Source organism: Streptomyces sp. NPDC054975, from assembly GCF_053609105.1.
Genome location: NZ_JBSGWV010000045.1, coordinates 1 through 50,111, shown reverse-complemented (window position 1 = coordinate 50,111; position 50,111 = coordinate 1). Strand labels below are relative to the sequence as shown.

Genomic DNA, 50,111 nt, shown 5'->3' with positions numbered 1-50,111 from the left:
GGTACACACAAGGTGTACCGGGCCCCGCGGCGTTGCGTCGGCCGTGCCGTCCGTCAGGCGGACTTGCGGCTGTCTCGCGGATGCACGGCGATGTTCATGGCGCCGGAACGAAGGACCGCCAGCCTCTCGGCCAGGACCTCCTCCAGCTCCTCGCGGGTGCGCCGCTCCATCAGCATGTCCCAGTGCGTACGCGCCGGCTTGCCCTTCTTCTCCTCGGGGCCGTCCCCGTCCACCAGGAGTGCCTGGCTGCCGCAGACCTTGCACTCCCACTCCGGCGGAATTTCCGCTTCCACCGAGAAGGGCATCTCAAAACGATGGCCCTTCTCGCATGCGTACTCCACGGCCTGGCGCGGGGCCAGATCGATGCCGCGGTCGGTCTCGTAGCTGGTCACCACGAGGCGCGTGCCGCGAAGAGCTCGCTCACTCATGAATCGTGCCTCCCGGGCTTGTCGCCCACAGGACAGGTGTCGCTGTCGTCGTCATCCGGTCAACGTCCGGTCGGCGGTAAAGATTCCCGTTCCGGGTCATGCGTCGCCCGTCGTGCCGCCCCTTGTTCTACCCACCAGTGCCCGGTTTGTCACATCTGACAGCAGATGTCACCCAGCGTCTTCACCAAAGCAGCACGCAGTAACGGTCCGCCTGGCAGGCCAAAGGCGTACACTACCGGCCTTTCACTTCCAGGTCTAAATCCGCTCCGGAACCGGGTTGCCCGCGGCCGCCACGGCACGCCGTACGGGTACCCGCGCGAGCAGGATGAAACCGGCCAGGAAGAAGATCACCAGGGAGATGATGGCATCCCGATAGCTGCCGGTCAGCTGATACGCGAGACCGAACACCAGTGGGCCCAGCCAACTCAGGCCCCGGTCACTCATCTCGTAGGCCGAGAAGTACTCCGCCTCCTTGCCGCGCGGCACCAGGTGTGAGAACAGCGAACGCGACAGCGCCTGGCTCCCGCCGAGCACCAGACCGATCGCCGCCGCCAGACAGAAGAACGCCACCGGCGCGCCCGCCGGCAGGAAGTACCCGGCCCCCAGGATCAGGGTCCAGATCGCCAGCGACCCCAGGATCGTGCGCTTGGCGCCGTACGAGCGCGCGAGCCGCCCCATGCCGAGCGCGCCCGCCACCGCGAGCACCTGGACCAGGAGCACCGCCGTGATCAGCGTCGTCTGGTCGAGCCCCAGCTCCTTGGAGCCGTAGATCGACGCCTGCGAGATCACCGTCTGCACCCCGTCGTTGTAGACGAGGTACGCGAGCAGGAACGACAGCGTCAGCGGATGGCGCCGCATGTCCCGCAGCGTCGCCATCAGCTGCCGCCAGCCACCGCCGACCGCGCCCTCGCCGTGCGGCCGGACCCGCCGGTCGCGCAGCCGCCGCAGCGGCACGAGCGTGAAGGCGCCCCACCACAGCCCGGCCGAGGCCAGACAGATCCGCACCGCGGTCCCCTGGGAGAGCCCGAAGGACTCGTGCCCCGAGTACAGGACCAGGTTGAGCACCAGGACCAGGGCCCCGGAGGAGTAGCCGAAGGCCCAGCCGCGCGAGGAGACCGCGTCCCGCTCGTCCGGCTCGGCGATCTGCGGCAGATACGCGTTGTAGAGCACCATCGAGACCGCCAGCGAGGCGTTCGCCACGATGAGCAGGAACGCGCCCAGCAGATACCGGTCGCCGCCCAGGAAGAACATGCCCCCGGTCGCCGCCGCGCCCGTGTACGCGGCGACGGCGAGGAGCGGCTTCTTACGGCCCGTACGGTCCGCCGCCGCGCCCACCAGCGGCATCACGAGCACCGCCACGATGATCGAGGCCGAGACCGCGTACGCGAACAGGGACCCGGCCCGCACCGGGATGCCCAGGGGATGGACGAAACCCTCCGCGTCCGCCGCCGCCTCGGCGACCGACGTCAGATAGGGGCCGAGGAACACCGTGAGCACGCTCGTCGAATAGACCGAGCAGGCGAAGTCGTAGAAGTACCAGCCGCGCTGCTCGCGCCGGCGGTCGGCAGGATCGGCGGCGGACCGCTCCGGTTCGGTGGTGTCAGCAGTCAAGACCGCGGCCCCCTCGTTCGTCCCCGTGGGCGGGGACGCGCGCTCAGACCCACACGCCCCGCTCGGTCAGGACTGTGCGCAGCGTCTCCAGATGATCGGTCATGATGCCATCCACCCCGAGGTCCAGGAGAACGTTCATCCGCTCCGGATCGTTGACCGTCCACACGTGGACCTGAAGCCCCCGGGCATGGGCCTCGCGGACGAAACGGCGGTCCACGACCGGGATGCCGCTCTGGCTCTCGGGGACCTGCGCCGCGACGGCGCCCGCGCGGATCGCCGCCGGGATGCCGAGCGAGCGCAGCCGCAGCCCGAGGACGCCCTTGACGCCGTATGAGGTCGCGAGCCGCGCCCCCGCGAGCCGCTGCGCGCGGGCCACCCGGCCCTCGGTGAAGGAGCCGACGCAGACCCGGTCCCACGCCCCGGTCCTGCGGATCAGGTCGACCAGCGGCAGCAGCGAGGACTCGGCCTTGAGGTCCACGTTCCAGCGGGCGTCGGGAAACTCCTCCAGCAGCTCCTCGAAGAGCGCCAGCGGCTCCTTGCCCGCCACCCGCGCCTCGCGGACGGCGGCCCAGGGCAGGTCGCGGATCCGGCCGGTGGCGTCCGTCACCCGGTCGAGCGTGGAGTCGTGGAAGGCGACCAGAGCGCCGTCCGCGGTGGTGTGGACATCGGTCTCGAAGTACCGGTAACCGGCTTGTGCCGCCCGCCGGAAGGCGGTCGCGGTGTTCTCCAGGCCGTCCGCCGCGCCGCCGCGATGGGCGAAGGGGATGGGGGACGGGTGGTCCAGATAGGGGTGGCGTACGCGAGTCACCGCCGCAGTATCGCCTGTCCCGGTGTCCCGGAGGCGACGACGGTGCTGCTCGCGCCCTGCTCGGGGATGGCGAACCGGCGCAGGAAGAACTGCGCGAGGGGGCCGATGGCCAGCGCGTACAGGACCGTGCCGACGCCGACCGAGCCGCCCAGCAGGAAGCCGGTCGCGACGACGGCGACCTCGATCGCCGTCCGCACCAGCCGGATCGAACGGCCGGTGAGCCGGTGCAGCCCGGTCATCAGGCCGTCGCGCGGGCCCGGACCGAAGCGGGCGGCGATGTACAGGCCGGTCGCCGCCCCGTTGAGGACGACGCCGAGGACGAGCAGGGCGACCCGCGCGGGGAGCCCCTGGGCGTCGGGTACCAGCGCGAGGGTGGCGTCGATGGCCAGGCCGATGGCGAAGACGTTGGAGACCGTGCCGAGACCCGGCTTCTGTCGGATCGGGATCCAGAGCAGCAGGACCAGCGCTCCGACGATGACCGAGACCGTGCCCATCGTCAGCCCGGTCTTCTCGGAGAGGCCCTGGCCGAGGACGCCCCAGGGCTCGAGGCCGAGCCCGGCGCGCACCAGCAGCGCCGCACTGCACCCGTACAGCGCCAGTCCGACGTAGAGCTGGGTGAGGCGACGGGGCAGGCGGCGACCGGTGAGCCGGCCGTGGAGACCGGATGCGATGGACACGGTGGTGCTCCCTGGAGGGTCGTGGTGGACTGGCTCGTGACACTCTGTGGCGGGGGATAGGATGCCAACCATGGCCAATTCGAGGAAGGTGGACTGACTTCCATGGCTCAGTGGACCTCAGCTGTCGGGCCGGCTCAGCTCGCCCGGCAGCTTCAGGCACAGCAGCCCCGCCCCGCCGGGCCGGGCACGCGCAAGCCGCCCGCCTACCGCGCGCTGGCCGACGGCATCCGCCTTCTCGTCCTGGAGGGCCGGGTGCCGGTCGCGGCCCGGCTGCCCGCCGAGCGCGAGCTCGCGGGGGCGCTGACGGTGAGCCGCACGACGGTGGCGGCCGCCTACGAGGCGCTGCGCGCCGAAGGGTTCCTGGAGTCGCGGCGCGGGGCCGGCAGCTGGACCGCCGTACCGGCGGGGAACCCGCTGCCCGCGCGCGGCCTCGAACCGCTCCCTCCGGAGTCGCTCGGCTCGATGATCGACCTCGGCTGCGCGGCGCTGCCCGCGCCCGAGCCGTGGCTGACGCGGAGCGTCCAGGGCGCCCTGGAGGAGCTGCCGCCGTACGCCCACACCCACGGGGACTACCCGGCGGGGCTGCCCGCGCTGCGGCAGATGCTCGCCGACCGGTACACCGTGCGGGGCATCCCCACCATGCCCGAGCAGATCATGGTCACCACCGGCGCCATGGGCGCGATGGACGCCATCTGCCATCTCTTCGCGGGGCGCGGCGAACGGATCGCCGTCGAGTCGCCCTCGTACGCCAACATCCTCCAGCTCATGCGGGCGGCGGGCGCCCGTCTGGTCTCGGTGGCGATGGCCGAGGGGCTGGCCGGCTGGGACCTGAACCGCTGGCGCCAGGTCCTGCGGGACGCGGCGCCCCGTCTCGCGTACGTCGTCGCCGACTTCCACAACCCGACCGGCGCCCTGGCCGACGAGGACCAGCGGCGGCAGCTGGTGGACGCGGCCCGCTCGGCCGGCACGGTGCTCGTCGTCGACGAGACCATGTCCGAGCTGTACCTGGACGACGACCTGACGATGCCTCCGCCGGTCTGCTCCTTCGACCCGTCGGGAGCCACCGTCCTCACTGTCGGTTCGGCGAGCAAGGCGTTCTGGGCGGGCATGCGGATCGGCTGGGTCAGGGCCGCGCCCGACGTGATCCGCTCGCTGGTGGCCGCGCGGGCCTACGCGGACCTCGGAACCCCGGTCCTGGAGCAGCTCGGCGTCAACTGGCTGCTGCGGACCGGCGGATGGGAGCAGGCGGTCACCATCCGCCGTACCCAGGCGCGCGAGAACCGCGACGCGCTGGTGGCGGCGGTGCGGGCGCAGCTGCCGGAGTGGGAGTTCGACGTCCCGGCGGGCGGACTGACGCTCTGGGTCCGCACGGGCGGGCTCTCCGGCTCGCGGATCGCGGAGGTCGGCGAGCGGGTGGGCGTCCGGGTGCCCTCGGGGCCGCGCTTCGGCGTCGACGGCGCGTTCGAGGGGTACGTGCGGCTGCCGTTCACCGTCGGCGGCGCGCTCGCCGAGGAAGCGGCCGCGCGTCTGGCGGCGGCGGCCCGCCTCGTGGAGTCGGGCGCGGGTACGGGCAACGAACAGGCCCGGGCGTTCGTGGCGTAGCGGACGACCGGGGCCCCTTGGGGGCCCCGGCGGCGGAGGTCAGCCCTCTGCGGGGACCGGGGCATGGCCGAGGTCCAGGGTCGGACCGGCGGCCGGGGCCGGGTCCACGGCGGGCCTGGGGGGCGGCGTCGGGTCCATGGCGGGCCTCGGGGGAGGCGTCGGATCCACGGTTGGGCCGGGGGGCGGGGTCGGGTCCGCGGCGGGCTTGGGGGGCGGGGTCGGGTCCGGGGCGGAGCCCGGGGCCGGGGGCACCGCCGTCGAGGTGGCGTTCTGCCGCTCGGGCAGCAGCGCCAGGACGGCCTGCCGATGCGCCTCGCTCGTCGCGTCGTCGTACGGATCCGGCGTCGCCGGCACCTGCAGGCGCAGCACCGGCCCCGCACCGAGGCACGCGTACCCGCGCCCTGGCGGGACGACCGGGGTCGGCGTCGTGTGCGGCGCCACGCCCAGGACCGACGTGATCTGCCCGGGCGACGCGGGACCGAGCACGACCCGGGCGCGGGTGTGCGTCCGTACCGTCTCGCTCAGCGCGTCCACGCTGTCGAACTGCTCCGCCACCACCACCGTGACCTGCGCGGCCCGGCCGTGCCGCAACGGCACCTGGAGGAGGTCCTGCGGGTCGGGACGCCCGTCGGCCGCCGCCAGATGACCGAGAACGCTCGGCCGGTCGAGGAGGATCCACAGCGGGCGCCGGGTGTCGTCGGGCGCGGGACGGCCCGCCTGCCGCGCGCGGTTGGCGGCGATCAGCCGCCGCTCCGTCTCGTGCGCCGCCCACTCCAGGCTTGCCAGCGCGCCCGCGAGGCCGCACTCGACGGCCAGGACTCCGGCCCGTCCGGTCAGGCAGGCGTACTCGCCCGTGCCACTGCCCTCGATGATCAGCACGTCACCGTGCGGCAGGGCCTGCAGGGCGATGGAGCGCAGCAGGGAGGTCGTGCCGCTGCCGGGCTGGCCGACGGCGAGCAGGTGCGGTTCGGTCGAGCGCGGGCCCGTCCGCCAGACGACCGGCGGCGCGTCCTGTTCGCCGTCGGCGGTGAGGACCGGCACCGTGCGCTGGACCGCGTCCGCGTCCGTGAAGCCGAGGACCGTCTCGCCCGGGACGGTCACGAAGCGCTGGGCGGCGATCGTGGTGGGCAGGGCGGGCAGCACGTCCATGACGAGCTGGTTGCCCTCCTCGTCCCAGTCGAAGAGGTACTCCCGGCCGCGCCCGGACTTGGCGTGCAGGAGCTGCTCGATCCGGGCGCGTGCGTCCGCCTCGCCGTCCGTGAAGTAGGCGGGGTAGCGGATGCGCAGCCGGGTGAGGCGGCCGCTGTCGTCGAAGGCGAAGTCCCCGAAGGCGGCGCTCCAGTCGCCGCCGTGGGCGAAGAGGGGAGCCGGGTCCTCGGGGACGGAGAAGTACGGCACCAGCGCCTCGTAGAGGCCCTTGAGCCGCTCGGTCTCTGCGTCGTCGGGCCCGGTCTTCACGACCGGGCGCTCACGCCCCTTCCACGCGGCCGCGCCCATCACCGAGACGAGCGCGAGGAGCGGCCCGTACGGCACGAGGGCGACGACCAGGACGCAGGCCGCGACCAGGAGCAGCGTGGGACCGCGCCGTTCCTTGGGAGTCGCGGCCCACCTGACACGCGCGGTCGCGGCCAGCTTCCGCAGACCACGCGAGATGGTGATCAGCGGATGGAGCACGTCGGTGGCGCTGTCGGCGGCCGTGCGAGCGATCTCTCGACTGCGAGCGATCCGGTCGCTGCCGCTGGTCAGAATGCGGGGGAGTGGTCGCCGGGCCACGTCGTACTCCTGAAGTTGTGGAAGGGGCAGTGAAGCGTCAGAACTTGATCCCGCCCAGGAGGCTGGCCAGGCTCTGGCCGCCCGCGGTGATGCTCGGTGCGATGGCGGTGCCCGCGAGGTAGAAGCCGAACAGGGCGCTGACTAGGGCGTGGGAGGCCTTCATCCCGTCCTTCTTGAAGAACAGGAAGCAGATGATGCCGAGCAGGACCACGCCTGAGATGGACAGGATCATGAGGTGTTCTCCTGGTTGAGGGGACAGTCACCATGAGTCCTTCCAGGTTCACAGCAAGTATCTATGCGATTAAAGGTGCATCTGGGTGAAAGTCGGGCGATTTCACTTGACTGGCGGATGTGGCGGGCTTGCCCGAGTGGCGAAATGCGCGGAGCGCGCTAGCGCGGGCGGTGGTCGCGCCCCGGGTGAGCTGCGGTGATCCTTGCCGTGGACGCCTTCCGTCATGTCGCCGGACGGGCAGTACCCTGTCGATTCACTCGTACGGCTGCGGTTGCCGTGCGCAGGTCACGGTGCAAGGTTCTGGGTTCCGAGGAACGAAAGGCGGGTACGTCCGATGAGCGAGACTCCGGACCCCGAGGTCATCGAGCTGGCGAGCAAGGTCTTCGACCTGGCGCGCACCGGGGACGCCGAGGCGCTCGCCGCCTATGTCGACGCGGGCGTCCCGGCGAACCTCACCAACGATCGGGGCGACTCCCTCGTCATGCTCGCCGCCTACCACGGGCACGCCGACGCGGTCACCGCCCTGCTGGCCCGGGGTGCCGACGCGGACCGCGCCAACGACCGCGGTCAGACCCCGCTCGCGGGGGCGGTCTTCAAGGGCGAGGACACCGTCGTGCGCGCGCTGCTCGCCGGCGGCGCAAATCCGGAAGCGGGGACTCCGTCTGCCGTGGATACTGCTCGGATGTTTGGGAAGGCAGAACTCCTGGAGCTGTTCGGCGCCCAGTGACACCCCGGTGAAGATCCAGGGGAAGATCCGGGTGAACAGGCACTGAACCCCAGGTGAGAGCGGTGTCGTAAATGTGGTCGCGGTGGCGAAATGGCTGGGTCATCATGACGTCGGGCCCGCAAGGGGCCACCGACGAGAGGCAGAGGAAGATGGTCAACACCAAGCGAAGGACGACGGGCGGCCCTCCATGTTGCTGCGCGGCCTAGGCGATCAACAGCCCCCGGTACCCACCCGGTACTACCCGGTCGTATCGACAGCTTGATGTGAGGCGTCTTCCATGTTCGATCCAGTCATAGCGCCGAGCGGCACCCTGCTCGGCCTGCTGCAGAGGGGCCGCGGCGACGGCACCCTGCACGCGCTCGCCGCGCCTCGTGCCGAGGCCCTCGCGGCCCTGAACCACTGCGTTCTCAGCGACCCCCGCCACGACTGGCAGGTCGAGAACCGCTCTCTCTACTACGCACGGCTCTACCTCGACCTCGCCGGCGGGCTCGACGAGGTCGAGGCCCACCTCTTCGGCGCCGAGGACCACCTCGACACCGAGGAGAACCGGACCGGGCTCGCGCTCGCAGTCCTCGGGCACCTCGCCTCCTACGGCCGCCAGGACGCCCTGGCGCTGCTCCGGCGGTACGCCGCGACCGGCACCAATTGGGCGTGGGCCCTCGACGAGCTCGCGCTGCGCGACGACGACACCGGGCTGCGCTCGCTCGCCCTCCCCGTCCTCGCCCGCTTCCCGGCCGGCCCGGAGGGCGACGCCGAGCTCGCGACCGCCGTACGGGACGCCTTCGAGCCCCGGCCGTGGCGGCTGTGGGCCGAGGACCAGCGGGACGCCGTCGGCGCCCGGGTCAGAGCCGCCCAGGAACAGGGCTCCTTCGACCGCTGGCAGCGCCAGATGCGGCCGAGTGGCCCCCGCCCCGGCTGGAGCGTCCAGGCGGTCTTCGACTGGGCCCAGGAGGGTCTGGAGCGCGGCGCCGAGCTGCACGGACCCGCCGCGCGCTGCCTGACCGCCGTCGCAGGACCCGAGGACCGGCCGCGGATCGTCGAGGCCGCCCGCAGCGGACCCGACGGGGCGCGCTGCGCCGCCCTGCACTACCTTGCCGAGTCCCGGGACCCCGCCGTCCTCGACCTGATCGAGGCCGCAGCCGGCGGTGCCTCGCGTACGGTCGCCGAGGTCGCCGTCGCCGCGTTCGAGCGGATGTGCGGCGAGGCCGCCGTCGACCGCGCCCGGGGCTGGGTCCACCGGCCCGACGCCCTCGGCGCCGCCGCCGGCGCCGTCCTCGCCTGCCGAGGCGGGGCCCAGGACTCCCTGCTCGTCCTCGGCGCGCTCCGCGAGACCGTCCGGGCCGAAGGCCCCGACGCCCCGGCCCTCTACGCCCTGGTCGACGGCGCCGGACGCCTCGGCATCGGCTGCGCCGCGCCCGTGCTGCGCCACGTCTACCGCGAGACCGCGTCCTCCCAGCTGCGCGGCAGGACCGCCCGCGCCCTCGCCGCCACCGACCCGACCTTCCCGACGGGCTTCGCCGTCGAGTGCCTCTGGGACTGCGAGGAGACCACGCGCGAGGTCGCGGCGCTGCACGCCGAGACGGGCGACGTCCGCGTGGCGGACCGCCTGCGCCGCCTCGCCGCCGACCCGGCCGAGGAGGCCGAGGTACAGACGGCGGTCCGCAACCGGATAGGCCCGGACCTCCAGGTCTGAACCCCGCGCGCCTGACGCGGGTCTTCGGCGCCCGCCCGGGGATGGGCGGGCGCCGAAGGGGCCAGTAAGGGCGGCGCGCTGCCGGGCAGGGGCGCTGCGGCGAGTGGTGGGCGCCGCGCGGGGCAAACGCTCATGGGACGTTCCCCGGGCGTCCAGATCCTCGTCGGCGGGAACACGCCAGGCGCGACGACAACACCGGTATGCGTGTCGTCATCGTCACCGAATCCTTCCCACCCGATGTCAACGGTGTGGCGCACTGCGCCCAGCAGACCGCGCGCCACCTCGTGCGCCGCGGACATGACCCGCTCGTCATCGCCCCGGCCGTCGCCGGAGCCACCGACACCCCGGACGCCGACGCCCCCTGCCCCGTCGTGCGCGTCCCCTCCCTGCCCCTCCCCGGCTACCCCCAGGTGCGCGTCGCCCTCCCCAGCCGCCGCCTCACCACCGCCATCGCCGCGCACCGGGCCGACGTCGTCCACCTCGCCAGTCCGTTCGTGCTCGGGGTGCGCGGAATGGCGGCCGCGACCCGCCTCGGACTGCCCGCCGTGGCCGTCTACCAGACCGACCTCGCCGGCTACGCCCGTACCTACATGGGCGCGGGCGAAGGTGCCGCCTGGCGCCGGCTGCGGGCCGTGCACGGCGCGGCCGACCGCACCCTCGCGCCGTCCACCGCCGCAACCCGTGACCTGGAGACGCACGGCATCGGCCGTATCCGGCTCTGGCGGCGCGGCGTCGACACCCTCCGCTTCCGCCCCGACCTGCGTGACGGCACCCTGCGCCGCGAACTCGCCCCGAACGGCGAACTCCTCGTCGGCTACATCGGCCGCCTCGCCCCCGAGAAGCGCGTCGAACTGCTCTCCGGCGTCTGCGCGCTGCCCGGCATACGGGTCGTGATCGTCGGCGACGGCCCCAGCGAACCGGCCCTGCGCCTTGCGCTTCCCGGCGCCCGGTTCCTCGGGCGCCGCACGGGCGACGACCTGGCGAGGATCTTCGCCTCGCTGGACGTGTTCGCCCACACCGGTCCGTACGAGACGTTCTGCCAGACCGTCCAGGAGGCGATGGCCAGCGGTGTCCCGGTCGTCGCGCCTGCGGCCGGCGGTCCGCTGGACCTGGTCGACCATCGCAGGACCGGGCTCCTCGTCCCCCCGGACGACATGGTCGCTCTCCGGAACGCGGTGGCCTCCCTCGCGGAGGCACCGGCCCTGCGGGGCGCCTACGGCCGTGCCGGCCGGGCGGCCGTCGAGGGCCGGACCTGGGAGGCCGTCGGCGACGAACTGATCGGCCACTACCTGGAGGTCCTGCGCGAGCGGACGGCGGTGGCGGCATGAGAGGCCCCGCGATGGACCGGCCCCTGCGCATCGTCCGGCTCGCCAACTTCGTCACCCCCACCTCGGGGGGTCTGCGCACCGCCCTCGAGCAACTCGGCCGCGGCTACCTCGCCGCCGGGCACGAGCCCGTCCTCGTCGTCCCCGGCGACGTGGAGAGTGACCGCGTCACCGACCAGGGACGGATCATCACCCTGCCCGGGCCCGTGCTGCCCGGCACCGGCGGCTACCGCGTACTCGCCGACCGGCGCCGCGTCCGCCGGATCCTGGAGGAACTCGCCCCGGACCGCATCGAGGTCTCCGACCGCACGACCCTGCGCTGGACGGGGGAGTGGGCGCGGCGCGCCCGGGTGCCCTCGGTGATGGTCTCCCACGAGACCGCCGACGGCGTCCTGCGGACGTGGGGCGTCCCTGGGGCCGCCGCGTCCCGCGCCGCCGACCGGCTCAACCGCCGTACGGCGTGGGCCTATTCGCGGATCGTCTGTACGACGGAGTGGGCGGAGCGGGAGTTCGTACGGATCGGGGCGAGGAACGTCCTGCGCGCGCCGCTCGGTGTGGACCTGGAGCGTTGCCGGCCGGGCCGGCACAGCGCCGCGCTGCGCGCCGAGCACGCCGGCGGCGAGGGGGTTCTGCTGCTGATGTGCTCGCGGCTCTCCGTGGAGAAGCGCCCGGGCACGGCCCTCGACGCCCTCGCCCACCTGCGGGGCCAAGGAGTCAGGGCCACGCTCGCCGTGGCCGGCGAAGGGCCGCTGCGGGGTGCGCTGGAGCGGCGGGCGCGGGAGGAACGGCTCCCGGTCCGCTTCCTGGGGCACGTGGCCGACCGCGAGGCCCTCGCCGACCTCCAGGCCTCCGCCGACCTGTGCCTGGCCCCCGGCCCTGCCGAGACCTTCGGTCTCTCGGCCCTGGAGGCCCTCGCCTGTGGCACGCCGGTCGTGGTGAGTGCGTCGTCGGCGCTCCCGGAGGTCATCGGCGACGCCGGCGCCTGCGCCACGGACGCTCCGGCCGACTTCGCGGCAGCCGTCCGCGCCCTGCTCGACCGCCCGGAGCCGGCCCGCCGCGCGGCGGCACGCGCGCGTGCCGAACTCTTCGGCTGGGACCGCTCGATCGCCGCCTTCCTCCACGCCCACGACGCGGCCCCGGCCACGATCCTCGTCCCGCCGCAGGAGGTGCGGACATGACCACGACGGTCCCGCCGACGGCGGACAGCCCGGAGTCCCTGGGGAAGCCGATGGAGCCGTCGGCCCCGGCGCCGGGCGCCACCGGGATATCGGATCCAACAGCCGGGATGTCGGATCCCACCGCCGGGACGTCGGATCCGTCTGTCGGGATGTCGGATCCGTCCGCCTGGATATCGGATCCAACCGCTCGGACATCGGATCCATCCGTCTGGATATCGGATCCAATCGCCAATCCGGGCGCCGCCCTCGCCCCCGACATCGACCAGACGCCCCTGCGCACCATCCCCGCCCCCCGGCGGGAACCCGGCCCCGCTCCACTGGCGCCCGCCCCGATACGGTTCGCCGTCCTCGGGGACTCCCTCAGCGAGGGCGTCGGCGACCGGGTCGACGGTGCCTGGCGCGGCTGGGCGGCCCTGCTCGCCGAAGGCCTGGCCGGGCCCGGCCGGCGGCTGGAGTTCCGGAACCTCGCCGTCAGCGGCGCCCAGAGCCGGGAGGTCGCAGAGCGCCAGGCCCCCGAGGCGGTGGCGTTCCGGCCGGACCTCGCCTCCGTCGTCGTCGGGGTCAACGACACCCTGCGGCACACCTTCGACATCGAACAGCTCGCCCGCCGCCTCGACCGCGTCTGCGCGGACCTCACCGCGGGCGGAGCCGTCCTCCTCACCGCCTGCCTGCCCGATCCCGGCCGAATGCTTGCTCTCCCCACGCCGCTCGCCCCCCTCGCCCGGCGCCAGAAGGCCGTCAACACCCTCGTCCACGCGCTCTCCGCCCGCTACGACGCCGTCCACCTCCATCTCGCCGACAGCACGTGGACCGACGACCGGACCCTGTGGAGCGCCGACCGCCTCCACCCCGGCGAGCGCGGCCACCGGGCGATCGCCGCACGTTTCCACGCCCTCCTGGCCGCCCGCGACCTCGCCCACGGCACACCGCCCTCTCCCGACCCCCAGCAGCCGCCGCCCACCCGTACGGAAGCGGTGCTCTGGCTCGCCACCGCCGGCACCGGCTGGGTGCTCCGGCGCTGCCACGACCTGCTGCCCCAGCTGCTGCACCTGGCGGGCGCCGAGCTGCGGCACCGGGCGCGCGGCACCGACGCCCGGCTCGACCTGAAGGCCGAACAAGCCCTGACGGCCGCCCTCGCGGCCGTGTCGCTGGACGCCCCGGTGGCCACAATGGGGGAATGACCGGGCGCTGGGAGTTCTGGATCGACCGAGGCGGCACGTTCACCGACATCGTGGGCCGGCGGCCCGACGGGCGGCTCGTCACCCGCAAGCTGCTCTCCCACGACCCCGCACGCCCCCATGACGCGGCCGTCGCCGGCATCCGGCTCCTCCTCGGACTCGGCCCCGACGAACCCGTTCCCGCCGAGCGGGTCGCCGTCGTCAAGATGGGCACGACCGTCGCCACCAACGCCCTCCTGGAGCGGCGCGGTGAACCGACCGTCCTCCTCGTCACCGAGGGCTTCCGGGACGCGCTGCGCATCGCGTACCAGAACCGGCCCCGGCTCTTCGACCGCCACATCGTGCTCCCCGAGGCCGTCCACGAGCGCGTCGTCGAGGTCCCCGAACGGGTCGACGCCCAGGGCCGGACCGTACGCCCCCTCGACGAGGACGCCGTCGCCCAGGCGCTGCGGGCCGCCCACCGCGACGGCTACCGCTCCGCCGCCGTCGTCCTCCTGCACGGCTACCGCAGCCCCGCCCACGAGAGCCGGGTCGCCGCCCTCGCCCGCGCAGTCGGCTTCACCCAGGTCAGCTGCTCCCACGAGGTCAGTCCGCTGATCAAACTCGTCCCGCGCGGCGACACCACCGTCGTGGACGCCTACCTCTCCCCGATCCTGCGCCGGTACGTCGACGAGGTCGCCCGCGAACTCGCCGGGATCCGGCTCATGTTCATGCAGTCCAACGGCGGCCTGCGGGAGGCCGCCCACTTCCGGGGCAAGGACGCCGTCCTGTCCGGACCCGCCGGAGGCGTCGTCGGCATGGCCCGGACCTCCGGACAGGCCGGGTTCGACCGTGTCATCGGCTTCGACATGGGCGGCACGTCCACCGATGTGTCGCATTACGCGGGCGAGTTCGAGCGTGAACTCGGTACACAGGTCGCGGGCGTCCGGATGCGCGCCCCCATGATGAACATCCACACCGTCGCGGCGGGCGGCGGCTCCGTCCTCCACTACGACGGCAGCCGCTACCGTGTCGGCCCCGACTCCGCGGGCGCCGTCCCCGGGCCCGCCTGCTACGGCCGGGGCGGGCCCCTGACGGTCACGGACGCCAACGTGATGCTCGGCCGCGTCCAGCCGGCCCACTTCCCCGCCGTGTTCGGCCCCGAGGGCGACCGGCCGCTCGACGACACTGTCGTACGGGAGGGGTTCGCCGACCTCGCCCGGGAGATCGGCGACGGCCGCACCCCCGAGGAGGTCGCCGCCGGCTTCCTGGAGATCGCCGTCCTCAACATGGCCAACGCCGTCAAGAAGATCTCCGTCCAGCGCGGCCACGACATCACGCGGTACGCCCTCACCAGCTTCGGCGGCGCCGGCGGTCAGCACGCCTGCGCCGTCGCCGACGCCCTGGGCGTCGACACCGTCCTCGTACCGCCGCTGGCCGGTGTTCTCTCGGCGTACGGCATCGGGCTCGCCGACGCCACCGCCATGCGCGAGCAGTCCGTCGAGGCGGAGCTCGACGCGGACGGGACGCACGCGCGCGTGACGGAGCTCTGCGCCGAACTCGCCGAACGGACCCGGCAGGAGCTGCGCGCCGACGGACTGCCCGACTCCGCGATCACGACCCACGCGCGCGTGCTGCTGCGCTACGCCGGTACCGACGCGAGCCTCCAGGTCGACCTCGCCACGGCCGAGCGGATGCGCGAGGCCTTCGAGGAGGTCCACCGGGCACGGTACGCCTTCACCATGGACCGGCCGCTCGTCGTGGAGGCCGTCTCCGTGGAGGCCGTGGGACCCGCCGGACCCCACGGTCCCGTGCTCGTCGACGCGACGGCCCGGGAAGGGGAAGAGGACCGGGAACGGACCCCCGAGCCCCGGGCGACCGTACGGATGCACAGCGGCCGCACGGCCGCCGACACCCCGCTGTACCGCCGGGAGGACCTCCGCCCCGGCGACACCGTCATCGGGCCCGCGATCCTCGCCGAGGCCGACGCCACCACGGTCGTCGACGCGGGCTGGCGGGCCGCGGTCGCCGACGGCGGACACCTCCTCCTCACGCGCGCGACGCCCCGCCCCGCGCGCGTGGCGGTCGGCACGGACGTCGACCCCGTCCTCCTGGAGGTCTTCAACAACCTCTTCATGGCGATCGCGGAGCAGATGGGCGTACGCCTGGAGAACACCGCCCACTCCGTCAACATCAAGGAGCGGCTGGACTTCTCCTGCGCCCTGTTCGACCCCGAAGGCAACCTCATCGCCAACGCGCCCCACATCCCCGTCCATCTCGGCTCCATGGGGGAGTCCATCAAGGAGGTGCTGCGGCGGGGCGGCGACACCCTGCGTCCCGGTGACGTCTACGCGATCAACGACCCGTACCACGGCGGCACCCACCTGCCGGACGTCACGGTCGTGACCCCGGTCTTCGACGAGGCGGGCCGTGAGCTGCTCTTCCTCGTCGCCTCGCGCGGTCACCACGCCGAGATCGGCGGGGTCACCCCCGGGTCCATGCCCGCCTTCAGCCGGACCGTCCACGAGGAGGGCGTCCTCTTCGACAACTGGCTGCTCGTACGGGGCGGCCGACTGCGCGAGGACGAGACGCGGGACCTGCTCACCGGTGCCCGGTACCCGTCCCGCGACCCGGACACCAACCTCGCCGACCTCCGCGCCCAGATCGCCGCCAACGAGAAGGGGATCGAGGAACTACGCGCCATGGTCGACCAGTTCGGTCTGGACGTCGTCCACGCCTACATGCGGCACGTGCGCGCGAACGCCGAGGAGTCCGTACGGCGGATCGTGGCCGGCCTCCGGGACGGCTCGTACCGTTACGAGACGGACGGCGGCGCGGTCATCCAGGTGGCGGTCCGCGTCGACCGCGAACGGCGCTCCGCCGTCCTCGACTTCAGCGGTACGTCCCCCCAGCTGCCGGGGAACGCCAACGCGCCCACGTCCGTCGTCATGGCCGCCGTCCTGTACGTCTTCCGGACCCTCGTCGACGACGACATCCCCCTCAACAGCGGCTGCCTGGAGCCCCTGGACGTCCGGGTGCCGCCCGGCTCGATGCTCGCGCCCACCTACCCGGCGGCGACGGTCGCCGGGAACGTGGAGACCTCCCAGGCGGTGACCGGCGCCCTCTACGCGGCCCTCGGCGTCCAGGCGGAGGGCTCGGGCACGATGAACAACCTGACGTTCGGCAACGCGCGCGTGCAGTACTACGAGACCGTCGCGAGCGGCTCGGGCGCGGGCGAGGGCTTCGACGGGGCCGACGCCGTCCAGACCCACATGACCAACTCCCGGCTCACGGACCCCGAGATCCTGGAGTGGCGCCACCCGGTCCGGGTGGACTCCTTCGCCGTGCGGACGGGCAGCGGCGGGACCGGCCGGTGGCACGGCGGCGACGGCGTCGAACGCCGGATCCGCTTCCTGGAGCCGATGACCGTGACCCTGCTGACCGGCCACCGCCGGGTCCCCCCGTACGGGATGGCCGGCGGGGAGGCGGGGAAGCTTGGCGAGAACCTGGTCGAACGCGCCGGCGGCACGACCGAGCACCTCGACGGCGTCGACACCACCGAGGTCGCCCCGAACGACGTCCTCGTCCTGCGGACCCCGGGCGGCGGGGGCTACGGCACGCCCTGACCGGGGCCGAGTCCGGGCGCGCCTGGTTCCGTGGGTGTCCCGGACTGTCCCGGACGGACGCCCCGCTGGACGGCCGCACCGGGCGGCGGAAGTGTGCTGCCCAGGCAATCCGACAGAGCGAGCCGACACACCGACCGACACGGTCCCACCCGAGGAGCAGCCATGCGCCTACGTCGTACCGCCACCACCGCGGGTACCCTCTTCGCCGCCCTGGCCCTGGGCATGACCACGGCCGGCAGCGCCCACGCCGCCGAGATCACCAAGACGTCCGGCACGTCGGCCAAGGGAGGGTGGGGCGCCGGCACGGTCTACGTGGACACCGTGTTCCACGACGTGACGTACCTCAAGGTCTGCGACTACGGCAACCCGGACAGCCGGCGCGCCACCGCCGAGATCTGGCGCACCTCGGACCGCGCGTACTACTCCTACGTGGACGCCGAGCACGGCTCGGGCAGCTGCAACGACGACGACACCTGGCTCCCGGGGGTGATCCCCGCCGGCACGTACACGCTCCGTGTCTGCGTGCGCAACGGCGCCCAGGGTGCCTTCGAGGCCTGCGGCAGCCGTCAGTTCACCGTCTGACCGACGGACTCGGCGGCGCCTCGGCCCAGCGGTACGAACCGGACCACCGTCCCCGGCACGGCCTGCGCCGCGGCCGCCAGGTCCTCCTCCCGGACCACCGCCACCACCGGATAGCCGCCGGTCGTCGGGTGATCGGCGAGGAAGACCACCGGGCGCCCGTCCGGGGGGACCTGGACCGCGCCCAGGACCATCCCCTCGCTGGGGAGTTCGGCCGTCACCGCCCGTTCGAGAGACGGCCCCTCGGTGCGCAGACCGATCCGGTTGGTGGCCGGGGAGACCCGGTACGCGCGCGTGGCCAGGGTGCGCAGCGCCGCCGGGGTGAACCAGTCGTGGCGCGGCCCGAGCCGGACCCGCAGGACGAGTTCGTCCGCCGGGCCCGGCCACGGGGGAGCGTCGGCCCACCCCGGCGGGGTGGACTCCGCTCCCAGCGGCAGCACGGCACCGTCCGCGAGCGGCGCCGGGCCGAGCCCCGACAGCAGGTCGGTGGAGCGGCTGCCGAGGACGGGCTCGACGGCGAGCCCGCCGCCGAACCCCACGTACGCGCGCAGGCCACGGGTGGCAGGCCCGATGTCGAGCAGCGCACCCGCCGGGACCCGTACCGCCGTGCCCCAGGCGACCGGCCGGCCGTCCACGGTGACCGCGCACGGCGCGCCGCCCACGGCCACGGTGACCGGGCAACGGGGCCGCACCGCGCACCCGTTGACGGTGGTCTCCAGGACCGCCGCGTCCTCCGCGTTGCCCACCAGACGGTTCACCCGTCGCGCCGCCCCCGGATCCAGCGCCCCGGAGCGGGGCACGCCCAGGTGCGCGTAGCCGGTCCGCCCCAGGTCCTGCACGGTGGTGAGCGCTCCGGCCCGTACCACCGCGAGAGCACGATCGGTCACCGGCTCTCCACCACGAAACGCACCCGGGCACCGGGCGTGAGCAGCGCGGCGGGCTCGCGGTCCGCGTTCCACAGCACCGCGTCCGTGGACCCGATCAACTGCCAGCCGCCGGGGGAGGAGCGCGGATACACCCCCGTGTACGGCCCCGCGAGCGCGACCGACCCGGCCGGGACGGACGTGCGCGGCGTCGCCCTGCGCGGCACCTGGTACTGCTCGGCGAGACCGGTCAGATACCCGAAGCCGGGCGCGAAGCCGCAGAACGCGACCCGGAACTCGGTGGCCGAGTGGATCCGCACCGCCGTCTCCACGGACACCCCCCAGAGCGCGGCGACCTCCGCCAGGTCGGGACCGTCGTAACGGACCGGGACCTCGACCGCCCGCTCCACGCGCGCGTGGAGCGGCGGAATCGTCCACTCCCGTAGCTGCCCCGCCAGCAGGTCCGGGGCGTCGACCCCGTCGAGCAGCACCGTCCGCGCCGCCGGCACGATCTCCCGTACGGACGGCAGGACCCCGCCCGCGCGCCGCCGCAGCAGCTCGGCGTGGAACGCCTCCGTCTCCGTGCCGCTCCCCAGCTCCACCAGCAGCGCCCGCTCGCCCACCCGGTACACCCGTCGCGCCTTCATGCGAACGCCTCCACCCGCACGCCGGTGGCCTCCAGCTCCGCGCGCACCCGCCGGGCGAGGCCCACCGCGCCCGGGGTGTCGCCGTGCAGGCAGAGCGAGCGCGCCCGCACGGCGACGGACGTGCCGCAGTGCGCGGTGACGACGCCGAACCGGGCCATGGACACCGACCGTTCGACGACCTCCGCCGGGTCGGTGACGACGGCCCCCTCCTGCCCCCGTGGCAGCAGGGAACCGTCGGCCGTGTACGCCCGGTCGCCGAACGCCTCGGTCACCACCGGCAGCCCCGCCTTCCGGGCCGCCTCGTGGAGCCGCGAGCCGGGCAGCCCGAGCACCGGAAGACCGGCCCCCTCGGGCCGTCCGCCCGGCAGTCCGCCTCCCGCGAGCAGCACCCCCTCGACGACCGCCGCCGCCTGGACCTCGTCACGGACCACCCGGTTGTACAGCGCGCCGTGCGGCTTGACGTACGAGACCCGCGCACCGGCCGCCCGCGCGAAGACGTCGAGCGCCCCGATCTGGTACGCGATCTCGGCCGCCAGCTCGTCCGCCGGCACGTCCATCGACCGCCGGCCGAAGCCGGCCAGGTCCCGGTAGGAGACCTGGGCCCCGATCCGTACGCCCCTCGCCGCCGCCAGCTCGCAGACGCGGCGCATGGTGACCGCGTCCCCGGCATGGAAGCCGCAGGCCACGTTGGCGCTGGTGACGACGGAGAGCAGCTCCTCGTCGTCCGTGAGCGTCCAGCGGCCGAAGCCCTCGCCGAGGTCGGCGTTGAGATCGATCGAGGCCCAGGTCATGGTCGTTCCTTCCGTCACGTGCGGCAGTGCGGGCGGCTCAGGCCGCCACGCGGTACTCGGAGTCGCGCACGTCGGTGACGAGCATCCGCCCCGGCGCGTGGGTGATCGCGAACGGCGGCCGCGAGGCCGTCACGGCGGCCTGCGGGGTGACCCCGCAGGCCCAGAAGACGGGCACGTCCCCCGGCTCCGCGACGACCGCATCACCGAAGTCCGGGCGGTCCAGGTCGTCGATGCCCAGCGCCGCCGGATCGCCCGCGTGCACGGGCGCCCCGTGGACGGCGGGCAGCAGCCCGCTGATCCGCCGCGCCGTGTCCACCAGCCCCGCCGGTACGTGACGCATCGACACGACCATCGGGCCGCGCAGCCGCCCGGCGGGCCGGCACGCGCGGTCGGTGACGTACATCGACACGTTCCGGCCCTGGTCGACATGGCGCAGCGGCACTCCGGCCGTCGCGAGGGAGGCCTCGAAGGTGAAGCTGCAGCCGATCAGGAACGACACGAGATCGCCGCGCCAGTAGGCGGTCACCTCGGTCGGTTCGTCGACGAGTCGACCGTGCTCCCAGACGCGGTAGCGCGGGATGTCCGTCCGCAGATCGGCTCCGGGAGCGAGCTCCGTGGTCCACGCCCCCACGTCGGTGACGTCCAGGACGGGGCACGGCTTGGGGTTGCGGGTGCAGAAGAGCAGCACGTCGTACGCCCAGTCCGCGGGCACCGAGATGAGATTGGCCTGCGCGTGGCCGGGAGCCCAGCCTGCCGTGGGAGCGGTGGATCCGGCACGGGCACGCGCGCGTGCCGTCCGCGGGTCGGGAACGGCCGTGGACGTCATACCAGTTCCTTTCCGCGGGTCTCCGGCAGACCGAGCAGCGCGAGGACCGCGAGGCCGTAGCCGATCGCCCCGAAGACCAGCGCGCCGCCGACGCCCCAGCTCTCGGAGAGGAAGCCCACCAGCGTCGGGAAGACCGCGCCCACCGCGCGCCCGGTGTTGTACGTGAAGCCCTGTCCCGTGCCCCGTACCGCCGTCGGGTACAGCTCGGCCAGGAAGGAACCGAACCCGCTGAAGATGGCCGACATGCAGAAGCCGAGCGGGAATCCGAGGACGAGGAGCAGCGTGTTCGCCCCCGGCGGGATGTTCGTGTACGCGAGGACGGACAGCGCCGACAGGGCGGCGAAGAGTGCGATGTTCTTCTTCCGGCCGAGCCGGTCCGTGAGGTATCCGCCGGTCAGGTAGCCGATGAAGGCGCCGGAGATGAGGAAGGTGAGATAGCCGCCGGTGCCGACGACCGTGAGCCCCCGCTCGGTCTTCAGGAAGGTGGGGACCCAGGTGGCGAGGGTGTAGTAGCCGCCCTGCACACCGGTGGAGAGCAGCACCGCGAAGAGCGTGGTGCGCAGCAGCGACGGCTTGAAGATGGCCGTGAACGAGCCGCGCTCGGCCGAGCCGCGTCGGACTTCGGCGGCCTGCGGGGCGTCCTCGACGTTCCGCCGGACATAGACGACCAGCAGCGCGGGCAGGGCGCCCGTCCAGAACATGACCCGCCAGGCGAGGTCGGCGTCGACGAACGCGAAGACCAGGGTGTACACGATCACCGCGAGCGCCCAGCCGGCCGCCCAGGCGCTCTGGATGCCGCCGAGCGTACGGCCCCGGTGCTTGGCGGAGGCGTACTCGGCGACCAGGATCGCCCCGACCGCCCACTCGCCGCCGAAGCCGAGGCCCTGGAGGGCCCGGAAGACCATCAGGGTCTCGTAGTTGGGCGCGAAGCCGCACAGGACCGTGAAGAGGGCGTAGGTGGCGACCGTGATCATCAGCGCCTTCACGCGGCCGATGCGGTCGGCCAGGATGCCGGCCAGTGCGCCGCCGATCGCCGAGACGACCAGGGTGACCGTGGTCAGCAGGCCGGTCTGGCCCTTGTCGAGGCTGAAGTAGGCGGCGATGGCCACCATCGAGAGCGGCAGGGTGAAGAAGTCGTAGGAATCCAGGGCGTATCCCCCGAACGCGCCGCCGAAGGCGCGGCGGCCGCGCGGCCCGAGGGCGCGCAGCCAGGCGAACGCCCCCGTGTCGTCGGGCCGTTCGCCCTGGGTCTGTTGCTGGGTCTGTGTCGTGCTCATCTGCACCTCGCAGAGGGTGAGGAGCGTGCCTGAGAGACGTACTGAGGGACCGTGCGGTGTCGCCAAGGTAGGGGATTGTTGAACGATCCGACAAGAGGCGTGTCGTCACGTTCTTGTTTCCGGGAAGGACCTGCGATTGACTCGGCCGCGTACGTCGAGAGGAACGAGGCACGGTGGGCGGAATCGGCGGAATCGGTGAACCGGCTGGGCTCGGTGGACTCGCTGACGACCGGGCGCTGCTCGGGCGAACCAGCACGGCTGAGCGGGTCGCGGACATCCTGCGCACCCGGATCGCCGAGGGCTTCTTCCCGCCCGGCACCCGTCTCTCCGAGGACGCCATCGGCGGCGCGCTCAAGGTGTCCCGCAACACCCTGCGCGAGGCGTTCCGCCTGCTCACCCACGAGCGGCTGCTCGTCCACGAACTCAACCGGGGCGTCTTCGTCCGGGTCCTGGCCGTCGAGGACGTCGACGACATCTACCGCACCCGCCGGCTCGTCGAGTGCGCCGTGGTCCACGGCCTGGGGGAGCCGCCGTTCGCCGTCGACGGCCTCGTCGCGGCGGTCGAGGAGGGTGAGGTGGCGGCCCGCGCGGAGGACTGGAAGGGCGTCTCCACCGCCAACATCCACTTCCACCGCGAACTGGTGGCCCTGGCGGGCAGCGCCCGCACGGACGAACTGATGCGGGGCGTGCTTGCCGAACTCCGCCTCGCCTTCCACATCGTGGACGACCCGCGCGGGCTGCACGAGCCTTATCTCGTACGAAACCGGGAGATTCTGCAAGCCCTGCGCGCAGGTGACCGCCCGAGCGCCGAACGCCTCCTGGCCCGCTACCTCGACGACTCCCGCACCCGCATCGTCGAGGTGTACGCGAAGGCGGTCGACGAACCGGAGCGGGCGGACGCCTGAGGGGGTGAGCCGGGCGGGCAGGTCTGGGGGACGGAGCCCTGGGGGCGCGCCTCACAGGCCGCGCCCGTGTCGGCACGCCGTCCTGCCCGACGGGGTCGTATCTGCGCCGTTTCGACCGTTGTCAGTTCGAGGACCTAATCTGTGCACCGTGACTTCGCCTGCCTCGACGGACTTCGTTCCGCCCCAGCTCAGCGCGGGGCCGCGGCCCGCGCCGGGCCCGGCCGCCGACGAAGGGCTCGCGCGGCGCCTCCGCGCGCTCGCGTGCACCGCCCCGCTGCACGACCTGGACACGCGCAAGGCGAACCTGGCCGGTGAGTACTCGGTCTACGCGATGGCCGAGGTCGCCCTCTCGGCCATCGACCTCGTCACACTCAACATGGACTTCGACACGGGCGCGGACCACGAGCAGATCGTCGCCCGCCTGCTGCCCCGCGTCGCCGCCCAGGCCCCCGCCCGCCCCGCCGCCGAGCACGACCGGGTCGCGCGCTGGGTCCTGGAGAACCTGATCAACGTCGGCAGCGTGGACCGCGGCTTCCGCGCCGTCTACGGCACCTTCGGCGCGGACGGCGTCTACACCCGCCGCGACTACGACTTCAAGCTGATCGAAGAGGTCCCCGGCTACGGCGGCGGGGTCTACCTCCGTACGACCGACGAAGCGGTCAACGTGCTCGTCGGCGCCCTCGACACCGACGTCACCAGCGCCCAGATCGCCGCCGAGGTCAAGCTGGAGGTCCTGATCAGCCGGGGCCGCCTCGCCGACGCCCAGCTCGCCGCCGAGCAGGCGCGCTACCGCACGGTGCAGTACGCCGAGACCCTCCGCAAGACCCTGGAGGCGACCCGCCGGAACGTGCGCGCGGTGGACTGGCTCCAGGCCGTCCCGGACATGATCGCCGAGGCCCTCGACCACGTGGCCGACCGCTACCGCCACGAGAACGCGATCCTCACCAACATCCGCAAGGCCCGTGACGAGGCCGAAGACCCTGAGCACAAGCGCCGCGCCGCCGAGCTGGTCGACATCGTCAAGGACTGCATCCGCCGCCACACCCAGCTCCAGTCCCGTCTCCTGGAGGCGGGCCCGCTCTTCCGCGCGGAGCAGGACCGGCAGGCCTTCGCCGCCCCGACGTCGTACACCGGAATAGACCTGTACGGTCAGCTCGTCGCGCCGATCCTGCCGCTCCCCGTCGAGCAGGCGACCAGGGTCACGGACGCGTTCTTCGCCCGCGGCACCGGACTGCGCACCCCCGCGTCCGTGCGCGTCGGCGACCTCGTCGACATGCTCCTCACCCCGCCCGTCGAGCGCGAGCACCTCGGCGCCGAGATGCCCGAGCCGGACCTGATCGCCACGCCCGACGACAGCCGCTTCAGCGAGGAGCAGCTGGCGAGCGCGAGGGAGCTGCTGGACCTGGAGCACGACGCCCCGCGCCGCCTCTCCGGCCTGCTCGCCGAGGCCCGCCTCCGCGACCCCGGCGACCCCGACCTCCCGTACCTGGTCGCCCTCCTCGCCGTCCACGCGGCGAGCCCCCCGGTCGGCACGGCATACCGCCAGGGCGAGGAGCGCCTGCTCTTCGCGGTGGACGACGGCACCCAGCTCGACGACCCGGAGTTCGGCGGCGCGGACCTGATAGTGGGTACGGCGCTTCTGGACGCACTCGGCATGGCGGCGGACCGCACGGAGGCCTCATGACCACCGACCAGGCGGCCCCCCGGACGACTACCGAGGCCGTCCTCGCGACGGAGCACGCGGAGGAGGCCCCGACGCCCGGCGCGGACCTGGCCCCGATGACGGAGCTGACCTCAGGCACGGAGCTCACCTCAGGCACGGAGCCGCCCCCGGGCGCGCCCTCGAACCCCGGAGCGAACCCCGTCCCCGACGGCGGCCCGAAGGCGGACGCCGAGCCCGCCCCCGCGATGCCCATTCCCTCCATGGTCCTGGGGGTCGTGCCCGTGCCCCCGTCCACGCCGGCCCGGCGGAGCCCCGCGCCGTACGTGCGGGCCATGCGGTTGGCCGTCACACGCCCGGTCGAGCCCGCGAAGACGCAGCGGCGTCCCGCCGTGCAGGTGACCCCGGTCCGCCTCCCGCTGGCCCGCCCCGTACCGACCGCACCACCGACCGCACCCCCCACGACTCCGTCGACTCCCACGAGCCCGACGACCCGAACCACCCGTACCGAGGAGCCCCAGCCGTGAGCGAACACCACGCCGAGCACGCCGACGCGTGGAGCGAGCCGGAGCACCCGCACACCCCCGCCGCACCGCACGCCGTCACCCCCGCCGACGCGGCCGACGCGGCGCGGCTCGTCTCGTTCGGCCTGCAGCCCAAGCTGCTGCCCGCGCGCGACGCCGAATACACCGAGCTCCTCCGGCGCTACCGCGAGGACCCCGCGTTCGCCCGCCTCGCCGACGCCGTCGCGACCGGCCTCGGACTCGTCGTCCTGGAGGTCTCCCCGCGCGCGGGGATGGCCGTCACCGCCGGCGAGGACTCCGTCTTCGCCGTCCGCATGGGCGACTACGCCCGCCGCGCCAACACCGACTCCGCCGACCGCTTCCTGCACGGCCTCGCCCACCTCGCCGTCGCCGCGATGGCCTTCCCCCGCCCGGAGGACCTCGCCGACGACGGCTACATCGGCCGTCTCACCGTGAACGGCGTCGACGCCTTCGTACGCCAGGCCTGCCGCCGCCTGGAGGAGCGCGCGGAGGAGCAGGGCGAGAACACCGACCCGGCCTCCGACGCCCCCGGCCTGGAGGCCGCCTGGCGGATCTACGCCCGGCGCAGCGCCACCGGTGCCACCAAGGACGCCCGCCGCCTCGCGGGCTCCACCACCGGCATCGTCGGCAAGGCCGTCGCGTTCCTCACCGACTCCGGCTTCCTCCAGCGCACCGGCGACGACGCGGGCGGCGCCTACCGCACCACCGCCCGTTACCAGCTCCAGGTCCGTGACATGGCGGGCAGTGCCGCCATGGCCGAACTCCTCGACCTCGGCGTCGTCCCCGTCAGCGACGGCACCGCGACCCTCCTCCCGCCGCCCGAGGGCGACGACCTGGAGCTCGCCGCCGACGCCGGCCTGCCCTTCCACGCATGACCGCCCCACGCAGACCGCCCCGCGCATGACCGCCCAGGCGTAACCCCCCCCCGTATTCGCCCCCACGTACCGACCAGACTTCAGCAGTTTCAGAAGACGACTGAGAGCCCCGCCGCCATGTACGAGTTGTCCCGGGTCCGCCTCTACTCCATCGGTCCCGCCGGTGCGCGCTACGCCGACACCGTCCTGGACCTGCGCGGAGTCGGCGCGCCCGTGCCCAACCCCGCCCCCACCCAGGCGGAGTTCTTCGAGGAGGAGCCGGTCGGGCCGCCACGCCGCCCCGCCCCGGCGGGCGTGCTCTTCCTGGAGAACGGCGGCGGCAAGTCCGTCCTCCTCAAGCTGATCTTCTCGGTCATGCTCCCCGGCCACCGCAACACCCTCGGCGGCGCGAGCTCCGGCGTGCTGCGCAAGTTCCTGCTCGCCGACGACTGCGGCCACGTCGCCCTGGAGTGGCAGCACACCCTCACCGGAGAGCTCGTCGTCGTCGGCAAGGCCAGCGAGTGGCGGGGGCGCCAGGTCTCCAACGACCCCCGGAAGTTCGCCGAGGCCTGGTACTCCTTCCGGCCGGGCCCCGGACTCAGCCTGGACAACCTGCCCGTCGCCGAGGCCACGTCCGTCCGCCCGCCCGTCGAGGGCGCGTCCGGCGCGCAGGGCCGCCGCCGCACCATGAAGGGCTTCCGCGACGCCCTGACGGAGGCGGGCAAGGCGTACCCGCACCTGGAGGTGTACTGGGAGGAGATCCACGACCGCTGGAACGAACACCTCGGCGACCTGGGCCTCGACCCCGAACTCTTCCGCTACCAGCGGGAGATGAACGCCGACGAGGGTGAGGCCGCCGGCCTCTTCGCGGTCAAGAAGGACTCCGACTTCACCGACCTTCTCCTGCGCGCCGTCACCGACACCCGTGACACCGACGGTCTCGCCGACCTGGTCAGCGGCTTCGGCAACAAGCTCGGCCGACGTGCCGAACTCACCGCCGAGCGCGACTTCACCGCCGGGTCCGTCGACCTCCTCGGCCGCATCGTCGAGGCCGCCGACACCCGGGCACGCGCGCGTGACGTGCACGCGGGGGCCGAGCGCCGCACCCGTACGCTCGCCCGTCGGCTCTCCGCCCGCGCGACCGAGGAACGCGCCCGTACGGCCGAGCTCGCCCAGCAGGTCACCTCCGCCGCGCACGCCGTCTCCGAGGCCGAGTCCGCGCGCGCCCGCAGCTCCCTCATCGCGGCCGAACTGGCCTTCCGCCACGCCTCCCTGGCCCTCACCGTCGCCGAGAAGGGTGCCGCCTCCCAGCGGCGCGAGCTCATCGAGGCCCGCACCCTGCACTCCGCCTGGCAGGCCGCCGAGGCCGTGCTCCGCCACCGGGCCGCGAGCGACCGCTCCGCGCGCGTGGCCGCCGCGATCCGCGAGGCCGAACGCGACGCCGCCCCCGCGCTGGCCGCCCGGGCCAAGGCCGCCGCCGACCTCGTACGGGCCCTGCACGCGGCCGCCGAGGACGGCGAACGGCACGCCGCCGAGGAGGAGGAGCGCTCCGCCGCCCTCCAGGAGGCCGGCGAGACCGCCCACCGCGACGCCACCGTCGCCGCGACCGAGGCCCAGCGCGCCCGCAGCGAGGCCGGCCACCTGCGCCAGCGCCTCGCCGAGGTCGAGCAGGAGACGGCCGAGGCGGTACGGGCGGGCTGGCTCGACGACTCCGCCCCCGACGCCGACCCGGCCCGCGCGGCCCTCGCCGCGAGCGACGCCGAGAAGACCACGGTCGCCGCGTGGGACGCGGCCCGCGACACCGCCCGCTCGGCGGCCGACCGCGCCCGCGAGGCGGCCGCCGCCGAGTCCCGCGCCGAACTCGCCGCGGCCCGCGCCACGGACGCCGCCGAGGCCGCCGAGGCGGCCTACGAAGCCGAACGCCGCGCGGCGGAGTCACTCGCCGGCGACGCGCGCCTCGCCGAACTCCTCAGCCTGCCGCCGCAGTCGCCCGCCCCGCTGCCGGGCCAGCGCGTGGGCGAGAGCGACGGGGGAGCGGAGGGCCCCCCTCGGGCGGCAGCCGCGGACCCGTCGCCCGGCGACTCCGCCCCGGACGGTCGTGACGGCACCGGCGGTCCGCAGGCCCCGCACGGTCCTGAGGGGACCCACGGCCCGCTCACCGTCACCGAGTTCGACCGCTCCGCCGACGAACTACGGCGTCTGCTCGACCAGTCCATCGCCTCCGCCGAGCGCCAGCTCTTCGACCTGCGCACCGCCGCCGCCGACGACTCTCGCATCCTCGGCGCCCTCGGCGACGGCGGGCTGCTGCCGCCGGGCCCGGACGTGCTCGCCACCGTCGAGTACCTCGGCGAGCAGGGCATCCCGGCCCTCCCGGGCTGGCGCTACCTCGCCCAGGCCGTCGACCCGGCCGACCACGCCGCCGTCCTCGCCGCCCGCCCCGAGCTGGTCGACGGTGTCGTGATCACCGACCCCGTCTCGTACGCCCGCGCCCGCGAGGTGCTCAGCACGGCCGCCCTGCTGCCGCGCTCCACCGTCGCCGTCGGCACCGCCGCCGCGCTCCTGGCGCCCGTGCCGAACCCCGCGTCCGGCGACGACAGCAGCGCTGGTGACGTATTCCTCGTGCCGCCGAACCCGGCCATGCACGACGAGCACGCCGCCGACGAGGAGCGGCACGCCCTGCGTGCCCGCGCGGCCGCGCGCGACGAGGAGATCCGTCACCTCGCCGCCCGCCTCACCGGCGACCGCTCGCTCGCCGCCCGGATCGGTTCCTGGCGCGCCGACTGCCCGCCCGGCATGCTCGCCGAGCTCGCCGCCGCCGCCGCGACCGCCCGCGAGAGCGCCGAGGCGGCAGCGGCCACCCTCGCCGAGGCCCGTACGGCACGGGCGGAGGCCGACGAGGCCGCCGCCGACGCCGCCCGCGTACGCGACGAGCGGCAGGAGGCCGCCCAGCGGGCCCGCCGCGCCGCCGACGCCCTCGCCGGCCTGGCGTTCCGGCTGCGTGAGCGCTCCGCCTGGCAGGCCAAGCTCCGTGAACTGGCCGACGACGCCACCGAGTCGGAGGCCCGCGCCCAGACCTGCCTGGAGCGCGCCCGGGCCGCCGACGAGGACCGGCGCGCCGCCCAGCGCGCCGCCGACGACGCCCACCGCACCGCCCGCGCCCTGCGGGCCGAGCGCGCCGAGATCGCGGGCGCCCCCGACCAGCTCCCCGAGGCGGACGCCGACGCCCCGCGCACCGCGCTCCCCACCCTGCGCGAGGCGTACCGCGCCGCGTCCCAGCTGTACGAGAAGGTCGGCGTCGGAGCCGACCTCCGCGCCGAACAGGCCCGAGCCGAGAGCGACGAGTCCGCCGCGCTCGCCGAGCTGGACCGCCTCACCAACAAGGTCCGCGTCCGCGCCGAACAGCTCCTGGAGTCCACGGACGGCGCCGACGGCCCGTCCCGCCAGGCCGCCGCCGCCCGCGCCGAATCCCTCGTCCAGATGCTGGAGACCCGCGCGACCGAGGCGAGCGAGAAGCTCGGACGGCTGCGCGGCGAGGCCGAGCGTCTGGCCCCCGAGGACGGCGAGTCGCACACCGACCTGCCCGAGGACCTCGCCCCCGCCGACGCCGAGCACGCCCAGGCCCTGCTCCGTACCGCGACCACCGAACTCGCCGCCCGCAGCGACGCCCTGGAAGCCGCCCGCACCGCGCACGCCTCCCTCCTGCGGTCCCACCGCGCCGCCGAGGACGCCGCCGGGGGCTTCGACGAGACCGCGGCCCTCCTGCGCGACCTGCTCCGCGACCACACCGAGCACGAGGAGGAGGACGGTCCGGAGCCCTACCCCGGCACGCTGGAGGAGGCGCGGCAGACCGCCGCCGAGGCCCGCCGCTCACTGCGCGGCTGCGCCGCCGACCTCTCCGGGGCGGACGCCGCCGTCCGCGAGGCGAGCGACATCCTCGTCCGGCACGCCAACTCCACCCGCTACGAGCAGGTCCGCACCCCCGCTCGTCAGCAGATCCGCGAGCTGCCCGCCGCCGCGCTGCCCGAGCACGCCGCGAAGTGGGCCGAGGCCTTCGCGCCCCGGCTCCGCGTCCTCACCGACGAGCTGGAGCAGTTGGAGCGCAACCGCGACTCCATCGTCGACCGGCTCCGCGGCCTCGTGGAGTCCGCGCTGACCACGCTCCGCTCCGCGCAGCGGCTCTCCCGACTGCCCGAGGGGCTGGGGGAGTGGTCGGGCCAGGAGTTCCTGCGGATCCGCTTCGAGGAGCCGGACCAGGCCACGCTCACCGAGCGGCTCGGCGAGGTGATCGACGAGGCGACCCGTGCCGCCGTGAGGAAGAACTCCGACCTCCGCCGCGACGGTATGTCCCTGCTGCTGCGGGGTGTTCAGGCCGCCCTTGAGCCGCGCGGCATCGCCGTCGAGATCCTCAAGCCCGACGCCGTACTGCGGGCCGAGCGCGTACCGGTCGGGCAGATGGGCGACGTCTTCTCCGGCGGCCAGCTCCTCACCGCCGCCATCGCCCTCTACTGCACGATGGCCGCGCTGCGCTCCAACGACCGGGGCCGCGACAAGCACCGCCACGCGGGCACGCTCTTCCTCGACAACCCGATCGGCCGGGCCAACGCCACGTACCTGCTGGAGCTTCAGCGGGCCGTCTCGGACGCCCTCGGAGTCCAGCTGCTGTACACGACCGGTCTGTTCGACACGACCGCGCTCGCGGAGTTCCCGCTGGTCATCCGGTTGCGCAACGACGCGGACCTGCGGGCCGGACTGAAGTACATCAGCGTGGAGGAGCACCTGCGGCCCGGCCTTCCCCAGCCGACCGCCGAGGACGGCGCCGTCCACGGCGAGATCACCGCGACGAGGATGTTCCGCCGCTCGCAGGAGGACCAGCCGGCACACGCCGTACAGCAGTGAGGACGGCGAACGGCCCGGCCCCCCTGGGGGACCGGGCCGTTCGCCCTTCCGCCTGCTCGCCTCAGGCCGCCTCGGGCAGCGCCGGTGCTTCCGCGCGCCGCACGGCCGCGGCCTCCTGGCTGCCCGGATCACCTTCCGCCACCCGTGCGGCCTTCTGCGCCCGGCGTCGCTCGCGCCGCGACGGACGTGCCGTGCTGCTCGGCTCGGACACCACTCCGTTCCGCTGCCGCCACACCTGACGCGTCACCCACACATCGAGCACGCTCCAGGTCGCCACGACCGTGCTGCCCACCGTGGACAGCAGCATCGGAAACGCGAGCCACGAACTCGTGACCGCGCAGAAGAAGGCCACCACGGCCTGTACCAGTGTCACCGACGCGATCAGCACGGCCCGTACGGCGGCGGTGCGCACCGGGTCCGGCATACGTCGCCGGCCCTTCTCGTCCTCCACCCACAACTGCCGCGCGGACCGCGCCTCGTACTCCATCGTTTCGTCACTCCCCACCGCTGACCGTCCTCAGGGGTGGCTGCCCGCCTTGAGTGGCTTTACACGGACACACCCCTCCCCGTACACAAGACGATCAGTCGGGAGAAAAGGTTTCCCCAGGTCCGTACCGGAACGAAAAATTCCAGCCATCCGTTCGCCGGTCGACCGGAAAGCCCGCCCAAGTGTCCTGCGCCACATTGCGCAACCCCAACTCCTCGGATAGCGGGACATCTCCTGATCAACACTCACTCAAGAGGCTGAAAATCGCCTGGATGCGCCTTCGGGTTGGCTGTGATGCAGTAGTAGGCTCGCGCCGCCGATTGTTGAAGCTGATGGTTGACGCCTTGTGTTGACGCTGTGTGTTGACGCCACGCGTCGCACAGGAGGACCTCCGCGCCGGGCGGAGGCCCGGCCGAACTGGGGGAGGCCATGCGCTTTCGCGGGAAGTCCATCCGCCGGAAGATCGTGGCGTTGCTGCTCGTACCGCTCGTCTCCCTCACCGGCCTCTGGGGTTTCGCGACCGTGCTCACCGGCCGTGAGGCCGACCAACTCCTCGACGTCGGCTACATCGTCGAGAAGGTCGGCTACCCGATCGAGGACACCGCGCGAGTCATCCAGAAGGAGCGCCGCCAGTCGCTCGTCTACCTCGCCGACCCGCGCGCCGCCGACGCCCTCACCATCCTGCGCCAGCAACGCGAGGCCACCGACCGGCAGATCGCCCTCCTCCGACGCAACGCCGCCGACTCCGGCGTACGGGACGAGATGCGGCCCGTCGCCTCGCAGCGCCTCGACTCCCTCCTCACGGCCCTCGACGGACTGGACGCGCTGCGCCGCTCCGTGGAGAACCGCAGCCTTGGCCGGATCCAGGCGCTCGAGTTCTACAACCGCCTGGTCGACCCCTGTTACAGCTTCCTCACCACCCTCCACGCTCTGGAGAACGTGGAGATGGACAAGCAGGGCCGGGCCCTCGTCGGCGTCACCCGCGGCCGCGAGCTGCTCTCCCGCGAGGACGCCCTCGTCCTGTCCGCGCTCAAGTCCGAGCGCGTCACGGCCGAGGAGATCCGCGCGATCACCGACCTCGTCGCCCAGCGCAAGCTGCTGTACGAGGTGAACCTCGAAGTCCTGCCCACCGTCGAACGCGAGAGGTTCGAGCGGTACTGGGGCAGCCCCGACACCGAGCCGCTGCGCAGCGCCGAGGAGGAGCTGATCGCCGCGGGTCCGACCAAGGACCCGCGCACCGTCACCGCGGAGCGCTGGGAGGAGCGGGCCACTCCGGTCCTCGACGACCTCGCGCGGGAGAACACCGCTGCCGGCGACCGCTACCAGGACCGCGTCCAGCCCGCCGCCTACAGCGTGCTGCTCAAGGCCGGAATCGCCGGCGTCCTCGGCTTCCTCGCCCTGCTCGTCTCCGTCGTCGTCTCCGTCCGCGTCGGCCGTGACCTCGTCCGCGACCTGCGGCGGCTCCGCAAGGAGGCCCAGGAGGTCTCCGGCGTACGCCTGCCGAGCGTGATGCGCCGCCTCGCCGCGGGGGAGGTCGTCGACGTCGAGACCGAGGTGCCGCACCTGCGGTACGAGGACGACGAGGTCGGCCAGGTCGGCCAGGCCCTCAACACCCTCCAGCGGGCCGCCGTCGAGGCCGCCGTCAAGCAGGCCGAGCTCCGGCGCGGCGTCTCCGAGGTCTTCGTCAACCTCGCCCGCCGCAACCAGGTCCTCCTGCACCGCCAGCTGACCCTCCTCGACACCATGGAACGGCGGACCGAGGACACCGAGGAACTCGCCGACCTGTTCCGGCTCGACCACATGACCACCCGCATGCGCCGCCACGCCGAAGGCCTGGTGATCCTCTCCGGAGCCGCGCCCTCCCGCCAGTGGCGCAAGCCCGTCCAGCTCATGGACGTGGTCCGCGCGGCCGTCGCCGAGGTCGAGGACTACGAGCGCATCGAGGTACGCAGGCTGCCCCGGCTCGGCGTCGGCGGCCCTGCCGTCGCCGACCTCACCCACCTCATCGCCGAACTCCTCGAGAACGCGACGGTGTTCTCGCCCCCGCACACCGCCGTGCAGGTCCTCGGCGAGCGCGTCGCGAACGGCTTCACGCTCGAGATCCACGACCGCGGGCTCGGCATGAACCCCGACCTCCTGCTCGACGCCAACCTCCGCCTCGCCGAGACACCCGAGTTCGAGCTCTCCGACACCGACCGCCTCGGCCTGTTCGTGGTCAGCCGACTCGCTCAGCGCCAGAACGTCCGGGTCTCGCTGCAGCCTTCGCCGTACGGAGGGACCACCGCGGTCGTCTTCATCCCGGCCACCCTGCTCACCGACGCCCCCGAGACCGAGGGCAGCGGTTTCCGCCTGGACCGGACCACGCAGGCCCGCGGGCCCCAGGGCCGGTCCAACGGGGTGGGGGCCGACCCGTCGGGGCGCCGTCCCGCGCTCACGAAGGTGCCCACCGGCCCCACCGGCTCCACCCGCTCCGGCGCCCCCTCACTGCTCGACGACGCGCTGGGCGTGCCGCTCGACGGGCCCGTCGAGCTCGAAGCGCCCCTCGGCGCGGGCGGTTTCGACGAGCTGCTCGCCCCCTCCGCGGGGGACCTGGAGGACACCGAGAGCGAGCGCGGCGGCCTCTTCCGGCCCCGGGGCCACCGCCGCGGCCTCGCACCCGCCCCCGCGCCGGACGGCGAGCAGCACCAGCAGGCCCCGGACCAGTCGCCCGACCGGTCCAGGGACCGCGGTCCCGTACCGCTGCCCCGGCGCCGACCGCCCACGCTCGTCGTGGACCGGGGCCGCAGGGTCGACGAACCGGGCCGCGCCCACCCGACCTCCGCCCAGGACTCCGAGCCGCGGGACTCCTCGCGCCTGGGCACCGGCCCAGGCGCCGGCACCCCGGGGCCGCCCACGCTGGTCCCCGTACCGCCCGACGGCCCGGCGCCGTTCGGCGGTCTGCCCCGGCGGGTCCGGCAGGCGAGCCTCGCGCCCCAGCTGCGCGAGGCGGACGAAAGAACCGACTCCACGGCCTCCACGGGCTCGACCGGCCCGGCCGCCACGGAGTTCGAGCGTGACGCCGAGGAAGTGCGCGACCGCATGGCTTCGATGCAACGGGGCTGGCAGCGCGGACGACGGCAGAACGCCCAGACGACAGCACCAGGAACGACACCCGAGGGGGACGGTCGATGACCGCACCGAACGCCACAGCAACCCACACCTCCGGAAACGGCGACGGCGAGCTGAACTGGCTCCTCGACGAGCTGGTCCAGCGGGTCGGGTCCATCCGCAAGGCACTGGTGCTCTCCAGCGACGGACTTCCCACCGGCGCCTCCGCCGACCTGACCCGGGAGGACGGCGAGCACCTGGCCGCCGTCGCCTCCGGCTTCCACAGCCTCGCCAAGGGCGTCGGCCGCCACTTCGAGGCGGGCCGGGTCCGCCAGACGGTGGTGGAACTGGAGGACGCGTTCCTCTTCGTCACGGCGGCGGGCGACGGCAGCTGCCTCGCCGTGCTCGCCGACGCCGACTCGGACGTCGGCCAGGTCGCGTACGAGATGACGTTGATGGTCAAGCGGGTCGGCATCCACCTGGGGACGGCGCCTCGCTCCGGGCTGCCCGCCGGAGGGTGAGTGGGGGGACACCATGACTGACGGCACGACGGAGGGCACGGCCGGGCGCACGGCTCCCGACGGCACCCCTGACACGGGTCCGTGGGACCAGCCTGGCCACCCGGCCCACCACTGGTTCGACGACGAGGCCGGGCCCGTGGTCCGTCCGTACGCGATGACCCGCGGCCGGACCAGTGCCGCCACCCGCCACCGACTCGACCTGATCGCCCTGGTGGTGCCCGAACCCGCGGCCGACGACCCCGGCCGGGACCAGACGCTCTCCCCGGAACACGTGGAGATCGTCGAACGCTGCTCGGACACGCCACAGTCGATCGCCGAACTCGCCGCCGGACTCGACCTCCCCGTCGGGGTCGTCCGGGTCCTCGTCGGCGATCTCGTCGAGGACGAACTCGTCCATGTGACCCGCCCCGTTCCGCCGGCCGAGCTGCCGGACGTGAGCATTCTCCGCGAGGTGATCAATGGCCTTCGGGCGCTCTAGCCGCAAGAAGCCGCTCGTCGAACCGGTGACCCTGAAGATCCTGGTCGCAGGCGGCTTCGGGGTGGGCAAGACGACGCTGGTCGGCGCCGTCAGCGAGATCAAACCCCTGCGCACAGAGGAGATCCTCAGCGAGGCCGGCCGGCCCGTGGACGATCTGCACGGGGTCGAGAACAAGTCGACCACCACGGTCGCCATGGACTTCGGCCGGATCACGCTCCGGGAGGACCTGGTCCTCTATCTGTTCGGCACGCCCGGCCAGGACCGGTTCTGGTTCCTCTGGGACGAGCTCGCGCAGGGTGCGCTCGGCGCGATCGTCCTGGCGGACACCCGGCGCCTGGAGGACAGCTTCGCCGCGATCGACTACTTCGAACGGCGTGGCATCCCGTTCACGGTCGCGGTCAACTGCTTCGAAGGCGCCCGGCGGTTCCCCACCGAGACCGTCCGGGGCGCGCTCGACCTCGACCCGGAGGTCGAGCTGCTGATGTGCGACGCGCGCGACCGCGAGTCGGTGAAGAACGTCCTCGTCGCCGTCGTCGAGCACGCCCTCGTCCTCGCGGACCAGGGCGCGCCGGTGGCCACCTGACGCCACGACGCCGGAACCGCGTACGGGCGCGGCTCCGCGGTCAGCGCACCACCACGACCGCGGAGCCGTGCCCGAACAGGCCCTGGTTCGCGGTGATTCCGGCACGGGCCCCCGGGACCTGCCGGTCTCCGGCCGTGCCCCGCAGCTGCCAGGTGAGCTCGCAGACCTGCGCGATGGCCTGGGCGGGCACGGCCTCGCCGAACGACCCCAGGCCGCCGCTGGTGTTGACCGGCACGCGGCCGCCGAGGGCGGTCACCCCGTCCCGTACGAGCTTGGCGCCCTCGCCCGCCTCGCACAGGCCGATGTCCTCGTACCACTCCAGTTCCAGCGCGGTCGACAGGTCGTACACCTCGGCGAGCGACAGGTCCTCGGGTCCGAGCCCCGCCTCCTCGTACGCGGCGCGGGCGATCGACGCCCGGAAGGTGTGCGGCGCGGGGGAGACGGCGACGGCCGAGTCGGTCGCGATGTCGGGCAGGTCGAGGACCGCCTTCGGGTACGTCGGCGTGACGGTCGAGACGGCCCTGATACGGACCGGGTCCGGGTGGCCGTGCCGACGGGCGAACTCCATGCTGGAGAGCACCAGCGCCGCGCCCCCGTCCGAGGTGGCGCAGATGTCGAGCAGCCGCAGCGGATCGGCGACGACGGCAGAGGCCGCGACCTCCTCGACGCCGACCGCCTTGCGGTAGCGAGCCATCGGGTTGAGCGCCCCGGCCGCCGCGTTCTTCACCTTGACCTGGGCGAAGTCGTCCACCGTGTCGCCGTACAGGGCCATCCTGCGGCGGGCGTAGAGCGCGAAGTACGTGGGGTTCGTCGCCCCCAGCACCCGGAAGCGGAGCCAGTCCGGGTCGTCGGGCCGCTCCCCGCCCGCCGGCGCGAAGAAGCCCTTGGGCGCGGAGTCCGCGCCGACGACGAGGACCACGTCCGCGAGCCCGGCCAGGATCTGCGCCCGCGCCGTGGCCACGGCCTGGGCGCCGGAGGCGCAGGCCGCGTACACGCTGGTGACGCGCGCCCCTTGCCAGCCCAGCGCCTGGGCGAAGGTCGCGCCCGCCACATAGCCCGGGTACCCGCCCCGCACCGTGTCCGCGCCGACCACCGAGCCGACGTCCCGCCATCCGATGCCGGCGTCCGCGAGCGCCGCCCGCGCCGCCGCCGTACCGTACTCGACGAAGTTCCGGCCCCACTTGCCCCATGGGTGCATCCCGGCACCGAGGACGGCGATGTCGTTCACGACCGCTCCTCCGTCCGCGGCGCCGCCACGCGCGCGTGGACCGGCCGCCAGCGCCACGTGGTCCAGACGTGCTCCGCGTCCTCGTCGAGGACGCCCGGCACCACCTCGACCTCCATGCCGATGGCCAGGTCGGCGGTCCGCACGCCCGGCGCCGCCTGCCCGAGCACCACCATCGCCTCGGCCGCCAGCTCGACGGCGACGAGGGTGTACGGCTCCCAGGGCGCGTCCGGGTCGGAGACGTAGGGCGCGGGCGGCCGGTAGCGGCCGTCGGTGTACGACCAGACGCGGCCCCGACGCGAGAGCGGCGTCTCGACGAGCGTCCCGCCGCCCGGGCAGCCGGGGTTGCGGCACCACCCGTCCGCGCGCGGGAAGAAGACCGAGGCGCAGGCCGTGCAGCGGGTGCCGAGGAGCCGGAACTCCGTCTGTCCGCCCGGTCCGTCACCGCCGCTGTCGTCCGTGAACCATCCGGCCACCACCGGCCTGCGCGTCCGTGTCACGACGACCCTCCCCGACCCCGGGATCCAGTTGACCTGACGAAGCGTCAGAAAGTCTGCCATGGATGCGCCACAGTGAGAACCGTACGGACCTTTATTGCGTCCCTACGTTCGGAACGGGCGGCCGGGGCCCACGGGGGTGGTCCCGACCGCCCGTTTCCGTTTCCGTCTCCGTCACCGGCTCCCGGGTGTCAGTGCCCGGCCACCGACCGGCGCGCCACCGGGAAGTCGAAGAAGGTGCTCGGGAACGGCTCCGGCTTGAAGGTGAAGTGCCACCACTCCTCGGGCAGGTTCACGAAGCCCTGCTCGGCGAGCGTGTTCTTCAGGAGCTGCCGATTGGCCCGCTGGACGCCCTGGATCCGTGGATCGTCGGTGTGAGAGAGCGTGTCGAAGCAGTCGAACCCCGTCCCCATGTCGAGGGAGTTGTCCGGAAACCGCTCGGCCTGCGGGGCGGTGCACTCCACCAGCCGCTCACCCGGCACGTACGGCCGCGTGGGCGCTGCCGGCAGCCGCACGATCGTCAGGTCGACCGTGGAGCCCCGGCTGTGCCCCGACTTCTCCGCGATGTAACCGTCCGCGAACAGCCTCGACTTGTCGACCAGCGGATAGAACTCCTTCTTCATCCGCTCGTCGGCGAGGTCCTCCGCCCAGCGCACGAAGTGGTCGACGGCCCGCTGCGGCCGGTAGCAGTCGTACACCTTCAGGGTGTAGCCCCGCGCGCGCAGCTTCACCTGCGCGCGGTGCAGAGCCTCGGCGGCCGGACGCGTCAGAATGCAGAGCGGCTGCCGGTAGCCGTCGATCCGCTCGCCCACGAAGTTGTGCACCGTGGTGTAGCGCATCTCCTGAAGGATCGTCCGGTCCACGGAGCTCAGCGCCACGAACTCCTTCGGCGCCTTCGGCTCCGGCCTGGCCTGCGCGGACGGCACGGCGGCGGTGGCCGCCAGCAGGCCCGCGGCCGCGAGGACGCCGAGCGTACGGAAAGCGGAAGCAAGTCTTGTCATGCGCACCGTCTATCAGGTTCCCGGGGCACGGGAAAGAGTGATCGCGTACGGTCCTGGCGTGAAGGACTCCTACTGCTCCAGTTGCGGCACCCGTTACGCCGAGCCCGCCGGCTGGCCCCGCGCCTGCGCCTCCTGCGGCGTGGTCGCCTACCGTAACCCCCTCCCCGTCGCCGTCGCCCTGCTCCCCGTCAGGGACGCGCAGGGAACCGGACTCGTCGTCATCACACGCACGATCGAACCCGCCCTGGGCGGCATCGCCCTCCCCGGCGGCTTCATCGACCACGCCGAGGACTGGCGGGACGCCGTGGTCCGCGAACTGCGCGAGGAGACCCGGATCGAGGCGGCCGCGCAGGACGTGCGTCTCGCCGACGCGCTCAGCTCCTCGGGCGGACACCTACTCCTCTTCGGGCTCCTGCCCACGCGCGGGGTGGACGAACTGCCGCCGTCCGAACCGACGGACGAGACCAGCGGCCACCATGTGCTCCGCGCCCCGACGGAACTGGCCTTCCCTCTGCACACGCAGGCGGCACGGCGCTGGTTCGCGGGGAAGTACGCCTGAGGGGCGGCGCACGGATCCTGGATGTTGGATCCAACATCCAGGATCCAACATCCAATCCCCCACCTGCTACCCCTCCACCCCCCGCACCCGCACCGGAAGCCCCGCCTCGACCGCTCCCTCGTCCGTCACCCGCTCCACCACCACCCGGCCGCCCACGAGCCGCGACGCGTACCGCTCGATCTCGCCGGACTCCCACCCGTCACCGGTGTCCCGTACGACCAGTCCACCGCCGGTCCGCCCGGCGGCGGGCGCCCACACCTCCAGTTCGAGCCCCCCGTCCTCACCCCGGACCGGAATGACCGCACCCGCCCGCGCGAGCACCGGGATACGGGACCAGGGCGCGTCGAGCAGAACCTGCCCCGGTCCGTCGTACGCCTGCCCCGTCGCCGTGTCGTACCAGCGCCCGCGCGGCAGCCGCACCGCCCTCCGGTCGGTGCCCCGGGCGAACACCGGGGCCACGAGCAGCGCGTCGCCCACGAGGAACGCGTCGTCGCAGTCGCGCAGGGCCCGGTCCTCCGGCGCCCCCCACCACACCGGCCGGATGTACGGAGCCCCGGTCAGCCGCGCGAGCCGCGACAGGCTCACGAAGTAGGGTCGCAGGCGCTCGCGCTCGGCGAGCGCCACGCGCGCGTGCTCCAGGACCTCGGGGCCGAACTCCCACGGCTCGCGCCGCCCGGCCTCGATCGCCGCGTGCGTACGGAACAGCGGCATCCACGCCCCGAGCTGGTACCAGCGCAGGAACAGCTCGGGCGAGGGGTCCCCGTCGAACCCGCCCACGTCGGGCCCCGAGTACGGAACCCCGCACAGCCCGAGCCCGATGACCAGCGACAGCGACGCCCGCAGCCCCGGCCACCCGGTCGCCACATCGCCCGACCAGGTCCCTCCGTACCGCTGCATGCCGGCCCACCCCGAACGGGAGAACAGGAACGGCCGTTCGTCGGGCCGCAGCCGGCACAGCCCCTCGTAGCCGGCCCGCGCCATGGCGAGGCCGTACACGTTGTGCCCCTCGCGATGGTCCCCGCCGTGCCCCTCAAGCGCGTGCCGGGCCGAGCGCGGCAGGGTCGGGTCGCCGAACGGGGCGAAGGAGACCGGCTCGTTCATGTCGTGCCAGATCCCGGAGAAGCCCTGCGCGAGCCGCTCCTCGTACAGGCCGCCCCACCACTCCCGTACCGCCGCGTCCGTGAAGTCCGGATAGGCGCATTCGCCCGGCCACACCACCCCGTGGATCTCGTTGCCCCGCCCGTCGCGGACGAAGGCCCCGGCCGCCCTCCCGGAGTCGTACACCGCGTTTCCCGGCTCGGCCTTCACCGCCGGGTCCACGATCGACACCAGCCGTACGCCCTGCTCCCGCAGCTCCTCCGCGAGCCCCGGCAGATCGGGGAACCGCTCACGGTCCACCGTGAACACCTGATGGGCGTCGTAGTGGTCGATGTCCAGATGGAGCACGGACAGGGGGAGCCCCCGCTCGCGGTAGCCGTCCACCACCCGCCGTACCTCCTTCTCGCTGCCGAACCCCCAGCGCGCGTGCTGCGGACCCAGCGCCCAGGACGGCGGCAGCGCGGGCGCCCCGGTCAGGGCCGCCCAGCCGTGGAGCACGCGCGCGGGGGTACCGACCACCACCCAGCAGCGCAGCGGGCCCCCGCTGATCCGGACCTCGCTCGTCCCCGGCCGGTCGTGCCCCGAACCGGCCCCCTCCTCGCCTTCGGCGAGCGTGACCTGCCCGTCCCAGGAGTTGTCGTGGAACGCCAGATGGGTCCCCGCGTCCGCGACGACGAACTGCACCGGCATCGTGATGTACAGCGGATCGTCTCCGGGGGAGAAGGCCCGCTTGGGGTCGGTGTTCCACAGCCGGTACGTGCCGCTGCGCAGCCGCGGCCCCGACGCCCGGCCGCCCAGCCCGAAGAAGCGCGCGTCCGCGGGCACCTCGCTGCGCTGCACCCACCGCGCGGGACCGCCCGCGACCGGCTCCCACCAGCGCGGCGGCAGATCCCGGCGCAACACCACCCCACCGGGTGTACGGATCTCCACCGCCCCGTGCCGGGACACCGCGACCGTCACCCGTTCGGAGACCACCCGCCAGCCACCGTCGGTGTCCGGTTCGAGACGGGCCCGCGGATCTGGCACCGGCGCCTCTCCGGCCAACGCGTACGACGGCAGCTGCTCGGCGCCGTCCCAGCCCCAGAACACCGTCCCCCCGGCCGACACGCTGATCCGCAGCTCCGACCTGGCGAACCTGACGATCCCGCCGCCCGGGCGCGGCTCCGCCTCGCCCACCGGCCCCGGCACCCGCGCCCGCTCCTCACCTCTCGGCGGCAACCCCCACGCATCCGTCCGGCGCTGCCGCCACGCCGAACGCACCGCCAGCAACCCCCGGACCGAACCGAACACCCTCACCGAACGCACCAGCTCACGACCGTCCATGCTGCTCAGCCTGCCATTCGGCACAGCCCGGGCGGGGTTCGTTCAACTGCCGTTCACCCGTGGTGAGAGCACATATTCAACACCCTGACCATGGGCGGGGAACCCTGGTGCGAACGCCGCTCCCATGGCATCGTCCCTGTCAGCCGCGTCACGCGCACACCCCAGCACGTGCGCGGGACACACGCAGACCCCGCGTACGCCCAGGGAGCCACCCCACATGACATCAGCGCACACCGAGCCGCTCTGGCAGCCGGACGAGGCACACATCGCCGCCGCCGCGGTCACCCGCTTCCAGGCCTGGGCCGCCGAGCGGCACGGAGCCCCGGCCGAAGGCGGATACCCGGCCCTGCACCGCTGGTCGGTCGAGGACCTGGAGTCCTTCTGGCGAGCCGTCGCCGAGTGGTTCGACGTCCGCTTCTCCACCCCGTACGAGCGCGTCCTCGGCGACCGTTCGATGCCCGGCGCCGAATGGTTCCCCGGAGCCACCCTCAACTACGCCGAGCACGCCCTGCGCGCCGCCACCGAGCGCCCCCATGACACGGCCCTGCTCCATGTGGACGAAACACATGAGCCGCGCCCCATCACGTGGGCCGAGCTGCGCCGCCAGGTCGGCTCCCTCTCCGCCGAACTCCGCGCCCTCGGCGTGCGCCCCGGCGACCGCATCAGCGGCTACCTGCCCAACGTCCCCGAGGCCGTCGTCGCCCTCCTGGCCACCGCCGCCGTCGGCGCCGTGTGGACCTCCTGCGCGCCCGACTTCGGGGCGCGCAGCGTCCTCGACCGCTTCCAACAGGTCGAACCGGTCGTCCTGTTCACGGTGGACGGGTACCGCTACGGCGGCAAGGAGCACGACCGCCGCGACACCGTCGCCGAGCTCCGCGCCGAACTCCCCACGCTCCGCGCCGTGGTCCACATCCCCCTCCTCGGCACGGAACCCCCCGAGGGAACGCTCGCGTGGTCGGACCTCACGGCGGCGAACACGGAACCGATCTACGAGGAGGTGGACTTCTCCCACCCCCTGTGGGTCCTGTACTCCTCCGGTACGACGGGCCTGCCCAAGGCGATCGTGCAGTCGCAGGGCGGCATCCTGGTCGAGCACCTGAAGCAGCTCGGCCTGCACTGCGACCTCGGCCCCGAGGACGTGTTCTTCTGGTACACCTCCACGGGCTGGATGATGTGGAACTTCCTCGTCTCCGGCCTGCTCACCGGCACCACGGTGGTCCTCTACGACGGCAGCCCCGGCTACCCCGACACCGGCGCCCAGTGGCGCGTCGCCGAACGCACCGGGGCCACTCTGTACGGCACCTCCGCCGCGTACGTCATGGCCTGCGCCAAGGCGGACGTCCACCCGGGCCGGGACTTCGACCTCTCCGCGATCAAGTGCGTCGCAACCACGGGATCCCCGCTCCCGCCGGACGGCTTCCGCTGGCTGCACGACGAAGTACGGGACGACCTCTGGATCGCCTCGGTCAGCGGCGGCACGGACGTCTGCTCCTGCTTCGCCGGAGCCGTCCCCACGCTCCCGGTCCACATCGGCGAGCTGCAGGCGGCCGGCCTCGGCACGGACCTCCAGGCCTGGGACCCGTCCGGCAAGCCGCTCATCGGCGAGGTCGGCGAACTCGTCGTCACCAACCCCATGCCGTCCATGCCGATCCGCTTCTGGAACGACCCCGACGGCAGCCGCTACCGCGACAGCTACTTCGAGATGTTCCCCGGCGTCTGGCGCCACGGCGACTGGATCACCATCACCGACCGCGGCTCGGTCGTCATCCACGGCCGCTCCGACTCCACCTTGAACCGCCAGGGCGTACGGATGGGCAGCGCGGACATCTACGAGGCCGTCGAACGCCTCCCTGAGATCCGCGAGTCCCTCGTCATCGGCCTCGAAGAGCCGGAAGGCGGCTACTGGATGCCGCTCTTCGTCCACCTCGCGCCCGGCGCGACCCTGGACGAGGCGCTGATCGCCCGCATCAAGCAGACGATCCGCACCGAACTCTCCCCACGCCACGTCCCCGACGAGATCATCGAGATCCCCGCCGTCCCCCACACCCTCACGGGCAAGCGCCTGGAAGTCCCCGTCAAACGCCTCCTCCAGGGCGCCCCCCTCGCCAAGGCCGTCAACCCGGGCTCGGTCGACAACCTCGACCTGCTGCACTTCTACGAGGACTTGGCGCGCACCCGGGCCAAGTAGCGCACGCCGGGGGCTGGGGGAGTACCGACGGCGTACCCTCTAGCCCCCGTACGTCGCCTGTGCCTCACCCAGCACGTCGGCGAAATCCGCCGCCAGCCGCCGCGCCCCGGCGACGTCCAGCGTCGCGGTCGTGATCCGTACGGCGGTCGGCGACGCGATCCGGAACCGCGCCCCGGCCGCGACCCACCAGCCCCGCGTCCGCAAGCCGTTGACCACCGCCGACTCGTCCCGTACCGGCACCCATACGTTCATCCCGTGCGCGCCGACCGCCCCGACGCCGTACGACCCGAGCGCGGAGACCAACGCCTCCCGCCGCTCCGCGTACGCCGCCTCTCCCGCCGCCACCAGCGCAGCGACCGCGGGGTCGGCGAACAGCCCGGCGCACGTCTCCTGAAGCACGTGGCTGACCCAGCCGGACGTCATCAGCATCCGCCCGTCGTGCCGCGCGAGCGTCACCGGATCCCCGGCGACGCCCGCCCACCGCAGGTCGACGCCCAGACGCTTCGAGACCGTACGTACCTGCGCCCACCGCTCCAGCCCCACCGCCGCCAGTGTCGGCGCCACCGGGCCGGCGATCTCCACGTTGTAGTCGTCCTCGACGACCAGGACCTCAGGGAACTCCCGCAGCATCGCGGCCAGTTCGTCCCTCCTCCCGGGCGAGAACGACGCACCCGTGGGGCACTGGGCACGCGGACTGCACACCACCGCCCGCACCCCCGCGCGCAGCGCGGCCCGTAGCGCCTCCGGCGTCATCCCCTCGCCGTCCACCGCCACAGGCACCGTCCGCAGACCCAAGGCGGGTACCAGGTCCAGGAGGTGGTGGAACCCGGGATCCTCCACGGCCACGGCGTCCCCGGGTCGCAGCTCCACGGAGAGCAGGCGGGCGATGCAGTCGAGCGCCCCGTGCGCGAACGTCACCCGCTCCGCCGGTACGCCGTCCCGCGCGAACCACGCGCGCGTGAGCTCCTCCAGCACGGAGAGCCGGGGCGCGGCCCGGTGCGAGCCGTACACGGGCCGTACCTCTGCCGGCGGCCGCAGGACCGGCAGGAAGGCCGGGTCGGGCAGGCCGCTGGCCAGGTCCACCAAGCCCGGTGGCACACGCGGCGGCCGCCGCGACGCGACCGAGGGCGCCTCCGCGACCACCGTGCCGCCCCGGCCGCGCGTGACCACCAGACCGCGCCGCCGCAGCTCCTTGTACGCCGTCGCGACCGTGCCGGGACTGATCCCCAACTCGTCCGCGAGGCGCCGCACCGGGGGCAGCGCGTCCCCCGGCGCCAGCTCGCCCTCGGTCACCCCGCGCTCGACGGACGCGGCAATCCCCTTGGCCGTCGTCCCCTGAATCGAATATTGTGTTGCCACGTACTGAACTATGTACCGATACAAAGCTCAGGTCAAGGGGGAACCGAGTGAGCCGCCCAACTCCGTGGCACCGCACCGTCGCCGACCGCATACCCGGAGGCCGAGACGGCCGCCGCATGCTCGTCGTCAGCATCATCGACAAGACCGGCACCGGCCTCTGGGCCGGCTGCACCGTCCTCTACTTCACCTACGTCTCCGGTCTCGGCCTTGGCCAGGTCGGCCTCCTCATGACCGTCTCCGGAGGCATCGGCATCGCCGGAGCCCCGCTCGCCGGCCGCCTCGCCGACCGCTTCCCCCTCGTCAAGATCATCGTCGGCGCCCAACTCCTGCGCGCCGCCGCCCTCCTGCTCCTCCTCACCACCGACCACCTGCTCCTCCTGACGCTCTACTCCGCCCTCGGCGCCCTTCCCGACCGCGCCGGCAGCGTCCTCATCAAGCTCTACGCCGCCCGCCTCGCCGGCCCGGACCGCGTCCGCTACCAGGCCATCCAGCGCACCACCGTCAACATCGGCTGGTCCATCGGCGGCCTCGGCGCCGCCGCCGCGCTCGCCACCGGCAGCACCCGCGCCTACGGACTGCTCCTCATCGGCAACGTCCTCAGCTATCTCGTCATCGCCGCACTCACCCTCCGCTGCGCCGAACCCCCGGCCCCCTCCCACATCGCCGCCAGTTTCTCCGCACCCGGCGACCGGAAACCCACCCCACCCACCTCCCCGTGGCGCGACCGCACCTTCCTCGGCTACACCGCCACCGACGCCGCCCTCTTCCTCGACGACACGATCCTTCAGGTCGCCGTCCCCCTCTGGATCGTCCACGCCACCACCGCACCCGTCGGGCTCGCCCCGCTCCTGCTGGTCCTCAACACCGTCCTCGTCGTGCTCTTCCAGGTCCCCCTCGCCCGGTTCGGGGCCACCACGCAGGCCGCGCGCCGGCTGCTCCTCCCGCTCACCGGCCTCTTCCTCGTCGGCACCCTCGCCCTCGCCGCCTCCGCCGCCGGCGGCACCACCCTCGCCGTCACAGCTCTCGTCGTCGCCGTCACCGCCCTCACGTTCGCCGAGATCATCCACGCGACCGCCTCCTGGGAACTCTCCGTCGCCCTGGCCCCCGCCCATGCGCAGGGCGCCTACCTCGGCGTCCACGGACTCGCCCACTCCACCCAGCGATTCGCCGGCCCCCTCCTCGTCACCGGCGTCATGGCCGCCGGCGCGCTCGCCTGGCCCCTGCTCGGACTCGGCCTCGTCGCCGCGGGCGCCGCACAACACCGACTGATCCGCGACCGCCTCACCACATCGTCACTGTCAGTGTCGAAGGTTACGGTGAGTGAGCACTGATTCGACAGCGCTCAAGGGGGAGACATGACCAAGCCCGGCACCACCACATCCATGCGTCGCGCCCTGCGCCGCGAAGTCCCCAGCACCGTCGGCGTCCTCGCCGACGAGGACGACTTCACCACCATGCGCCAGTACGCCACCTTCGCCTTCGACGACCACCCCGCCTACCTCCAGCAGGTCGAAGGCCTCCTCAAATCCCTGGCCACGCAGGGCGGCCACACCACGGTCGCCCTCTTCGACCCCGAGGAGTACGCGGACTTCTGCGAGGAGACCGGCCTCGACCCCGACCGCCCCGACAGCCGCAGCCGCTACACCGCCGAACTGGCCGCCACCGGCGCGCTCGTCGCGTACACCGGCCAGCCCATGACCACCCTCGTCCCCACCCTCATCGACACCGCCGTACGCCACGCCACCTGGGAGTACGCCACGACGCTCCTCTCCGGCGTCGGCGACTGCGCCACCTGCGGACAGGACATCGGCCGAGAGGCGTTCGCCCACGCCTCACGCCAGCTCACCCGGCTCCTCGAAGCCGCCGGCCCCGGCACCCACCACCTCGTCTGCAGCGTCCCGGCCGACGACGAACACCTCCTCGCCGCCCTCCAGGTGGTCCGCCACGACAGCGGCCCCGCCCGCTTCGACCGCGACGAAGCAGCCGAGTTCGCCACCGTCCTCGCCGTCGGCATCGCCCTCGACAGCCCCGGAGGGCTCGTCCTGCGCACCACCAGCCCAGAAAGCCGCGACCGCCTCCACGGCTGGCGCCTCACCGGGGGAAACCTGCGCCCCCTCACCGAAGCCGAAGTCTTCAGCGCCTACTGCACCGACGCCCGCACCGGAGAACCGATCGCCCCCGAACCCGGCGTCGACCACCGCGCCGGCTTCGCCCTCGCCCCCGACGAGGACGACTGGCCCACCCATCACTGACCCGCCCCCACCGACGCCGAAGGGGCTCCCCGCCACACCCGTGACGGAGAGCCCCTCCCACACACACCTACCTACAAGCGGGGATCACTCCCCGGACAGGACCGCCTGCGCGGCCACCCGGGCCTCCTCGGCCGTGTCGGCAGCCCGAGCCGCGGCCGCGGCCCGCTCGCACTGCGCCAGCGTGTACTTGGCCAGCGTCGCCCGCACATACGGAATCGACGCGGCACCCATCGACAGAGAGGTGACACCCAGACCCGTCAGCACACAGGCCAGCAGCGGATCCGAAGCGGCCTCACCACAGACGCCACAGCTCTTGCCCTCGGCCTTGGCCGCCTCGGCGGACAGCGCCACCAGGTCGAGCAACGCCGGCTGCCACGGATCCTGCAGCCGCGACACCGCACCGACCTGACGGTCGGCGGCGAAGGTGTACTGCGCCAGGTCGTTGGTGCCCAGCGACAGGAACTCCACCTCCTGCAGGATCGAACGAGCCCGCAGAGCCGCGGAGGGGATCTCCACCATCGCACCGAACTTGGCCTGCAGCCCCGCCTCACGGCACGCGTCGGCGAAAGCCTTCGCGTCCGTACGGTCCGCCACCATCGGCGCCATGACTTCCAGGTACACCGGCAGACCCTCGACCGCCTTCGCCAGCGCGGTCAGCTGCGTCCGCAGCACCCCCGGGTGATCGAGCAGCGAACGCAGACCCCGCACACCCAGAGCCGGGTTCGGCTCGTCCGCAGGCGTCAGGAAGTCGAGCGGCTTGTCCGCACCGGCATCCAGCACGCGCACGACCACACGACCCTCGGGGAAGGCCTCCAGCACCTTGCGGTAAGCCTCGACCTGCTTCTCCTCGGACGGAGCCTTCTTGCTGTCGTCCAGGAAGAGGAACTCCGTACGGAACAGACCGACGCCCTCCGCGCCCGCCTCCACCGCGGCCGGCACGTCCGCCGGCCCACCGACGTTGGCGAGCAGCGGCACCTTGTGCCCGTCCGAGGTCGCACCCGGACCACTGGACGCGGCGAGCGCGGCCTTGCGCTCAGCGGCGGCCGTGGTCAGCTGCGTCTTCTTCTCGTCGCTCGGGTTCACGAAGATCTCGCCCGTGGAACCGTCCACCGCGATGACCGTGCCCTCCCCGATCTCACCGGCGCCCGGCAGCGCCACCACGGCGGGCACACCGAGCGCCCGCGCGAGAATCGCACTGTGACTGGTCGGCCCACCCTCCTCGGTCACGAAACCAAGGACGAGCGTCGGGTCGAGCAGCGCCGTGTCGGCGGGAGCCAGGTCCCGCGCGATCAGCACGTACGGCTCGTCACTGTCCGGCACACCCGGCATGGGCACACCGAGCAGCCGCGCGACGATACGGTTCCGCACGTCATCGAGGTCGGCCACACGTCCAGCCATGTACTCACCGGCGCCCGCGAGCAGCTCGCGGTAATGGGAGAACGCGTCGTAGATACCGCGCTCGGCCGTGCTGCCGACCGCGATCCGACGGTCGACGTCCGCGATGAGCTCCGGGTCCTGGGCGATCATCGCCTGGGCCTCCAGCACATGCTGAGCCTCACCCCCGGCCAGATTGCCGCGCGCAATCAGGTCCGCAGCCACAGCCTCGACCGCCTGACGGGCGCGCCCCTGTTCGCGCTCCGCCTCCTCGGCCGGAATCTGCTTGGCCGGCGGCTCGAGAACCGCCGTACCCATGTGCCGGACCTCGCCGATCGCCACTCCGTGGCTGACGCCGACGCCTCGCAGCGTTGTCTCCATCTCACCCGTCTCCGATAGAGCGACGGCATCCCGCCGCCGCGATGAATGTCGAACGCGTGGTCGTCACCAGGACGACACCGGCGTCAGCTCCAGTTGAAAAGCTGGTCGCCGGCCTTCACGTCGCCGTCCTCGTTGAGCTCGGAGAGGGAGTCGGCCGTGGCCTCCAGGGCCACCACGGGGCAGATGGGGGACTTACCGGCAGCCTCGACCGCGACCGGGTTCCAGCGGACGATGACCTGACCCTGCTGCACGGTGTCGCCCTTGTTGACGAGCAGCTCGAAGCCCTCGCCATTGAGCTGCACGGTGTCGATCCCGAGGTGCGTCAGTACGCCGTGGCCCTCGCCGTCGACGACGACGAACGCGTGCGGGTGCAGAGAGACGATGACGCCGTCGACCGGCGACACGGCCTCCGACGGCTCACGTACGGGGTCGATGGCGGTGCCGGGACCGACCATCGCGCCGGAGAAGACCGGGTCGGGTACAGCGGCGAGACCGATGGCGCGTCCGGCAAGCGGCGACGTCACGGTTGTCATGGGAAGCCTCCCAGGGGCGGAGATTGTGTGGCGCCGTCACTGCCTGTCCTGGACGGCGTACTGTTCAGAAGCCTAAGTCATAGGAAGTCCCAGTTCCGCACGAGACGTACTAGTTGCGGACCTAGGGACTACCGAGAAACGATTTGCCTCAGCTGACGGTGGGATGTACTGTCGTACTCCTGCCTGACCCCAACGCGGCGTTGAGTCGCGGGTCGGCAGCACCTATCGAGCCAGATCCTAACCCCAGTGGTCTACACCTCTGCATGCCTGTGGAGGAGTGGTCAGGGGGAGCGAGAAAGCCTGGTAGTGTTTGACCCCGCCGCAAGGGAAAGCGCGAAAAGCGAATTCCGGAAACGGCAGCCCGCTCCAGCGGGTGGCGGAAACGGAAAACGGATCTGCTAAGCTGGAAACACGAAAGACCGAAGGGAAAAGCCCGGAGGAAAGCCCGAGAGGGTGAGTACGAAGGAAGCGTCCGTTCCTTGAGA

General features: G+C 73.3%; 40 protein-coding genes. 21 read left to right on the top strand and 19 right to left on the bottom strand.

From position 1 onward, the window contains the following. Window positions 1-53: 53 nt before the first annotated feature. From ACWF79_RS28210 to yczE, 4 genes are all read right to left on the bottom strand, one after another. Complete coding sequence (locus tag ACWF79_RS28210; protein WP_026278069.1) at window positions 54-428, bottom strand: RNA polymerase-binding protein RbpA; 375 nt, start codon at window positions 426-428, stop codon at window positions 54-56. 255 nt (window positions 429-683) lie between these two features. Beyond that, a complete protein-coding gene (locus ACWF79_RS28205) occupies window positions 684-2,039 on the bottom strand; it encodes an MFS transporter (protein WP_453730975.1) in 1,356 nt (451 codons plus the stop codon). 43 nt (window positions 2,040-2,082) lie between these two features. After that, window positions 2,083-2,847, bottom strand: coding sequence for a glycerophosphodiester phosphodiesterase family protein (locus tag ACWF79_RS28200; RefSeq protein ID WP_453730974.1), 765 nt, complete (start codon window positions 2,845-2,847; stop codon window positions 2,083-2,085). Continuing rightward, window positions 2,844-3,524, bottom strand: a complete 681-nt coding sequence (gene yczE / locus ACWF79_RS28195) for a membrane protein YczE (RefSeq protein ID WP_453730973.1) — start codon at window positions 3,522-3,524, stop codon at window positions 2,844-2,846. Before yczE ends, ACWF79_RS28200 begins: the two co-directional genes overlap by 4 nt. A gap of 102 nt (window positions 3,525-3,626) precedes the next feature. Here yczE and ACWF79_RS28190 point away from each other — a divergent pair, with 102 nt between their 5' ends. After that, window positions 3,627-5,126: an SCO1417 family MocR-like transcription factor gene (locus tag ACWF79_RS28190; protein WP_453730972.1), complete on the top strand. Its 1,500-nt coding sequence runs from the start codon at window positions 3,627-3,629 to the stop codon at window positions 5,124-5,126. Between the two features lie 39 nt (window positions 5,127-5,165). Here the strand turns inward: ACWF79_RS28190 and ACWF79_RS28185 are convergent, their stop codons facing one another. Beyond that, the gene (locus tag ACWF79_RS28185) at window positions 5,166-6,899 is read right to left on the bottom strand and encodes a hypothetical protein (RefSeq protein ID WP_453730971.1); all 1,734 of its coding nucleotides are present in this window, start codon (window positions 6,897-6,899) and stop codon (window positions 5,166-5,168) included. Between the two features lie 37 nt (window positions 6,900-6,936). After that, window positions 6,937-7,131, bottom strand: a complete 195-nt coding sequence (locus ACWF79_RS28180; RefSeq protein ID WP_046907412.1) for a hypothetical protein — start codon at window positions 7,129-7,131, stop codon at window positions 6,937-6,939. 334 nt (window positions 7,132-7,465) lie between these two features. Here ACWF79_RS28180 and ACWF79_RS28175 point away from each other — a divergent pair, with 334 nt between their 5' ends. The 7 genes from ACWF79_RS28175 to ACWF79_RS28145 all read left to right on the top strand — a co-directional run bounded on the left by ACWF79_RS28175 (window position 7,466) and on the right by ACWF79_RS28145 (window position 17,419). Next, window positions 7,466-7,858 carry an ankyrin repeat domain-containing protein gene (locus ACWF79_RS28175; RefSeq protein WP_453730970.1) on the top strand — a complete coding sequence of 131 codons (393 nt, stop codon included), beginning with the start codon at window positions 7,466-7,468 and terminating at the stop codon, window positions 7,856-7,858. Between the two features lie 277 nt (window positions 7,859-8,135). Further along, a complete protein-coding gene (locus ACWF79_RS28170) occupies window positions 8,136-9,551 on the top strand; it encodes a HEAT repeat domain-containing protein (protein WP_453730969.1) in 1,416 nt (471 codons plus the stop codon). A gap of 200 nt (window positions 9,552-9,751) precedes the next feature. Then, complete coding sequence (locus tag ACWF79_RS28165) at window positions 9,752-10,879, top strand: glycosyltransferase family 4 protein (protein ID WP_453730968.1); 1,128 nt, start codon at window positions 9,752-9,754, stop codon at window positions 10,877-10,879. Continuing rightward, on the top strand, window positions 10,876-12,054 hold the full coding sequence (locus ACWF79_RS28160) for a glycosyltransferase (RefSeq protein ID WP_453730967.1): 1,179 nt from the start codon (window positions 10,876-10,878) through the stop codon (window positions 12,052-12,054). The genes ACWF79_RS28165 and ACWF79_RS28160 overlap by 4 nt, the downstream gene beginning before the upstream one ends. Further along, entirely contained in the window at window positions 12,051-13,235 is a 1,185-nt protein-coding gene (locus ACWF79_RS28155) for a GDSL-type esterase/lipase family protein (RefSeq protein ID WP_453730966.1), read from the top strand. The genes ACWF79_RS28160 and ACWF79_RS28155 overlap by 4 nt, the downstream gene beginning before the upstream one ends. Continuing rightward, window positions 13,232-16,837 carry a hydantoinase B/oxoprolinase family protein gene (locus ACWF79_RS28150; RefSeq protein ID WP_453730965.1) on the top strand — a complete coding sequence of 1,202 codons (3,606 nt, stop codon included), beginning with the start codon at window positions 13,232-13,234 and terminating at the stop codon, window positions 16,835-16,837. The genes ACWF79_RS28155 and ACWF79_RS28150 overlap by 4 nt, the downstream gene beginning before the upstream one ends. A 162-nt stretch (window positions 16,838-16,999) precedes the next feature. Continuing rightward, the gene (locus ACWF79_RS28145; RefSeq protein WP_453730964.1) at window positions 17,000-17,419 is read left to right on the top strand and encodes a hypothetical protein; all 420 of its coding nucleotides are present in this window, start codon (window positions 17,000-17,002) and stop codon (window positions 17,417-17,419) included. Here ACWF79_RS28145 and ACWF79_RS28140 read toward each other — a convergent pair. Genes ACWF79_RS28140 through ACWF79_RS28120 form a run of 5 tightly spaced genes read right to left on the bottom strand, consistent with a single transcriptional unit; the run spans window position 17,404 to window position 21,820 of the window. Next, window positions 17,404-18,303 (bottom strand): 5-oxoprolinase subunit C family protein, encoded by a 900-nt coding sequence (locus tag ACWF79_RS28140; RefSeq protein ID WP_453730963.1) that lies wholly within the window; start codon window positions 18,301-18,303, stop codon window positions 17,404-17,406. The two genes, ACWF79_RS28145 and ACWF79_RS28140, sit on opposite strands and share 16 nt — an antisense overlap. Next, on the bottom strand, window positions 18,300-18,926 hold the full coding sequence (pxpB, locus tag ACWF79_RS28135; protein ID WP_453730962.1) for a 5-oxoprolinase subunit PxpB: 627 nt from the start codon (window positions 18,924-18,926) through the stop codon (window positions 18,300-18,302). The genes ACWF79_RS28140 and pxpB overlap by 4 nt, the downstream gene beginning before the upstream one ends. Beyond that, a complete protein-coding gene (locus ACWF79_RS28130) occupies window positions 18,923-19,717 on the bottom strand; it encodes a LamB/YcsF family protein (protein WP_453730961.1) in 795 nt (264 codons plus the stop codon). Before ACWF79_RS28130 ends, pxpB begins: the two co-directional genes overlap by 4 nt. Before the next feature lie 37 nt (window positions 19,718-19,754). Next, window positions 19,755-20,543 carry a putative hydro-lyase gene (locus tag ACWF79_RS28125; RefSeq protein WP_453730960.1) on the bottom strand — a complete coding sequence of 263 codons (789 nt, stop codon included), beginning with the start codon at window positions 20,541-20,543 and terminating at the stop codon, window positions 19,755-19,757. After that, on the bottom strand, window positions 20,540-21,820 hold the full coding sequence (locus ACWF79_RS28120) for an MFS transporter (protein ID WP_453730959.1): 1,281 nt from the start codon (window positions 21,818-21,820) through the stop codon (window positions 20,540-20,542). The genes ACWF79_RS28125 and ACWF79_RS28120 overlap by 4 nt, the downstream gene beginning before the upstream one ends. Before the next feature lie 173 nt (window positions 21,821-21,993). Between ACWF79_RS28120 and ACWF79_RS28115 the strand changes: the two genes are divergently transcribed. From ACWF79_RS28115 to ACWF79_RS28095, 5 genes are all read left to right on the top strand, one after another. Beyond that, window positions 21,994-22,725, top strand: coding sequence for a GntR family transcriptional regulator (locus tag ACWF79_RS28115; protein ID WP_453730958.1), 732 nt, complete (start codon window positions 21,994-21,996; stop codon window positions 22,723-22,725). A 148-nt stretch (window positions 22,726-22,873) separates the two neighbouring features. Next, complete coding sequence (locus tag ACWF79_RS28110; protein ID WP_453730957.1) at window positions 22,874-24,409, top strand: hypothetical protein; 1,536 nt, start codon at window positions 22,874-22,876, stop codon at window positions 24,407-24,409. Next, the gene (locus ACWF79_RS28105) at window positions 24,406-24,912 is read left to right on the top strand and encodes a hypothetical protein (RefSeq protein WP_453730956.1); all 507 of its coding nucleotides are present in this window, start codon (window positions 24,406-24,408) and stop codon (window positions 24,910-24,912) included. Before ACWF79_RS28110 ends, ACWF79_RS28105 begins: the two co-directional genes overlap by 4 nt. After that, a complete protein-coding gene (locus ACWF79_RS28100; RefSeq protein ID WP_453730955.1) occupies window positions 24,909-25,805 on the top strand; it encodes a hypothetical protein in 897 nt (298 codons plus the stop codon). Before ACWF79_RS28105 ends, ACWF79_RS28100 begins: the two co-directional genes overlap by 4 nt. 117 nt (window positions 25,806-25,922) lie before the next feature. Continuing rightward, entirely contained in the window at window positions 25,923-30,680 is a 4,758-nt protein-coding gene (locus ACWF79_RS28095; RefSeq protein WP_453730954.1) for a hypothetical protein, read from the top strand. A 61-nt stretch (window positions 30,681-30,741) separates the two neighbouring features. On the opposite strand, the gene ACWF79_RS28090 is transcribed toward ACWF79_RS28095, so the two are convergent. Next, window positions 30,742-31,167 (bottom strand): hypothetical protein, encoded by a 426-nt coding sequence (locus tag ACWF79_RS28090; RefSeq protein ID WP_453730977.1) that lies wholly within the window; start codon window positions 31,165-31,167, stop codon window positions 30,742-30,744. 429 nt (window positions 31,168-31,596) lie between these two features. Here ACWF79_RS28090 and ACWF79_RS28085 point away from each other — a divergent pair, with 429 nt between their 5' ends. Genes ACWF79_RS28085 through ACWF79_RS28070 form a run of 4 tightly spaced genes read left to right on the top strand, consistent with a single transcriptional unit; the run spans window position 31,597 to window position 35,836 of the window. Further along, window positions 31,597-34,338, top strand: coding sequence for a sensor histidine kinase (locus ACWF79_RS28085; RefSeq protein ID WP_453730953.1), 2,742 nt, complete (start codon window positions 31,597-31,599; stop codon window positions 34,336-34,338). Further along, window positions 34,335-34,775, top strand: a complete 441-nt coding sequence (locus ACWF79_RS28080) for a roadblock/LC7 domain-containing protein (protein WP_453730952.1) — start codon at window positions 34,335-34,337, stop codon at window positions 34,773-34,775. Before ACWF79_RS28085 ends, ACWF79_RS28080 begins: the two co-directional genes overlap by 4 nt. Before the next feature lie 13 nt (window positions 34,776-34,788). Continuing rightward, entirely contained in the window at window positions 34,789-35,253 is a 465-nt protein-coding gene (locus tag ACWF79_RS28075; RefSeq protein ID WP_453730951.1) for a DUF742 domain-containing protein, read from the top strand. After that, window positions 35,234-35,836: a GTP-binding protein gene (locus ACWF79_RS28070; protein ID WP_453730950.1), complete on the top strand. Its 603-nt coding sequence runs from the start codon at window positions 35,234-35,236 to the stop codon at window positions 35,834-35,836. The genes ACWF79_RS28075 and ACWF79_RS28070 overlap by 20 nt, the downstream gene beginning before the upstream one ends. A gap of 40 nt (window positions 35,837-35,876) precedes the next feature. Here ACWF79_RS28070 and ACWF79_RS28065 read toward each other — a convergent pair whose 3' ends face one another. The 3 genes from ACWF79_RS28065 to ACWF79_RS28055 form a co-directional block, all read right to left on the bottom strand. After that, window positions 35,877-37,034, bottom strand: a complete 1,158-nt coding sequence (locus ACWF79_RS28065; RefSeq protein ID WP_453730976.1) for a lipid-transfer protein — start codon at window positions 37,032-37,034, stop codon at window positions 35,877-35,879. Between the two features lie 26 nt (window positions 37,035-37,060). Then, window positions 37,061-37,561, bottom strand: a complete 501-nt coding sequence (locus ACWF79_RS28060; RefSeq protein ID WP_453730949.1) for a Zn-ribbon domain-containing OB-fold protein — start codon at window positions 37,559-37,561, stop codon at window positions 37,061-37,063. Window positions 37,562-37,749: 188 nt separating this feature from the next. Then, window positions 37,750-38,559 carry a M15 family metallopeptidase gene (locus tag ACWF79_RS28055; RefSeq protein WP_453730948.1) on the bottom strand — a complete coding sequence of 270 codons (810 nt, stop codon included), beginning with the start codon at window positions 38,557-38,559 and terminating at the stop codon, window positions 37,750-37,752. Here ACWF79_RS28055 and ACWF79_RS28050 point away from each other — a divergent pair. Next, a complete protein-coding gene (locus ACWF79_RS28050) occupies window positions 38,558-39,118 on the top strand; it encodes an NUDIX domain-containing protein (RefSeq protein WP_453730947.1) in 561 nt (186 codons plus the stop codon). The two genes, ACWF79_RS28055 and ACWF79_RS28050, sit on opposite strands and share 2 nt — an antisense overlap. 66 nt (window positions 39,119-39,184) lie before the next feature. Here ACWF79_RS28050 and ACWF79_RS28045 read toward each other — a convergent pair whose 3' ends face one another. Continuing rightward, window positions 39,185-41,539 carry a glycoside hydrolase family 31 protein gene (locus ACWF79_RS28045; RefSeq protein ID WP_453730946.1) on the bottom strand — a complete coding sequence of 785 codons (2,355 nt, stop codon included), beginning with the start codon at window positions 41,537-41,539 and terminating at the stop codon, window positions 39,185-39,187. Between the two features lie 217 nt (window positions 41,540-41,756). On the opposite strand from ACWF79_RS28045, the gene ACWF79_RS28040 reads away from it, so the two are divergent. Then, window positions 41,757-43,727 carry an acetoacetate--CoA ligase gene (locus tag ACWF79_RS28040; RefSeq protein ID WP_453730945.1) on the top strand — a complete coding sequence of 657 codons (1,971 nt, stop codon included), beginning with the start codon at window positions 41,757-41,759 and terminating at the stop codon, window positions 43,725-43,727. 39 nt (window positions 43,728-43,766) lie between these two features. Here ACWF79_RS28040 and ACWF79_RS28035 read toward each other — a convergent pair whose 3' ends face one another. Beyond that, window positions 43,767-45,086, bottom strand: a complete 1,320-nt coding sequence (locus ACWF79_RS28035) for a GntR family transcriptional regulator (RefSeq protein WP_453730944.1) — start codon at window positions 45,084-45,086, stop codon at window positions 43,767-43,769. 47 nt (window positions 45,087-45,133) lie between these two features. On the opposite strand from ACWF79_RS28035, the gene ACWF79_RS28030 reads away from it, so the two are divergent. Both ACWF79_RS28030 and ACWF79_RS28025 read left to right on the top strand, forming a co-directional pair. Beyond that, entirely contained in the window at window positions 45,134-46,417 is a 1,284-nt protein-coding gene (locus ACWF79_RS28030) for an MFS transporter (RefSeq protein ID WP_453730943.1), read from the top strand. Between the two features lie 24 nt (window positions 46,418-46,441). Next, window positions 46,442-47,338 carry a hypothetical protein gene (locus tag ACWF79_RS28025; protein ID WP_453730942.1) on the top strand — a complete coding sequence of 299 codons (897 nt, stop codon included), beginning with the start codon at window positions 46,442-46,444 and terminating at the stop codon, window positions 47,336-47,338. Between the two features lie 84 nt (window positions 47,339-47,422). Here ACWF79_RS28025 and ptsP read toward each other — a convergent pair whose 3' ends face one another. Next, entirely contained in the window at window positions 47,423-49,093 is a 1,671-nt protein-coding gene (ptsP, locus tag ACWF79_RS28020) for a phosphoenolpyruvate--protein phosphotransferase (protein WP_453730941.1), read from the bottom strand. Window positions 49,094-49,176: 83 nt separating this feature from the next. Then, the gene (locus ACWF79_RS28015; protein WP_453730940.1) at window positions 49,177-49,626 is read right to left on the bottom strand and encodes a PTS sugar transporter subunit IIA; all 450 of its coding nucleotides are present in this window, start codon (window positions 49,624-49,626) and stop codon (window positions 49,177-49,179) included. Between the last annotated feature and the right edge of the window lie 485 nt (window positions 49,627-50,111).

Excerpts from the sequence above, each read along its gene's own strand:
- ACWF79_RS28210 (WP_026278069.1), bottom strand. The coding sequence starts at position 428 with ATGAGTGAGCGAGCTCTTCGCGGCACGCGCCTCGTGGTGACCAGCTAC.
- ACWF79_RS28190 (WP_453730972.1), top strand. The coding sequence starts at position 3,627 with ATGGCTCAGTGGACCTCAGCTGTCGGGCCGGCTCAGCTCGCCCGGCAG.
- ACWF79_RS28180 (WP_046907412.1), bottom strand. The coding sequence starts at position 7,131 with ATGATCCTGTCCATCTCAGGCGTGGTCCTGCTCGGCATCATCTGCTTC.
- ACWF79_RS28175 (WP_453730970.1), top strand. The coding sequence starts at position 7,466 with ATGAGCGAGACTCCGGACCCCGAGGTCATCGAGCTGGCGAGCAAGGTC.
- ACWF79_RS28170 (WP_453730969.1), top strand. The coding sequence starts at position 8,136 with ATGTTCGATCCAGTCATAGCGCCGAGCGGCACCCTGCTCGGCCTGCTG.
- ACWF79_RS28165 (WP_453730968.1), top strand. The coding sequence starts at position 9,752 with ATGCGTGTCGTCATCGTCACCGAATCCTTCCCACCCGATGTCAACGGT.
- ACWF79_RS28160 (WP_453730967.1), top strand. The coding sequence starts at position 10,876 with ATGAGAGGCCCCGCGATGGACCGGCCCCTGCGCATCGTCCGGCTCGCC.
- ACWF79_RS28155 (WP_453730966.1), top strand. The coding sequence starts at position 12,051 with ATGACCACGACGGTCCCGCCGACGGCGGACAGCCCGGAGTCCCTGGGG.
- ACWF79_RS28150 (WP_453730965.1), top strand. The coding sequence starts at position 13,232 with ATGACCGGGCGCTGGGAGTTCTGGATCGACCGAGGCGGCACGTTCACC.
- ACWF79_RS28145 (WP_453730964.1), top strand. The coding sequence starts at position 17,000 with ATGCGCCTACGTCGTACCGCCACCACCGCGGGTACCCTCTTCGCCGCC.
- pxpB (WP_453730962.1), bottom strand. The coding sequence starts at position 18,926 with ATGAAGGCGCGACGGGTGTACCGGGTGGGCGAGCGGGCGCTGCTGGTG.
- ACWF79_RS28130 (WP_453730961.1), bottom strand. The coding sequence starts at position 19,717 with ATGACCTGGGCCTCGATCGATCTCAACGCCGACCTCGGCGAGGGCTTC.
- ACWF79_RS28125 (WP_453730960.1), bottom strand. The coding sequence starts at position 20,543 with ATGACGTCCACGGCCGTTCCCGACCCGCGGACGGCACGCGCGCGTGCC.
- ACWF79_RS28120 (WP_453730959.1), bottom strand. The coding sequence starts at position 21,820 with ATGAGCACGACACAGACCCAGCAACAGACCCAGGGCGAACGGCCCGAC.
- ACWF79_RS28105 (WP_453730956.1), top strand. The coding sequence starts at position 24,406 with ATGACCACCGACCAGGCGGCCCCCCGGACGACTACCGAGGCCGTCCTC.
- ACWF79_RS28095 (WP_453730954.1), top strand. The coding sequence starts at position 25,923 with ATGTACGAGTTGTCCCGGGTCCGCCTCTACTCCATCGGTCCCGCCGGT.
- ACWF79_RS28090 (WP_453730977.1), bottom strand. The coding sequence starts at position 31,167 with ATGGAGTACGAGGCGCGGTCCGCGCGGCAGTTGTGGGTGGAGGACGAG.
- ACWF79_RS28085 (WP_453730953.1), top strand. The coding sequence starts at position 31,597 with ATGCGCTTTCGCGGGAAGTCCATCCGCCGGAAGATCGTGGCGTTGCTG.
- ACWF79_RS28080 (WP_453730952.1), top strand. The coding sequence starts at position 34,335 with ATGACCGCACCGAACGCCACAGCAACCCACACCTCCGGAAACGGCGAC.
- ACWF79_RS28075 (WP_453730951.1), top strand. The coding sequence starts at position 34,789 with ATGACTGACGGCACGACGGAGGGCACGGCCGGGCGCACGGCTCCCGAC.
- ACWF79_RS28070 (WP_453730950.1), top strand. The coding sequence starts at position 35,234 with ATGGCCTTCGGGCGCTCTAGCCGCAAGAAGCCGCTCGTCGAACCGGTG.
- ACWF79_RS28065 (WP_453730976.1), bottom strand. The coding sequence starts at position 37,034 with ATGCACCCATGGGGCAAGTGGGGCCGGAACTTCGTCGAGTACGGTACG.
- ACWF79_RS28050 (WP_453730947.1), top strand. The coding sequence starts at position 38,558 with ATGCGCACCGTCTATCAGGTTCCCGGGGCACGGGAAAGAGTGATCGCG.
- ACWF79_RS28055 (WP_453730948.1), bottom strand. The coding sequence starts at position 38,559 with ATGACAAGACTTGCTTCCGCTTTCCGTACGCTCGGCGTCCTCGCGGCC.
- ACWF79_RS28045 (WP_453730946.1), bottom strand. The coding sequence starts at position 41,539 with ATGGACGGTCGTGAGCTGGTGCGTTCGGTGAGGGTGTTCGGTTCGGTC.
- ACWF79_RS28040 (WP_453730945.1), top strand. The coding sequence starts at position 41,757 with ATGACATCAGCGCACACCGAGCCGCTCTGGCAGCCGGACGAGGCACAC.
- ACWF79_RS28025 (WP_453730942.1), top strand. The coding sequence starts at position 46,442 with ATGACCAAGCCCGGCACCACCACATCCATGCGTCGCGCCCTGCGCCGC.
- ptsP (WP_453730941.1), bottom strand. The coding sequence starts at position 49,093 with ATGGAGACAACGCTGCGAGGCGTCGGCGTCAGCCACGGAGTGGCGATC.
- ACWF79_RS28015 (WP_453730940.1), bottom strand. The coding sequence starts at position 49,626 with ATGACAACCGTGACGTCGCCGCTTGCCGGACGCGCCATCGGTCTCGCC.